Genomic DNA, 56,776 nt, shown 5'->3' on the forward strand with positions numbered 1-56,776 from the left:
CCCGCCGCCGCGGGGCAGAGACCTCCCGGCCCAGGCCACAGACTCCGGCCCGGCCTTCAGACTCCCGGCCCTGGTCCCAGGCCCCCGGCGAGGGCACAGGTGGTCGGCCGGGGCACAGGCCGCCCGCCGCCGCGGGGCAGAGACCTCCCGGCCCAGGCCACAGACTCCGGCCCGGCCTTCAGACTCCCGGCCTTGGTCCCAGGCCCCCGGCGAGGGCACAGGTGGTCGGCCGGGGCACAGGCCGCCCGCCGCCGCGGGGCAGAGACCTCCCGGCCCAGGCCACAGACACCGGCCCGGCCTTCAGACTCCCGGCCTTGGTCCCAGGCCCCCGGCGAGGGCACAGGTGGTCGGCCGGGGCACAGGCCGCCCGCCGCCGCGGGGCAGAGACCTCCCGGCCCAGGCCACAGACTCCGGCCCGGCCTTCAGACTCCCGGCCCTGGTCCGAGGCCCCCGGCGAGGGCACAGGTGGTCGGCCGGGGCACAGGCCGCCCGCCGCCGCGGGGCAGAGACCCTCCCGGCCCAGGCCACAAACTCCCGCTCGGCCTTCAGACTCCCGGGCGGGCTTCAGACTCCCGGCCCTGGTCCCAGGCCTCCGGCGAGGGGCGCAGGTCGTCGGCCGGGCACAGCCGTCGCCGCAGGTCACAGACCCCGGCCCGGGCTTCGGACTACCGGCCCGGTTTTCCGCCCGGGGTGAGGCCACCGCCCCGGCGTCAGGCCCCGGCCAGGCAGCCGGGCCCCCGCCCCAGGCACCCTGGCGTCAGCCCTCCGGCCCTGGTGTCAGCCCTCGGCCCAGGGGTCAGCCCTCCACTCGAACCTCGGCCCCACCAGCCTTCCGGCCCGGCCCCGCCGGCCTTCACGCCCGCCGCCCATCAGGCCCCTGTCCGGGAGGACTCCCGTACCTCCGGGGCCGCCAGGCGCTGGGCCGTCCGTTCCGCCGTGCGGCGGGCCCAGCGGCCGTTCGTCACGGCGCCGAGGACCAGGACGGCGAGGCCGCAGGCGGCCAGGATCCACCAGCCGGGCCGGGAGGCGGAGACGAAGGTGTCCCGGTACGACGAGTCGCCCACGCCCGCCGCGAGGACCGCGCCGACCACCGCCACGCCCAGCGCCTGGCCCAGCTGGCGGCTGGTGGAGGCGACGGCCGCGGCGACCCCCGCCTGGGCGCGCGGCATGCCGGAGACGGCGGTGTTGGTGATGGGCGCGTTGACGAAGCCGAAGCCGATGCCGAACAGGACGTAGCCGATGAAGAGGGTGACGTCGGAGGTCTCTGCCTCGAACGCGGCGAACAGCGCCCCGCTCACGGTCAGCCCGCCGCCCGCGATCAGCAGGGGCAGCCGCGGCCCCCGGCTGCCGACCAGCCGCCCGGACAGCGGGGCGCACAGGAAGGTCGGGACGGCCATCGGCAGCATCCACAGGCCGGCCTCCAGGGCGCTGAGTCCGCGCACGTTCTGGAGGTAGAGCGTGGACAGGAACAGGAAGCCGCCCAGCGCGGCGCAGGCGCTGATCGCTATGACGGTGGCCCCGCTGAACGGCGCCGACCGGAAGAAGCGCAGGTCGATGAGGGGTTCGGCGCGGCGGGACTCGTAGCGGAGCAGGCCGAGCAGGGCGGCGAGCGCCAGTACCGCGAAGGGCAGCACCGCCGTGAGCCCCGCGTTCGGCGCCTCGATGATCGCGTACGTCAGGGAGCCGAAGAGCACGATCACCATCAGCTGGCCCAGCGGGTCGGGGCGGCGGGCCTTCGGTGCGCGGGACTCGGGGACGAAGCGCAGGGTGAGCAGCAGGGCCGCCAGGCCCACCGGCAGGTTGACCCAGAAGATCGAGCGCCAGCCGACCGACTCGACCAGCACACCGCCCACCAGCGGACCGGCGGCCATGGATATGCCGACCACCGCACCCCAGGCGCCGATCGCGCGGGCGCGCTCGCGCGGGTCGGTGAAGGTGTTGGTGATGATCGACATCGCGACCGGGTTGAGCATCGAACCGCCCACCGCCTGGATCATCCGGAAGACGACCAGCGAGGGCAGGTCCGGGGCCAGCGAGCACAGCAGCGAGCCGAGGGTGAAGACCACCAGGCCCGTCATGAAGACCCGCTTGCGGCCGATCCGGTCGGCGGTGGAGCCGGCCAGCATGAGCAGCGCGGCCAGCACGAGCGTGTACGCGTCGATCGCCCACTGCAGGCCCGACGTGCTCGCGTCCAGGTCGCGCTGCATGGAGGGGAGGGCGACGTTGAGGATCGTGTTGTCGATGCTCACGATCAGCAGGCTCATGCAGCAGATGGCGAGCACGAGCAGACGGCGGCGGTGGGTGAGCTCGGGCATGGCGGTCATCGTACGCCCAATTCGATAGTGCGGTTAACTAATGATCCATGCATGATCTTTGTCCACAGCCCATGCATGACCTTTGTCCACAGGGCGGGAGGGGCACCGCCGCCGGTGCGTGACAATGGGGGAATGTCCACGCTCACCACATCCGCCCCCGACACCGACGCCGCGCAGCTGCGGATCGGCCCGCACACCGTCGCGCCGCCCGTGGTGCTGGCCCCGATGGCCGGGATCACCAATGCGCCGTTCCGCACGCTGTGCAGAGAGTTCAGCGGTGGCAAGGGCCTGTTCGTGAGCGAGATGATCACCACCCGCGCCCTGGTCGAGCGCAACGAGAAGACCATGCAGCTGATCCACTTCGACGCAACCGAGACACCGCGCTCGATCCAGCTGTACGGCGTAGACCCGGTGACCGTCGGCAAGGCCGTCCGCATGATCGCGGAGGAGGACCTCGCCGACCACATCGACCTGAACTTCGGCTGCCCGGTGCCGAAGGTGACCCGCAAGGGCGGCGGCTCGGCGCTGCCCTACAAGCGGCACCTGCTGCGGGCCATCGTCCGCGAGGCCGTCACCGGAGCCGGTGGCCTGCCCGTCACCATGAAGATGCGCAAGGGCATCGACGACGACCACCTCACCTTCCTCGACGCCGGCCGCATCGCCGTCGAGGAGGGCGTCACCGCCATCGCCCTGCACGGCCGCACCACCGCCCAGCACTACGGCGGCACCGCCGACTGGGACGCCATCGCCCGCCTCAAGGAGCACGTCCCGGAGATCCCCGTGCTGGGCAACGGCGACATCTGGTCCGCCGAGGACGCGCTGCGGATGGTGCGGGAGACCGGCTGCGACGGCGTCGTGGTCGGACGCGGATGCCTGGGCCGGCCCTGGCTCTTCGCCGACCTGGTCGCCGCCTTCGAGGGGCGCACCGACGCCTATGCGCGGCCCACCCTGCGCGAGGTCGCCGACGTGATGGTCCGGCACGCCACGCTGCTCGGCGAGTGGCTCGGGGACGAGGCACGGGGCGTCGTCGACTTCCGCAAGCACGTCGCCTGGTACCTCAAGGGCTTCGCCGTCGGCTCCGAGATGCGCAAGCAGCTCGCGATCACCTCCTCCCTGGAGGCACTGCGTGCCGGTCTGGACGAACTCGACCTCGACCAGCCCTGGCCCGCCGGCGCCGACGGTCCCCGCGGCCGCACCTCCGGCAACAACCGGGTGGTCCTGCCGGACGGCTGGCTGAAGGACCCGTACGACTGCGCGGGCGTCGGCGAGGAGGCCGAACTGGACACCTCCGGCGGCTGACCGGCGCCGGCCCGACGGCGCTCGCACCACGAAGGGCTGAGCGCCGGCCCGGGGGCGCTCAGCCCTTCGTGGGGTGCTCGGTGGAGCCGTACGCCGTCAGGAAGGCGTCCCGGAAGGAGCTCATCCGCCACACCGGTGCGTCGTGGGCCGGCCTGAGGCCCTCCGTCCAGTTCCAGTCGTCGATCGCGTCGAGCACCTTCGGGTCCTTGGCGACGATCGACACGGGCACGTCCCGGCTTGCCTCGGCGCCGCTGACCCGGGCGATCGGCTGGTGGTCGCCGAGGAAGACGAGGACGGTGTCGTCGGTGCCGTAGCGCTCCAGCCACTGGGTGAGGCTGGTGACCGAGTACTGGACCGACTTGCCGTACTCCTCCTTCGAACGCTGCGAGTCGGTGAGGACGTCGGACTGCTCCAGGCCCGCCGCCTCGATGGCGTCGTACACCGAGCCGTCGCCGACCTCGTCCCAGCCGACCATCTCCGGGATCGGCGCCCACGGCTGGTGGCTCGAGGTCAGGATCACCTCCGCCATCAGCGGCCGGTCCCGCTCCCTGCCGTGCTCCAGACGCTGGAACGCCTCCAGCGCGTACTGGTCCGGCATCGTCGACCAGCTGAACTTCGGCCCCCGGTAGCCCAGGTCGAAGGCGTCGTAGACCTTGTCGAGGCCGTACCACTTCGCCTCCGGCCACCCCTTCTGCACGCCCGGCATCACGCCGACCGTGTCCCACTCGCCGGTCTTGCGGAACGCCTTGGTGAGCGTGAGGTGGTCGCCCGCGGTGACGGTGCGGTAGCGCTGCTGGTTGTCCACCCACAGGCCCGACATGAAGGTGGAGTGACCGAGCCAACTGTTGGCACCGTACGTCGCCGACGTCAGCCAGCCGCTCTTCGCCCGGAAGCCCGCCTTCGCCAGCGCCGCCGTGCTCGTCTCCAGCGTCCGGTCGACGCCCGGCGCCGTCACCGGGTCCTCGAGCGCGGTACGGCCGTAGCTCTCGATGAACGTGAAGATCATGTCCTTGCCGCGCAGGTCCGGCACCAGCTGCGCGGGAGGCGTGGCCCCGAACCGGTCCGACTTCGCCTCCTTCGCGAAGGCCGCCTCGTCCCGCAGCGTGTCCTTCACCCGGCGCGCCTGTATCTCCGCCGCCCGGGACGCGCTGGTACTGGCGACCGGCACGCCGAAGGTCTGCACGCCGAGCGCCGCGCAGGTCATCCACACCGTGGCCGCCATCAGCGCGCCCCGGTTCGCCCGCTCCCGGTGCCCCGCGAGCAGTTCCCCGAGCCGCACCACCGCCAGCGCCATGGCGACCAGCAGCAGCCCGGTGAGCACGACCGCGCCGACGGGGGCCCAGAACGCCGCCGCCCCGCCCATCGTGTCCGCCACGTAGGACTGGGCGTCGTCGAGCAGGCCCCAGTCGAGGACGACGTTGAAGCCCCGGCCCAGGTACTCGTTGAAGCCCATGTCGAGCAGGTTCAGCACGGTCAGCGCGCCCAGACCGGTGCCGAGGAACGCCGCCAGCACCCGGCGCGGCACCCGCGGCAGTTGCAGCAGCAGCACCGTCGCGACGACGGCCTCCGCCGGGATGCGCGCGAACCGGTTGGGTTCCAGCGCGGCGTAGCTGTTCGGCAGGAGCAGCGCCCCGAGCACGAGGACGGCCGCGAGGACGGTGGTGGTCCGGCGGACGACGACCGCCGCACGGGGGCGACGGGTACGCCAGGCCCGCCAGTGGGCCAGGCGGGCCCTGAGGGACGAGAGGGAGAGGAAGGGGGAGCGGGAGGGCGGGGACTGAGTGGTTTCGGGTGTGTCGGGGTCGTCGTCGGCGACGGCGGTCTGCGGCGGCCGGCGGAAAGGCGTGGAGACGGGCACCCGAAGGTCCTTCCGTGCGAAACCCGGTGGGTGGCGGGCCCCGGCGAGGGGGCCGCAGGCCCGCCGCCCTGTCGTACGTCCGCAGGAAGCGGTCCGTTCACCGGCCGCGCCCCCGTTGCTTGCCCGGTTGCGTCACCGATCGGTCTCCGGGCCGGCTCACCGGTCCGCATGGTGGAATCCGGCGGGCTGCGGCAGCGTGATTCTCGCCACGCTTGATGAGTGATCCGCTCAGATGAGCGGATCTTGAGCGATTCCACTTCTCCAAGGTGTGGCACTGAGTGCCAGGCGTTGACCGTTCACCGATCGAAATCAAACGTGTGGAATGGCGCTCATGTGAGCGCTTGATGCCGCCCCTTCCCGTCCGGCACGTTCAAGAAGTGAAAACACAACCGGCCACTCGCTTGCCAAGCCTTGACTTTCGATCCACTGGCGGACGGGTGGTTACAGGCGCATGACGCACAAGTGGACGTACCCAGGAGCCTTTGATCTGGGTACATTCCTCGCCGTCAGGGCAGCCACCGCGTCCTCGAGGAGTCGAGACCCGTGTCGGAAAACAAAGATCCCCAGGTAGCGAACACGGCAAAGTTCGTTTACGACTTCACCGAGGGCAACAAGGACCTCAAGGACCTGCTCGGCGGCAAGGGCGCCAACCTCGCCGAGATGACCAACCTGGGTCTTCCGGTTCCTCCGGGCTTCACCATCACCACCGAGGCCTGCAAGACCTACCTCGACAGCGGCGAGGAACCGGCGGCACTGCGTGACGAGGTGAGTGCGCACCTCGACGCCCTCGAAGCCAGGATGGGCAAGAAGCTGGGCCAGGCCGACGACCCCCTCCTCGTGTCGGTCCGCTCCGGAGCCAAGTTCTCCATGCCCGGCATGATGGACACGGTCCTCAACATCGGCCTCTCCGACCAGTCCGTGCAGGGCCTGGCCCAGCAGGCCGGTGACGAGCGCTTCGCCTGGGACTCCTACCGGCGCCTCATCCAGATGTTCGGCAAGACCGTCCTCGACGTCGACGGCGACCTCTTCGAGGAGGCCCTGGAGAAGGCCAAGCAGGCCAAGAAGGTCGCGGTCGACACCGAGCTGGAGGCCGCCGACCTCAAGAAACTCGTCACCGCCTTCAAGAAGATCGTGAAGAAGGAGGCCGGCCGGGACTTCCCGCAGGACCCGCGTGAGCAGATGGACCTCGCCGTCAAGGCGGTCTTCGAGTCCTGGAACGGCGAGCGCGCCAAGCTCTACCGCCGCCAGGAGCGCATCCCGCACGACCTCGGCACCGCCGTCAACGTCTGCTCCATGGTCTTCGGCAACCTCGGCCCCGACTCCGGCACGGGTGTCGCGTTCACGAGGGACCCCGCGAGCGGCCACCAGGGCGTCTACGGCGACTACCTGCAGAACGCCCAGGGCGAGGACGTCGTCGCGGGCATCCGCAACACCGTCGCGCTGGCGGAGCTGGAGCGGATCGACAAGAAGTCGTACGACCAGCTGCTGCAGATCATGGAGACGCTCGAGAACCACTACCTGGACCTCTGCGACATCGAGTTCACCATCGAGCGCGGCCGGCTGTGGATGCTCCAGACCCGCGTCGGCAAGCGCACCGCGGGGGCCGCCTTCCGCATCGCCACCCAGCTCGTCGACCAGGGCCTGATCGACGAGGCGGAGGCCCTCCAGCGGGTCAACGGCGCCCAGCTCGCCCAGCTGATGTTCCCCCGCTTCGACGACGAGGCCAAGGTCGAGCAGGTCGGCCGGGGCATCGCCGCCTCGCCGGGCGCGGCCGTCGGCAAGGCCGTCTTCGACTCGTACACCGCCGTCAAGTGGTCCCGTTCCGGCGAGAAGGTCATCCTGATCCGCCGCGAGACCAACCCCGACGACCTGGACGGCATGATCGCGGCCGAGGGCATCCTGACCTCGCGCGGCGGCAAGACCTCCCACGCGGCCGTGGTCGCGCGCGGCATGGGCAAGACCTGTGTCTGCGGAGCGGAGGAACTGGAGGTCGACACCAAGCGCCGGCGGATGACCGTGCCCGGCGGACACGTCGTCGAGGAGGGCGACGTCGTCTCCATCGACGGTTCCTCCGGCAAGGTCTACCTCGGCGAGGTGCCGGTCGTGCCCTCCCCGGTCGTCGAGTACTTCGAGGGCCGCATGCACGCGGGCGCCGAGGACGCCGACGAACTGGTCGAGGCCGTGCACCGCATCATGGCCTTCGCCGACCGCAAGCGCCGGCTGCGGGTGCGCGCCAACGCCGACAACGCCGAGGACGCACTGCGCGCCCGCCGCTTCGGCGCCCAGGGCATCGGCCTGTGCCGCACCGAGCACATGTTCCTCGGCGACCGGCGCGAACTGGTGGAGCGGCTGATCCTGGCCGACACCGAGGCCGTGCGCGAGGAGTCCCTGAAGGAACTGCTGCCCCTCCAGAAACAGGACTTCGTCCAGCTCTTCGAGTCGATGGACGGCCTGCCCGTCACCGTCCGCCTGCTCGACCCGCCGCTGCACGAGTTCCTGCCCGACATCACCGAACTGTCGGTGCGCGTCGCCCTCGCCGAGTCCCGCCAGGAGCCGCACGAGAACGAGCTGCGCCTCCTCCAGGCCGTACACCGCCTGCACGAGCAGAACCCGATGCTGGGCCTGCGCGGCGTCCGCCTCGGCCTGGTCATCCCCGGCCTGTTCACCATGCAGGTCCGCGCCATCGCCGAGGCCGCCGCCGAGCGCAGGGCGGCCAAGGGCGACCCGCGCGCCGAGATCATGATCCCGCTGGTCGGCACCGTCCAGGAGCTGGAGATCGTCCGCGAGGAGGCCGACCGGGTCATCGCCGAGGTCGAGGCCGCCACCGGCGCGAAGCTGAAGCTGTCGATCGGCACGATGATCGAGCTGCCGCGCGCCGCGCTGACCGCCGGTCAGATCGCCGAGGCCGCCGAGTTCTTCTCCTTCGGCACCAACGACCTGACCCAGACCGTGTGGGGCTTCAGCCGCGACGACGTCGAGGCCAGCTTCTTCACGGCCTACCTGGAGAAGGGCATCTTCGGCGTCTCCCCGTTCGAGACCATCGACCAGGACGGCGTCGGCTCCCTGGTCGCCGCCGCCGCGAAGGCCGGCCGCGCCACCCGGCCCGACCTGAAGCTCGGCGTCTGCGGCGAGCACGGCGGCGACCCGGAGTCCGTCCACTTCTTCCACGAGGTGGGCCTGGACTACGTCTCCTGCTCCCCGTTCCGCATCCCGGTGGCCCGCCTGGAGGCCGGCCGTGCGGCGTCGCGGTCGAAGGGCAGCGACCACCGGTAGCCCCGGCTGCGGGGCCCTAGGACCCCGGAGCCGTCGTCTGTCACCCGACCACCCTCACCGATCGGCGGCGGCTCCGGACCACGAGAGAGGGCGGCACCCGTGCGGGGGTGCCGCCCTCTCGTGCGGCCTGAGGGCTTTTCGTGTGCCCTGCCGGCTCTCCGTGCGCCCTACTGCCTCACGGGTCAGCCCGCGCCGTTGCCCCGGCGGCGCCGCGCGGCCAGCAGCAGACCGCCGCCCGCGAGCACGACGGCGCCGCCGGCCGCCGCGATGTACGGCGTGGTGTCGCTGCCGCCGGTCTCGGCGAGGTCGGTGCCCTGGTCCCCGGCGGCCTGCTCCCCGCCGTTCTTGCCGGACGCGGAGCCCTGTCCCGCCTCCTTGTCGCCGCCGGTCCCGGCCGCGTCGTCACCGCCGTCCTTGTCCCCGGCGGGCACGAAGCCGGCGGGCGGCTGGTCGCAGCCGACGCCGTCGTGGTCCCGGTCCAGGTGCTTGCCGTAGTGCTCGGAGCCCTCCGGGATGTTGCTGTGGCCGGCCGCGTAGGCCTCGGAGCAGTTCTTGAACGGGCCGTCGTGCGCCTGGGCGGCGGTCGCGGGCAGGGCGGCCAGGGCCAGCGCGGCGACGGCCACGGCGGCGGGCTTGCGGAGGAAGATCATCAGGAGTCCCGTGAATGGTGTGGATGAATGGATAAGAAGTGACGAAATCGCTGAGGTGACGAAGTTATTGAGACGGGGAAGATGTGGGGGCGATATGAAGGACTCGTGATGCGAACGTGACGTGACCGGACGGTAGCTCTCCGCTCAAGGGTGCCGGGCGCGTACGGTGGGACGGGTCCGGACCAGGCACGGGGCCGGGAAGGAGGCCGCGGATGACCGGCTGGAACACGGGCGACATGCCCGCCCTGGACGGGCGCGTGGCCGTCGTCACCGGCGCCAACGGCGGCCTCGGCTACGTGATCTCCCGGGAACTGGCGCGCAGGGGTGCGACCGTCGTGCTCGCCTGCCGCAGCGCGGAGCGGGGGAGCGCGGCCGTGGAACGCCTCCTCGGCGAGGTGCCCGGCGCCGCCGTGGAAGCGGCCCGGCTGGACCTCGGGGACCTGGCGAGCGTGCGCGAGTTCGGCTACGGGCTGCCGTACGGGCGGATCGACCTGCTCGTGAACAACGCGGGCGTGATGGCGATGCCGCACGGGACGACGGCGGACGGCTTCGAGACGCAGTTCGGCGTCAACCACCTGGGCCACTTCGCCCTCACGGGACTGCTGCTGCCCACCCTGCTCGCCACGCCGGGCGCCCGCGTGGTGACCGTCTCCAGCTTCATGCACCTGCTGGCCAACGTCGACACGCGCGACCTCAACAGCGTACGGCGGTACGGCCGTTGGACCGCATACGCCCGCTCGAAGTCCGCCAACCTGCTCTTCACGCACGAACTGGCACGCCGGCTCGCGGCCCGGGACGGTGCCGCCCCGCACGGGACAGGAGACGTGCGCGCGGTCGCCGCCCACCCGGGGTACGCGGACACCGACCTCTCGGTGGTCGGACCCCGCGCCGAGGGACGCCACCTCGTCGAGCGGCTGGCGCGCCTGCGCAGCCGGGTCCTCGCCCAGTCACCGGAGGCCGGCGCGCTGCCCATCCTGTACGCGGCGACCGCGCCCGGTGTGCCCTCCGACTCCTTCACCGGCCCGTCCCTGGCGATGTGGCGCGGAGCGCCCGCCCCGTCGAGGCGGGCGCCGTGGACCCGCGACGACGCGACGGCCGAGCGGCTGTGGGCCGCCTCCGAACGGCTGACGGGGGTCACCTACGAGGCACTGCGGACCTGAGCCGCCGGAGACCGGTGGGCTCCCGGACCGCCCGCGGTGCTCAGCGGTCCACCGCCACCGCCGTGAACGTCGTCTCCGGCGTCTGCGGGCTGGTGAAACGGGCGTTGACCAGGTACAGACGGTCGCCGAAACGGGCTGCGGTGGCCGGTACGTCAAAACGGGGATCGGTGATCGTGCGGCGCAGGGTCGCCGTCCCCGCCCGCGCGTCCAGGTGCCAGACGCTGACCAGGTTGAGCCGGTTCTGCACGACGTACAGCGTGCGGCCGACCCGGACCAGGCCGTCGCCGTTGACGACGTCGGCCGCGCCGACCAGCCGGATCCGGGTGGCGCGGCCCGTGCGCCGGTCCACCCGGTACAGCTCGCCCGGGGTGCTCCGCACGACGATCAGGTCGTGCCCGTCGGGGGTGGAGACGATGCCGTTGGCGTTGTTGACGTCCGGGGTCTGCTCCCAGTCGCCGGTCAGCGGCAGGGCGCGCACGGCGCCGCGACGGCCGCGCGGGACGCCGTAAAGGACGGCGTCCCGGGAGTCGGTGAACCAGGCGCGGTCGCCGAGGAAGAACACGTCGTTGACGAAGTGGTCGGTGGCCCCGGTGAGTTGGTGGGTGTGCAGCAGCCGTCCGGTGCGGGCGTCGACGATCCGCGCGGTTCCGCCGCCGCCCCCGGCGACGTACAGCAGGCCGTCGCGGTCCAGCTTCAGGCCGATCGCGGCGAGTCCCGTGCCGCCCTCGTGCAGGACGCGGCCCTCGCCGGTGCGCAGATCGGTGCGGTAGACGGCGCCGTTGGCGCGCGAGCCCAGGTACGCGTAGGGCCGTGCCCCGATGGTGATGCCCTCGGGCAGCCAGCCGTCGGGCAGCGGGAACTGCGTCGGCCAGGTGCCCCCGCGCGCGGGGGCGGCTTCCGCCGCGCCGGTTCCGGTGGTCGCCGCCAGCGCGGCGACGGCGGCACCGCCGAGCAGCGCGCGCCGGGACGGGCGGGTGGCGGGCCGTAAGTGGTTCCGGGTCATGGTGCGGCCTCCGTGGGAGAGGGGCGGGGCAGGACGGGGAACGGACGAGCGTTGGACTCGATGAAACCCGACGGTCTCCTCCAACTCGACGCACCGGCCCGCTTCGACAGGAAACCGACAGCCGCCCCCGGCCCGCGGCCGGACGCCCTACCCCGCCTTGACCTCGTGTGTCGCCGCCTTGACCTCGTACGTCGCCGTCTTGACCTCGTACGTCGTCACGCGTACCGCCTCGTCGTCCAGGCACGCGCCGGTCGCGAGGTCGAAGCGCTGCTTGAGGAGCGGGGACGCGACGAACGGGCGGCCCCGGTGCGTGCCGGTCAGGCCCCGGGAGAGGACCGCCGCGCCGGTGAACGGGTCCCGGTTGTCGATGGCGTACAGCTTGCCGTCGCGACCGCGGAAGAGGGCCACCTGGCCGCCGTCGGGGAGCAGGGCCGCGACGCCCCGGCCGGGGGACAGGACGTCGAGATCGCAGGCGGTGAACCAGCCGTCGGCCAACCGGAGTTGCACCTTCAGGTCGGTCGTGCGGGGCGCGAGGGTCTCGGGTGCCAGGGTCATCGGCGGGTGCTTCCTTCCAGAAGGTCGTCGCGGAGGTCGTCGCGGAGGTCGTCTTGCAGATCACCGTGGAGGCCGCCGTGGAGGCCGTCTCGGCGGTCGTCTCGTCGGCCGTCTTCCGAGGGGCGCCGCAGGCCGATGTCCAGCAGCGGCAGGTCGGGCTTCAGCTGGTCGCGCTCGGGCACGAAGCCCACCACCGGGTCGGGGGTGTCGGGCGCGTTCACGAAGGACACGAACCGGGCCAGTTTCTCCGGGTCGTTGATGGTCTCGGCCCACTCGTCGCGGTAGTGCGCGACGTGGGCGGACATCAGGGACTCCAGTTCGCCGCAGATGCCGAGCGAGTCGTGCACGACGACGTCCCGTACGTGGTCCAGGCCGCCCGGCAGACGCTCCAGCCAGGTGGAGGTGCGCTCCAGCCGGTCGGCGGTGCGGATGTAGAACATCAGGAACCGGTCGATCAGACGGACCAGTTCGGCGTCCGAGAGGTCCTGCGCGAGCAGGTCGGCGTGGCGCGGGGTGGCGCCGCCGTTGCCGCCGACGTACAGGTTCCAGCCGCTCGCTGTGGCGATCACGCCGAAGTCCTTCGACTGGGCCTCGGCGCACTCGCGGGCGCACCCGGAGACCGCCGACTTCAGCTTGTGCGGGGAGCGCAGCCCCCGGTAGCGCAGCTCCAGGTCGATCGCCATGCGCACCGAGTCCTGGACGCCGTACCGGCACCAGGTCTGCCCCACGCAGGACTTCACCGTGCGCAGCGACTTGCCGTACGCGTGCCCCGACTCGAAGCCGGCGTCCACCAGCCGCGCCCAGATCACCGGCAACTGCTCGACGCGGGCGCCGAACATGTCGATGCGCTGGCCGCCGGTGATCTTCGTGTAGAGCCCGAAGTCCCGGGCGATCTCGCCGATGACGATCAGCTTCTCCGGCGCGATCTCGCCGCCGGGGATGCGCGGGACGACGGAGTACGAGCCGTTGCGCTGGAGGTTGGCGAGGAAGTGGTCGTTGGTGTCCTGGAGCGCGGCCTGCTCGCCGTCCAGGACGTAGCCGCTCGCGCCGATACTCGGGGCGAGGGAGGCGATGATCGAGCCGACCGCCGGCTTGCACACCTCGCAGCCCTCACCGCCCCGCGCGCCCTCCCGGCCGTGCCGGTCGAGCAGGTCCCGGAAGGAGGTGATCCGCAGGGCGAGGACGATCTCGTACAGCTCCTCGCGGGTCTGCGCGAAGCAGCCGCACAGGCCCTTGTCGACCTCGACGCCGCTCGCCTCCAGCTCGGCGGTGACCAGCTGCCCGAGCACCTTGACGCAGGAGCCGCAGCCCGTACCCGCCCGGGTGCACTTCTTCACCTCGGGCACGGTCGTGCAGGAGTGCTCGGTCACCGCGCCGCGGATGGCGCCCTTGGTGACGTTGTGGCAGGAGCAGACCACCGCGTCGTCGGGCAGCGCGGCCGGGCCGAGCTGGGCCGGGGCCCCGGCGCCGGCGGGCAGTACGAGCGACTCCGGGGAGACGGGCGGGACGGAGCCGGTGAAGGCGCGCAGGGTGCCGTACGCCTCCGCGTCGCCGACCAGGATCCCGCCGAGCAGCGTGCCGTCGCGGCCCACTACCAGCTTCTTGTACAGACCCGCGCGGGAGTCGGAGTAGACGACGTCCAGACAGTCCTCGGCGGTGCCGTGCGCGTCGCCGAAGGACGCCACGTCCACGCCGAGCAGCTTCAGCTTGGTCGACAGGTCGGCGCCCGTGAAGGACCCCTCGTCGCCTGCGATGGTCGCGGCGGCCGTCTCGGCCTGCTCGTACCCGGGCGCCACCAGCCCGTACACCCGCCCGTCGGCCGCCAGCGCGCACTCGCCGATCGCGAACACGTGCGGGTCGGTGACCGTCCGGCACCGCTCGTCGACGGTGATGCCGCCGCGTTCGCCGACCGCGAGCCCGCAGTCCCGGGCGAGCTGGTCGCGGGGCCGGACCCCGGCGCTGAACACGACGAGGTCGGTGGCGAGTTCGGAACCGTCGGACAGCTTCATGCCGGTGACGGCGCCGTCGTCGCCGGTGACGATCTCCTGGGTGCCGACGCCCGTGTGCACGGACAGGCCCATCCCCTCGATGGTGCGCAGCAGCGCCGCGCCGCCCCCCTCGTCGACCTGCACCGGCATCAGGCGCGGCGCGAACTCCACGATGTGCGAGGTGAGTCCGAGACCCTGGAGCGCACCGGCCGCCTCCAGACCGAGCAGCCCGCCGCCGACCACGGCACCGGTGCTCGCCCGCGTCCTCGCGTACTCCTCGATGGCGAGCAGGTCCTCGATCGTCCGGTAGACGAAGCAGCCCTCGGCGTCCTTGCCCGGCACGGGCGGCACGAAGGGGTAGGAGCCGGTGGCGAGGACCAGCACGTCGTAGCCGACGACGAGCCCGGAGCGCGCGGTCACCTTCCGCGCTTCCCGGTCGACGCTCACGGCCGGGTCGCCGACGTGCAGCTCGACGCCGTGCGCGTCGAGGAGGGCGAGGTCGGTCACCGACAGGTCCTCGGGGGTCTTCCCCGAGAAGTACGAGGTGAGCCGGACGCGGTCGTAGGCGGGGCGCGGCTCCTCGCACAGGACGACCACGCGGTGCGTGCCGGTCAGGCCGCGTTCGGCGAGCGCTTCGAGGAAGCGCTGGCCGACCATGCCGTGGCCGACGAGGACGATCGTCGGGGTGTCGGTGGTCATCGGGAGCCTCCGTCGTGGGTGAGCAGGTGGAGCAGGGGGCCGCCGTCGGAGGGGAGCGGCTCTGCTCCCTCCCAGGCACGCGCGAGCGCGCCGACGGTGCCGAGTTCGCCGACCAGGACCCCGCCGACCAGCCGGTCGTCCCGGACGACGACCTTGCGGTACGTGCCCCGGGTGGCGTCGGCGAGCTGCACGACGTCGTCGCCGGGGCGGGGGTCGGTCTCGCCGAACGCGGCGAGGTCGAAGGGGCTGTCCGGCCCTCCGAGCGGGCCTTCGGGCCCGGTGAGGGTGAGCCGGGTCAGGGAGCGGGTGCCGGTGTAGCGGGCGGTGCCGTCGCCGGCGAGCAGCTCGGCCAGCGCGCCGGCCTGTTCGAGGGCGGGCGCGGCCAGCCCGTAGACCCGGCCCGCGTGCTCGGCGCAGTCGCCGACGGCACGGATGTGCGGGTCGGAGGTGCGCAGCTCGTCGTCGACGAGGACGCCCTTGCCGACGTCCAGCCCCGCCTCCCGCGCGAGCCCGACCCGGGGCCGTACCCCGCAGGCGAGTACGACCAGGTCGGCGCCGAGGGCGTACCCGTCGGCCAGCTCCACCGACCGCACCGCCCCGCCGGTGCTGCGCACGTCCCGCACCCGGCACTCGGTGTGCACCTCGACGCCGAGGCCGGTCAGATGCCGCCGGACGAGCGCGGAGGCGGCGGGGTCGAGCTGCCGTTCCATCAGCCGCTCGGCCTGCTGGGCGAGGACGACCTGCGCGCCGCGCACCGCCAACGCCCGCGCCGCGGACACCCCGAGCAGCCCGCCCCCGACGACGACGGCCCGCACCCCGGGGCGTACCGCCTTCGACAGCGCGAGGCAGTCGTCCATGGTCCGGAACGCGTGCACGCCCTCGGGCAGCTCACGTTCCGGTCGTTCCTGGTCCGGGGTGAACAGTCCGCGCAGGGGCGGCAGCACGGCGTTGGACCCGGTGGCCAGGACCAGCGTGTCGTACGGGATCAGTGACCCGTCGGCGCACCGCACGGTCCGGCCCGCCCGGTCGACGCCGGTGACCCGGCCGCGCAGCAGCCCGGCGGGCGCCGGCAGGGCGACCACCTCGGGGCCGTACCGCCCGGCCAGCACCTCGGCGAGCAGCACCCGGTTGTACGGGCGGTGCGCCTCGTCGCCGACCAGCAGCGCGGGCGTGCCCAGCTCACCGAGCCGCCGGGCGAGCGTCACGCCCGCCAGTCCGGCACCGATCACCACCACCCGCGGTTTCGAGGTCATGCCACCGAGCGTGCGGCGCGGGTGTTACCCGTCCGCATCCCCACTGTTTCCCACGGGGAACGCTGCGCTCAGCGGGGGCGGGGGAGGGGTGTGAGGGTGTCGGTGGTCACGCCGCCGTCGGTGGCCGCCCTTGCCGAAGGCGCGCGGGCGCCCCTGCCGGAAACGGGGATGGCCGCAGCTGACGGAGGCGCGCTCACCGCTCGTTGAGCCAGCCGCACACCCAGTAGTCCCCGTCCGCGTCCCGTTCGGCCACCCACTGATAGGTGACGTCACCCGCCAGTTCCCCCGAGGCGGGGTCGCGCTGCGTGATCCGCACGTCGACGCTGAACCGGTCGGAGGCAGCCGGTATCTCATACGGCAGGACGTTCCAGCGGGCCACGTAGTAGTCGTTGAGTACGAAACCTTTCAGCGTGGGACGCAGCCGGGGGCAGGTAGCCTGCCGCAGAGCTGTCATGTCCTGGGAGACCAGGGCGTCCAGGTACTGCGTGAAGACCTGGTCGACGGCGTGTGGGTCGAGCGGGGTGTGTTCAGGTGCGTCCGGGGAAACGGCAGCCGATGCCGTGGGCGTGGCGCCCTGCGCCGAGGATTGCGCGGGCGCAGACGGGGCGACGCCACCGGCGCCCGGGGCGGCCGACGCCGTATCCGGTGAGGAGGGTGACGAGGAGGACGAGGAAGGAGCGGCTGCGGAGTCACCGTCGGTAGTGAGCGCGATCACCCCGGCGACGACCGCGCCGAGTACGCCCGCGGCCACGACCGCCAGACCGACGGCCCGACCGCGCCGCTGCCCGGCGAGCGCGGAGCGGCCGGGGCCGACGGTCCCGGCGAGGCCCCCGCCCTGCGAGCCGCGATCGGCACTGCCGTCCGCAGGGTGCTCCTCCGCAAGGGCGTCCGCACGGCCGCCCGCGGGAGTGAAGGCGGCCGGGAGAGTGGCCGTCTGCCCCTGCTGACCCGCCGTGGCGACCACGGTCGGTGTGTACGGGGCGGAGCCGGACACGAGTAGGTCCAGGATCTGTTCCGGGCCCGGCCGGTACGCCGGGTTCTTGGCCAGGCAGTCGGCGATCAGAGGGCGCAGCGCCTCGGGCACCGAGGACAGATCCGCCGGCTCGTGCACCGAGCGGTACATCAGCCCCATCGGTGTGCCAGTGCCGAACGCGCTGCCGCCGGCCGCCGAGACCAGTACCGCGCCGAGCGCGAACACGTCGGCGCTGCCGTCGGTGCTCAGCCCCTGTGCCTGCTCCGGTGCCAGGAAACCGGGCGTGCCGAAGGCCATCCCGGTGGACGTGAGCCGGGAGGACTCCACGGCCCGCGCGATGCCGAAGTCGAGCACCCGGGGGCCGTCCTCGGCCATGATGATGTTGCCCGGCTTGAGGTCCCGGTGGACGAGTCCGCAGGCGTGGACGGCCTGGAGCGCCTCGGCCAGGGCCGCCCCGAGCAGTCTCAGCCCTGCCTCGTCCATCGGCCCCTCGTCCGCGAGCAGTTCGGACAGCGTGGGCCCGGCGATGTACGCCGTGGCCAGCCACGGCCGCTCCCCCTCCGGATCCGCGTCCACGACGGGAGCCGTGTGGAAGCCGCCGACCTTGCGAGCGGCATCGACCTCGGCCCGGAACCGCTGACGGAAGTGGGGATCGGCGGCCAATTCGGGCCGCACCACCTTGACGGCCACGGCACGCCCCCCGCGCGACCGGGCCAGATACACCGTTCCCATGCCGCCGGCGCCTAGTTCCCGCTCCACGGTGTAGTCGCCGATGCGCTGCGGCGGGTCCGCCTCGAATGCCATGCGCTGCATGCCTCCCCGTTGCGATACGCGCGTCATTATGGTCGATTGCCACGCATCGCAATATGGCGTCCGTGGGCACTGTGTCTGAACGTGCGATGTCCCGGACGATCTTGTGCGTGGCGGATTCCGGCAGATGCCAGGAAACCTCAGAAGTCGCTCATCTCGATGGACGGCACATGTATCCCGTCCGTAGGGTCGCGATCATGCCCGACATATCGCTGACCACGGTCGTTCTGCTCTGCCTGGCCGCCCTCGCGGCCGGCTGGATCGACGCGGTGGTCGGCGGGGGCGGCCTGCTGCTCCTGCCGGCGCTGCTGCTCGGGCTGCCCGCCGGGACCCCGGCCGCGCACGCGCTGGGCACCAACAAGGCCGTCGCCATCGTCGGCACCACGGGCGCGGCGGTGACGTACGCCCGCAAGGCGCCGGTGGACGTGCGCACCGCCGTACGCATCGGCCTGGCGGCGCTGGCCGGATCGTCGGGCGGGGCGTTCTTCGCGGCCGGCATGAGCACGGAGGTCCTCAAGCCCGTCATCATGGTGGTGCTGCTGGCGGTGGCCGCCTTCGTGATCTTCCGCCCCGCCTTCGGTACCGCCCCCGCGACCGGTCCGGCCACCCGTCGCCAGATCCTCGCCGCGATCGGTCTCGCGGGCCTCGGCATCGGCTTCTACGACGGCCTCGTCGGCCCCGGCACGGGCACCTTCCTGGTCCTGGCCCTCACCGCCCTGCTCCACCTCGACCTGGTGACCGCGTCGGCCACCGCGAAGATCGTCAACTGCTGCACCAACGCGGGTGCCCTCGCCACGTTCGCCTGGCAGGGCGCGGTGCTGTGGCAGCTGGCGGTCCTGATGGCCGTCTTCAACCTGGCGGGCGGGATGTTCGGCGCCCACACGGCCCTCAAGAAGGGCAGCGGCTTCGTCCGCGTCGTCCTGCTGACCGTCGTCTTCGCCCTGGTGGCGAACCTGGCGTGGGAGCAGTGGGTGGCGTAGGCGGCCCCTTCTGCCCGAGTCCGCCCGCAGCCGATGACCTGCTCGGGCGCCGAGCTCTCATCCCCGGTCATCGACGAGTGCGACGGCGATCGTGGACCCCGTCCCAACCCGCTCGGCGCCTTGAGTGACGGTCCCGGAAAGACCGTCGACAGAACCGTGTTTCATGAAGGCCTCCCACACAACAGACCTCCCACACAACAGTCCTTCCACACAACAGTCCTCCCGCACAACAGCTGGGAGGTGGAGCGGAGTTACGTTGCGAAGATCTGTGCGCACAGGAGCCCTGCTCGGGCTTCTGGTGGCGCTCCTCACCCTGCCCGTGGCGCCGTCCGCTCAGGCGGGCGACATCCTGACGGAGATGTCGGCGGGACGGAAGTACGCGCTGCAGTCGAAGGCTGCCAGCGACGAAGCCGGAAAGCCGGTGTGTGCCTCGGCCCAGACCGAAGATGCCGGTAACCAGGCCGGCAAGCTCCGTGCGCGGACGGACTGCGGTGTCCCCGGCAGCCTTGGTGCGAGGGAGACCTTCACGCTGCACACCGGCGACAAGGGCGCGCGTGCCGCCCTGCGGTCCGAGGCCAACGGCCTGTACGTGTCCGCGGAGTTCCACGACACCGACACTCACTTCGGCATGCTCCGGGCCCGCCAGGACGGCTCCATCGGCAACTGGGAACAGTTCCGGACGGTCGACTTGAACGACGGCTGGTTCGCACTGCAGTACACCTTCACCGAGGGCGGCGTCTCCCGGAACTACTACGTGTCCGCCGAGATCAACAGCAACGGCGGCGACGAAGGACTGCTGCGGGCCCGTGCGACCACGACGCCTGGCTCCTGGGAGCGTTTCAAGCTCCTTCGCATCGACTCCCCCTCCCGGCCCCCGGCCGCGGCGTCCACGCCGAAGCGCAGCATCCAGGCCCTGACCTGGAACACCTGTAGCAACAACGGCGCCTGCGCGATGAACGAGTTCTCGGACGACGCGTTCGCCGACGCCGTGGTGCAGCGGGCCGCCGATGCGCGAGCCGACGTGATCTTCCTTCAGGAGTTCTGCGAGAAGCTGGCGAAGCCCCTGGAACACCGGCTGGAAGCCAGGTTCGACGGCGGCGCCGACACGTGGGACGTCAGGTTCGCCCCGATCCAGCACCAGATGGCCGGCACCAAGGACCAGTGGGCCCAGAAGTCGTGCGGCAGGAACCGCGGGGCCTACGGTGTCGCCATCGCCGTTCCCGCCGGGAACACCTGGTACGAAGCGGTGGAGCTGGAGTCGCCGGCGGGCAAGGAGCGCCGCACCGCCCTGTGCGCCGCCGTTCCGTCCTGGGCGGTCATGGCCTGCACGGCCCATTTCAGCACCGGTGGCGCGGACTACGACGACCCGGAGCGGGACGACCAGCAGGCCCAGGCAAGCTACCTGGCAGAACAAGCCGCCGAGTACGCCGGGTACCGGCCCGTTCTCGGCGGTGACCTGAACGCCTCCCCGACCATGACACCGGAGGGCAGCAGCGTGCCGGTCCTGCAGCCGCTGTACGACCTGTACAAGGAATGTGACCAGCCCGCCAACAGGCTCACCACGGCCAACCACAAGCTGGACTACATCTTCGCCCCGGGCACCGCGACCTGGTCCGGCTGCGCCCTCGGCTCAAGCGCCGCCAACCCCTCCGACCACATACCCCTCTCCGGCACGGTGACACTGCCCGCGCGCTGAGCCCGGCCGACCGGCAGCGGAGCACCTGCGTGACCGCGGCCGCTCCCCGCATCTCCCAGAGAGCCGAGAGGGTGGGAGCGGCCGCTCGTCGCGTTCGGGGCCCGTTGTCTCGGAGGCGGTCGCCCGGTACTTCTCCTCGCCCAGTTCGACCGTCAGCTCCGGGTTCGCCTTCACGTTGAAGTACCACGCCGGGTGCCGGTCCAGACCGCTGTTCGACGCCGCCACCACGACCCGGTCGCCGTCGGCCACGTACACCAGGGGATTGACCCGCGGCTTCCCCGACTTCGCGCCGGTCGTGGTGATCAGTACCAGGTCCTTGTCCAGCCACGCGCGGTCCACCCGCCCCTTGTTGGCGCGGAATTCGCTGATCACCCGTTCGTTGAAGGGTGCGTTGTCCTGGGGATCGAAGCCGGAGTCAGGCATGCCCCCAGCTTGTCACCGGCGAGGGGCCCGTGCCGGGGCGTTCAGCGGCTGCCGGTGAGGTGGGCGAAGACGACCACGTTGCCCTGGTAGCCGGTGCTGCGGGAGTAGGGGCCGCCGCAGGTGATGACCCGCAGCTCGGGGCGGTCGGCGGGGCCGTAGACCTTCTCGTCGGGGAAGGCGTCGGCGGCGTATGCCTCCACCGCGTCCACCGTGAAGACCGCGGTGCCGCCGTCGCGGCGGTCGACCTCGATCTCCGCGCCCTTGCGCAGGGCGCCGAGGTCGTAGAAGACGGCGGGGCCCTGCGCGTTGTCGACGTGGCCCGCGACGATCGCGGTGCCCTTCTCGCCGGGGGTGGTGCCGGCCTCGTACCAGCCGGCGAGGTTCTTCTTCCCGGCGGGCGGTACGTCCAGGCTGCCCGTCTCCGTCAGGCCCAGGCCCGTCAGCGGGGCGTCCACGCCGATCGCGGGGATGCGGACGCGGTCGGGCGGTGACGGCGGCAGGGCGGGGGCGGCGGCGCCCCGGTCGGTGCGGGTGGACTGGCCGGTGGCGGCCTGCGCGGCCGACGGCTGGGGCGGGGCCTCGCCGCGGGCGCCGCCGAGCAGCAGCCACGCCCCGGAGCCGAGAGCGACCGCGGTGACCGCGGCTATCGCGGTGTCCTTGACCCTGCGCATGACGTCCCCTCTCCCTCGTCTCCCTCGTCTCCCTCGCGTCCCTGAAGGCCCCCTGCCCCCTCCGGGACGCGAGGGGCGTCGGACCCGGAGGGGGTGGGGAAGTGCGGTACCGGCGGACGGGCAGCGGAGGGTGCCCGTCAGATCCCGTCGCCTCTCGCCCGGCGATGCAGGAGCCAGGTACCGCCCGCGGCGGCGACGGCGAGAGCCGCCACACCGGCCGCGGTCTGCACGGGGTCGGGGCCGAGAGCGCCGCCGACCCCCGTCTTCACGCTTCCTCTCGGGTACACCTGCTGGGCGGCCGACGTCAGCGTGACCACCAGGTCGCCCGTCACCCGCCGCTCGTCGTCCCCGCAGGTCGCGACGATCTCGTACGTCCCCGGCTGCGCGCTCGGCGGCACCTCGAAGTGGCCGGTCGCCTCGCCGTCGCCCGTGCCCGGCGCCAGCGGGAACGTCCCCGCGCCGACCGCGCTGGCGTCGCCCGCCGCCGAGCCGCCGCTGCCGCACGCCGCCGTCGTCACCATGGCCCGGTCGCCCGGGACGACCGAGGACGGGTGCACCGTCAGGCCGCCGGGAGCGGCGGTCTCGCCGGTGTACACCGGGGCCGCGGCGGCCCCGGTGGTCAGACCGACGGCCGCGGCGGCGAGCGCGGTACCGGTCAGCAGGCGGGCGGTACGTCGCATCGGTGCTGCTCCTTCGATCTGGTCGTGGCCCCTGCCCTACCGAGGAAAGTGGCACCCGGCCCGGCCCGCTCCCCGAGCGCGCGCCCGGAATGGGGTGAACGGGTGTCGCCCGGGTCCTTCGGCTTCGTACGCCCACGGTGTTTGCGCAGGTCGTGGGTGTCCTGCGGGGTGGGTGGCGGAAAAGATCCGGCCGGGTGCGGGGGCGGGTGTGAACGGGTGACCGGTGCCTCCGAACGGGCGCCGGCCCGTACACGCGAGCGGTGCGGCGCAGTGCGCCCGGGCTGCCATAGGGGCTTCCTATGGCAGCCGCTCATATTTCGTCTTTGTCTCCGTCGAGTTCACCGATTTACCGTGAAACAGCTCGCCGAGAAAGGCGTGATAACGAGACAGGCGTGGAAGAGGGAGATGTTTTGCGTGAGTGGTAATGGCAATGGTGGTCGCAATGGCGACGGCAATGGCGGTGGTTCGGTGATTCGGGAATTCGAAGGGAAGCGTGCCCTCGTCACCGGTGGCACCCGCGGGATCGGGGCGGCCGTGGTCCGGGGGCTGCTCGACGCGGGGGCCGAGGTGGTGGCGACCGCCAGGTCGGAGCGGAGCGCGGCACCGGAAGGGGCCGCCTTCGTCCGGGCCGATGTGCGGACGGCGGCCGGGACGGAAGCCCTCGCCGCCGCCGTGCAGGACAGGCTCGGCGGCGTGGACCTCCTGGTCCACAACGCGGGCGGGGCCATGCCCCACCTGGACGGCCTGGTCATCCCCGACGAGGAGTGGCGGGACGCGCTCGACCTGAACCTCCTCGCGGCCGTACGGCTGAACTCGCTGCTCGTGCCGGGCATGCGGGAGCGCGGCTCGGGTGCCGTCGTGCACGTGTCCACGGCCGCGTACCTCCCCCCGGCACCGCCGTTCCTGCACTACCAGGCGGCGAAGACCGCGCTGGAGAGCTACAGCCGGGGGCTCGCCCGGACGCTGGCCCCTTCCGGCGTGCGGGTCAACGCCGTGAGCCCCGGCCGGACCGCCACTCCGGGCGGCAAGGAGACGCGGGAGTACTGGGAGAGGCTCGGCGCGGGGCCGGGGGCGGTCGACACACCGCCGCTGGGACGTGACGGCCGGCCCGACGACATCGCCCACGCGGTGCTGTTCCTGCTGTCCGACCGGGCCGGCTGGGTGACCGGGACCAACATCACCGTGGACGGCGGGGAATATCCGCGGGGCTGACGGGCGCGGGAATTCAGTAATGCCCTGACATGCCGAACGCAATTCTCGAACATGCCGAACGACAATTCCCGAACATGCCGAACGGCAATTCCTGAACGCGTCGAAGAAGAGGAATCACCGGGCGGTCTCAGGACCCCGTCGACGCCGACTGCACCACCGGCGCCGAGCTGACCGTGGATGGCGGCTCCTCCCAGCTCTGAGCGAACTTGTACCAGGTCTCCTGGCGCAGGAACTCGAGCAGGGCCAGCTCCGCCGGGCCCGCGCCGGGCCGGAGCGCGGCCACGACGGGCAGGGACACGACCGGGGTGACCGGGCGGACGAGGTGCTCGTGCCCGGGGGGCACGGCGGAGGCCGGTACGAGTGTCACCCCCAGTCCGTGGGTCACCCAGCGCACGGCCGTCGCCGTCTGGGAGACGCGGGCGACGGTGGCCGGGGCCATCGCGTTGTCCTGCAGCACGTCCAGCAGTACGCCGTCGAGCGCGCTGTCGTGGCCGAACCTCACCCAGGGCTCCCGTTCCAGTTCCCGCAGCTCGACCCGGTCCGCGGCGAGCTGCGGGTGTCCGGCCGGGAGCACCACGACGAACTCCTCGTCGCCGAGGTGGTGACCGGCGTACAGGCCCTCGTCGCACGGGCCGGCCATCAGCCCGACGTCCAGTACGCCGCCGCGGGCCAGGCGCTCCAGTTCGGTGGGGTCGGGCTCCTCGAAGACGGTGACCGCCAGCTTCGGGAAGCTGCGGCGCAGGGCGTTCAGCGCGCCCGGCAGCTGGCGTGTGCCCAGTCCCATCTGCACCGCGACCAGCAGCTCGCCCGCCAGTTCCCCGGCGCCGGCCCGCGCGGTCGCCCGCGCCCGCCGGGCCGCCTTCACCGCGATCTCCGCCTCCACCAGGAAGGCCCGGCCGGCCACCGTGGGCACCAGACCGGTCGGCGTGCGGGAGAACAACTCCACGCCCAGCTCCCGCTCCAGACCGCGGATCTGCTGGGACACCGACGGCTGGGCGACGTGCAGCACGTCCGCAGCCGCCGTCACCGAGCCGTGCTCGGCGACGGCCAGGGCGTACTCGAACTGGCGAAGGCTCATCGGTTCCCGTCCCTTGCTGCGACGGGACCACGTCGTGGTCCCGTCGCCAGCGTAGGCGAGCCCCGGGACGCTCACCGGGGCGCTCACCGGGGCACCCGCCGTCAGCCCACGTTCACCGCGCTCCACGCCGCGCCGACCGCCTCGTACACGTCGCTGTCCGCGCCGTACAGGTCACCGGCCGCGCGCAGCGTGGCGGTGCGGGCGCCCGCGTAGTCGGTCGACGAGGTCATGTACACCGTCAGCGCCCGGTACCAGATGTCGCCGAGCTTGTCCCGGCCGATCCCGGAGACCGTGGAGCCGTCGCAGGTGGGGGAGTCGTAGGCCACCCCGCCCACGGTCCGCGCACCGCTGCCCTCGGCCAGCAGGTAGGCGAAGTGGTTGGCGACGCCGGAGGAGTAGTGGACGTCCAGGTCGCCCAGCGAGGTGTCCCAGCAGTCGGCCGAGGCGCCGTCCCTGCTCGGCCTGTCCATGTAGCGCAGCGCGTCGCGGCCGAAGCCGTCCCGGACGACCTTCTCGCCGATCAGGTAGTCCCCGGGGTCGGCGGAGTTGTCCGCGTGCCACTCCACCAGCGTGCCGAAGACGTCGGAGGTCGCCTCGTTCAGGCCGCCGGACTCACCGGAGTACGCCAGCGCCGCCGTCTTCGACGTCACCCCGTGCGACATCTCGTGCGCGGCGACGTCCAGCGAGACCAGCGGTCCGAAGGTCGTCCCGTCACCGTCGCCGTACGTCATGCAGAAGCAACTGTCGTCCCAGAAGGCGTTGTTGTACTCGTTGCCGTAGTGCACGCGGTTGTACGAGCCCTTGCCGTCGCCCGCGATGCCGCTGCGCCCGTGGACGTCCTCGTAGTAGTCCCAGGTGGCGTCGGTGCCGTACTGCGCGTCCACCGCGGCCGAGGCGCGGTCGTCCGCGCCGCCCGTGCCCCAGTGGTTGTCGGCGTCGGTGAACTGCGTCGCGGGCGCCCGCACCAGGCAGAGGGTGAGGATGCACAGGTCGGTCCGGTTCTCCGCGTCGCCCGTGTACGTGCCGCCGCGCGTCGCGTCCTCGAGCCGGTACGTCGAGCCCGCCTGCGTCGTCTCCAGCGGCACCGTGCCGCCGTACAGCGACTCGCCGTCGCCCGACACCGACTCGACGGTGTCCCAGGCGTCGATCCGGGTGCCCGTGCCCGCGTCGGTGAGCACGGTGCGGGCGACCGGGTTGCCGTGGGGGTCGAGTGCCGCCGCGTCGGTCCGCCAGGCCAGCTTCGGCGTGCCGTGCAGGGCGTCGACGACCAGCTCCGAGTTGGCCGTGAGCCTCTTCAGGAGCCGGCCCGGGTTGGCGGCGCGCAGGGCGTCCGCGGCCAGGTCGGCGGCCCTGGGCGCGGACAGCTTCGGGGTGACGGTGGGGAGGGCGAGCGGGGTCCCGGTCGCCCGGTCGGCGTCGCGGAAGTCGCCGTCGGGGGCGAGGTGGACGACGAAGTCGCCGCCCAGCACCGGGAGTCCGCGGTAGGTGCGGTCGTAGCGGACGTGCTGGGTGCCGTCCTCGTCGAGGACGACGTCGCGGGCCTCGGTGTCCTGCCCGTCCGTCAGGTCCAGGGCGTCGGCGTGCTCCAGCAGGGCGGCCGCCGCGTGGTCCAGGGCGGCGGCGCGGGAGGGGGCCGGCCGGTCGGCCGCGGTGGCGCCGGGGGTGAGGACGGCGAGGGCGGCGACCAGGAGGGCCGCGGTGGTGGCGGCCGTGCCGGCCAGGGCGAGACGGGAACCTCTGACGTGCCGTATTCGGCTCATCGATCTCCTCGGGACGGGCGCGTTCGCGCGTACGGCGCTTGGGGCCGTGTGGGGGCGTGTGTGGGGGCTCTGATGCTGACTCGGATTCAAAGGCCCCGGACATGACAAGTCCATAGCGCCGGCGTGGAGATCATGAGGGGAGAGGATGACCCTCCCGGCCGCCGCCCCTGGCCGCCGCCCCCGGCTACCGCGGCACCGTCTCCACGCGCACCGCGCACACCTTGAACTCCGGCATCCGTGAAGTCGGGTCGAGCGCCGGGTTGGTGAGGGTGTTGGCACGGCCCTCGCCCGGCCAGTGGAAGGGCATGAACACGGTGTCGGGCCGGATGCCGGCGGTGATGCGCGCCGGCGCCACCGCCCGCCCCCGCCGGGACACGACGGCCAGCGGGTCGCCCTCGGCCGCCCCGAGCCGCGCCGCCAGCCGCGGGTGCAGCTGGACGAAGGGGCCGGGCGCGGCGGCGTTCAGCTCGGCCACGCGCCGGGTCTGCGCCCCGGACTGGTACTGCGCCACGACCCGTCCCGTGGTCAGCAGCACCGGGTACTCCGCGTCCGGCTCCTCGGCGCTCGGGCGGTGCGCGACGGGCACGAAGCGGGCCCGGCCGTCGTCGGTGGCGAAGCGGTCGAGGAACAGGCGCGGGGTGCCCGGGTGCGGCACGGCGTCCTCGTCACCCGGCGCCGGGCACGGCCAGAACACGCCGTCCTCCTCCGCCAGCCGCCGGTAGTCGATGCCCGAGTAGTCCGCCGGGCCGCCCGCGCTCGCCCGCCGCAGCTCCTCGAACACCTCCTCGGGATCGGTCGGGAAGCCCCGCTCCACACCGAGCCGGACCGCCAGCCCGTGCAGCACCTCCAGGTCGCCGCGCACCCCGTCCGGCGGCGTGATCGCGCGCCGCCGCAGCAGCACCCGCCCCTCCAGGCTGGTCGTGGTCCCCGTCTCCTCCGCCCACTGCGTCACCGGCAGGACGACGTCCGCCAGCGCCGCCGTCTCCGAGAGCACCACGTCGCACACGGCGAGGAAGTCCAGCGACCGCAGCCGCCCCTCGACGTGCGCGGCGCGCGGCGCGGACACGACCGGGTTGGAGCCCATCACCAGCAGGGACCTGATGTCCGTGCCCAGCGCGTCGAGGAGTTCGTACGCGCTGCGCCCGGGGCCCGGCAGCGAGTCCGGGTCCACGCCCCACACCCCGGCGACGTGCCGCCGCGCCGCCGGGTCGGTCAGCCTGCGGTAGCCCGGCAACTGGTCGGCCTTCTGCCCGTGTTCGCGCCCGCCCTGGCCGTTGCCCTGCCCGGTCAGGCAGCCGTACCCCGACCGGGGGCGCCCGGCCCGCCCGGTCGCCAGGCACAGGTTGATCCACGCGCCCACCGTGTCCGTGCCCTTGGCCTGCTGCTCGGGCCCGCGCGCGGTCAGCACCATCGCCGCCTCCGGCGTGCAGAACAGCCGTACGGCCTCCCGCAGTTCGGGCACCGACACGCCGGTGATCCGCTCCACGTACTCCGGCCAGTGGGCCATCGCGGCCGCCCGCGCCTCCTCCCAGCCGGACGTGCGCTCCTCGACGTAGGCCTCGTCGACCCGGCCCTCGGCCACCACCAGGTGCAGCAGGCCCAGCGCGAGCGCCAGGTCGGTGCCGGGCCGGGGCGCGAGGTGCAGGTCGGCCTGCTCGGCGGTCCGCGTCCGGCGCGGGTCGACGACGATCAACGTGCCGCCGTTCTCACGCAGTTCGGTGAAGTAGCGCAGGGACGGCGGCATCGTCTCGGCCGGGTTCGACCCGACGAGGATCACGCAGCCGGTCCTCGGGACGTCCTCCAGCGGGAACGGCAGCCCCCGGTCGAGCCCGAAGGCCCGCGTCCCGGCCGCCGCCGCCGACGACATGCAGAACCGCCCGTTGTAGTCGATCTGCGAGGTGCCGAGCACCACCCGGGCGAACTTGCCCAGCGCGTACGCCTTCTCGTTGGTCAGCCCGCCTCCGCCGAACACCCCGAGTGCGTCCGCGCCGTACTCCGTCCGGGTCAGGAGCAGGTTCCGGGCGATCCGGTCCAGCGCCTCGTCCCACCCGGCCGGTACCAGCGTGCCGTCGTCCGACCGCACCAGCGGCGAGGTCAGCCGCGCCCCCGACGCGAGCACCTCCGGCGCCGTCCGTCCCTTGCCGCACAGCGCGCCCCGGTTCACCGGGAAGTCCGCCCGCTCGGACACCGCGACGGTCCCGCCGCCGACGGGCGTCAGGTTCATCCCGCACTGCAGGGCGCAGTACGGGCAGTGGGTGGGGGTCGCGGTGGAGGCGCCGGGGGCGGCCCGCGGGCCGGGGTCGGTGGAGGCGCCGAGTGCGGGCCGCGGGCCGCCGGGGTCCTGCCTGATGCCGGTGTTCTGCATGCCGCCAGCCTGCGGCTTCCGTGTTACGCGGCCGGGCGGCGCCCTGTTACACCGCCGGGACGGCGCCCTCCCCGCCGTGGTCCCGTCGCCGTGAGGGCCGCCTCACCGCGCACCGGCGAGGGCCCGTTCCACCCCCGGTTCCCTCGGCCCGAGGAAGCGCGGGTCCGGCTCGAAGAACGCGTCCAGTGCCGCCTTGCCCGCCGCGAGGATCTCCCGCGTGCCCCCGTAGTACCAGGTCACGTCGTGCTTGTCGGCGACCCCGACGCCGTACGACGCCACCCCCGCCTCCTGGCACAGCGCGACTGCCCGCCGGATGTGGAAGCCCTGGCTGATCAGCACGGCCCGGTCGACGCCGAAGATCTTCTTCGCGCGGACGCAGGAGTCCCAGGTGTCGAAGCCCGCGTAGTCGCTGACGATCCGCCCGCCGGGCACACCATGGCGGACGAGGTAGGTGCGCATGGCGTCCGGCTCGTCGTACTCCTCGCGGCTGTTGTCCCCGCTCACGAGCACGACCTCGATCCGCCCCGCCCGGTACAGCTCGGCCGCCGCGTCCAGCCGGTGCGCGAGGTACGGCGACGGCTCCCCGTCCCACAGCCCGGCGCCGAAGACGACCGCGACCTCGGTGCGCGGCACGTCGGCGACGGTACGCAGCCGGTCGTCGGTGACCAGGCGCAGCCACGCCGCGGGCAGCAGGGCCAGCACGCACACCGCCACGACCGCCTGGAGCAGCCTCCGCCGCCCCGCGCGGGTGCGTGGCAGGCGCGGTCTGCGGAGTCTCGGACGGCGCATCGGCCTGCGAAGTCCCGGACGGCGCATCGGACGGTTCCCTCCCCGGTCGGTTCCTGCCACCAGGGACGCCGGAGCGGGCCGTCCGGTTCACCGGGTGCCGGGGAGCCGTGTGAACCGGCCGTAAACCTCCGTGACGCCCGCGCAACGGGGAGGCAACGTCCGGCGGCCACCCTCGACGCATGACGGTACGCATGACGGCGACGGCACGGACGGGCAGTACGACGAGGACGGGCAGTACGACGAGGACGGCGGCGGGTACGGGAGCGGGCACGCCGCATCCGGTCCACCCGGCCGGCACGGTGCGGCCCCCTACCGCCCCCGCCCTGGTCGTCGTCGCCCACGGCAGCCGCGACCCGCGCGCACTGAGCACCGTACGGGCCCTCCTCGGGCGGGTCCGCGCCCTGCGCCCCGCCCTGCCGGTGCGCCTCGGCCACATCGAGCTGAACGCCCCACTCCTCCCCGACACCCTGACCGCGCTCGGGGACGGCGCGGCGGTCCTCGCCCCGCTCCTGCTCAGCCGCGGCCACCACGTCGCACGCGACATCCCGGAGATGGCCGGGGCCTCCCCGGCCCGCACCCGCGTCGCCGCCCCGCTTGGCCCGCACCCCCTGCTGGTGGACGCCCTCCACGCCCGCCTCCTGGAGGCCGGCTGGCCCGTCGGCGCGGGTCCGGAACACGCCGTCGTCCTCGCCTCCGCCGGCTCCCGCGCCCTCGCCTCCCGCACGGACACGGCCCGTACGGCAGCGCTCCTCGCCGCCCGCCTCGGCGTCCCGGTCCTCCCCGCGTACGCCTCGGCCGCCGCCCCGACGGTCCCCGAGGCGGTCCGCGCCCTGACGGCCCGGGGCCACCGCCGCGTCGCCGTCGCCTCCTGCTTCACCGCCCCGGGCCGCTTCGCCACGGAGTGCGCGGCCGCCGCCCCCTGGATCGTCTCCGCGCCGCTCGGCACCCACCCGGCCATGGCCCGCCTGCTCCTGCACCGCTACGACGAGGCGCTGAAGACGGGCGGCGCCCCCGCGCGCCGTACGGTGGCGGTCGGGTAGCGGGGCCGCGACCGTCACACCTTCCCCGTACTGTTCCTGTCATGGAAGGCACCGCACCCCTACCCCCGTACGACCCCGCGTCAGCGGCCCGCTACGCCCCCGAGCCCGACAAACGCCCCGGCCGCACCGCCTTCCAGCGCGACCGCGCCCGCATCCTGCACTCCGCCGCGCTGCGCCGCCTCGCCGGGAAGACGCAGGTCGTCGCGCCGGGGGAGGGCAGCCCGGTGTGGGACGCCAGCCCCCGCACCCGCCTCACGCACTCCCTGGAGTGCGCCCAGGTCGGCCGCGAGCTGGGTGCCGCCCTCGGGTGCGACCCGGACCTCGTCGAGGCGGCCTGCCTCGCCCACGACCTGGGTCACCCGCCCTTCGGGCACAACGGCGAGCAGGCGCTCAACGCCTTCGCCGAGGACTGCGGCGGCTTCGAGGGCAACGCCCAGTCGCTGCGGCTGCTGACCCGCATCGAACCCAAGCGGTTCACCGAGGACGGCCCGGTCGGCCTCAACCTCACCCGCGCCACCCTCGACGCCGCCACCAAGTACCCCTGGCCCAGGGGCGCCCACCCCGCGGCTCCCGACTCGCGCAAGTTCGGCGTGTACGACGACGACCGGCCGGTCTTCGCGTGGCTCCGCGAGGGCGCCCCCGGTGCCCGCACCTGCTTCGAGGCCCAGGTGATGGACTGGGCCGACGACGTGGCGTACTCCGTGCACGACCTGGAGGACGGCCTGCACGCCGGCCACATCGACCCGAACTGCCTGCTCGCCGACCCCGAGCGCGAGGCCGTCTTCGAGATCGCCGTCGGCCGGTACGTCCCGGACGGCACCGACCACGCCGAGCTGGCCGCCGCGCTCGACCGGCTCCTCGCCCAGGACTGGTGGCCGCACGGCTACGACGGATCGGCCGTCGCCCAGGCCCGGCTGAAGGACGCCACCAGCCAGCTCATCGGCCGCTTCTGCCTCGCCGCCGAGACCGCCACCCGGGCCGGGTACGGCGGCGGGCGGCTCACCCGGTACGCCGCCGAGCTGGTCGTCCCCCGCGCCACCCGCGCGGAGTGCGCCGTCCTCAAGGCGGTCGCCGTGCGCTACGTCATGCAGCGCACCGAGCAGGAGCGGCTCCGCGCCGACCAGCGGATCGTCGTCGCCGAACTGGCCGAGGCGCTCACCGCCCGCGCGCCGGACGGGCTCGACCCCCAGTTCCGCGCGCTGTTCGACGCGGCGGCCGACGACCGGGCCCGCAAACGGGTGGTCGTCGACCAGATAGCCTCCCTCACCGACGCCTCGGCCCGCTCGCTTCACGCGCGCCTGACGGGGCATCCATGACACTGGCGGCGGAACCGGCGGGCGACCCGCCCGTACTCCGCCCGTACTCCGGTGGGACGGGCGAGCCCCGGCCGTATCCCGGAACCGCCCCCGGGGGACGGCCGGCCACCGGGGACGGCCACCGGTACCGCTACCGGGAACTGCCCCCCCCGGTACGGCCACCGGGAACGACCCCCGGAAGGCCGCACCCCGTGGCCTGATCGAGCCCGATCGGGTCACTCCCCCTTCCCGCACCACGCCGCGTGCGGGACGCTCGCATGTGGCGGCACCCTGACGAGGAGGCAAACAAGTGGTCGACGCGGATCAGACATTCGTCATCGTCGGAGGCGGCCTGGCGGGCGCGAAGGCGGCCGAGACACTCCGCACGGAGGGATTCACCGGCCGGGTGATCCTGGTCTGCGACGAACGCGACCACCCCTACGAGCGCCCGCCCCTGTCGAAGGGCTACCTCCTCGGCAAGGAGGACCGCGACAGCGTCTTCGTGCACGAGCCCGCCTGGTACGCGCGGCACGACATCGAGCTGCACCTCGGCCAGACCGTCGTCGCGATCGACCGCGCCGCGAAGACGGTCCACTACGGCGACGACGGCACCCATGTCAGGTACGACAAGCTGCTCATCGCGACCGGCGCCGAGCCCCGCCGGCTCGACGTCCCCGGCACCGGCCTGGCCGGCGTCCACCACCTGCGCCGCCTCGCCCACGCCGAGCGCCTCAAGGGCGTCCTCGCCACCCTCGGCCGGGACAACGGCCACCTCGTGATCGCCGGCGCGGGCTGGATCGGCCTGGAGGTCGCGGCGGCGGCCCGCGAGTACGGGGCGGAGGTCACCGTCGTCGAGCCGGGGCCGACCCCGCTGCACGGCGTCCTCGGCCCCGAGCTGGGCGCCGTCTTCGCCGAACTGCACGAGGCACACGGGGTCCGCTTCCGCTTCGGCGTCCGGCTGACCGAGATCGTCGGCCAGGACGGCGTGGTGCTGGCCGCCCGCACCGACGACGGCGAGGAGCACCCGGCGCACGACGTCCTCGCGGCGATCGGCGCCGCCCCGCGCACCGCACTCGCCCAGGCGGCAGGCCTCGAGATCGCCGACCGCGCGGCCGGCGGCGGCATCGTCGTCGACGACCACCTGCGCACCTCCGACCCCGACGTCTACGCGGCCGGTGACGTCGCCTCCTTCCACCACGCCCTGTTCGACGCCAGCCTGCGCGTGGAGCACTGGGCCAACGCCCTGAACGGCGGTCCGGCCGCCGCCCGCGCGATGCTCGGCAAGGGCCTCGCCCACGACCGCGTGCCCTACTTCTTCACCGACCAGTACGACCTGGGCATGGAGTACTCCGGCTGGGCGCCGGCCGGGTCGTACGACCAGGTGGTGATCCGCGGGGACGCGGCCAAGCGCGAGTTCGTCGCCTTCTGGGTGAAGGAGGGCCGGGTACTGGCCGGGATGAACGTCAACGTGTGGGACGTCACGGAGCCGGTCCAGCAGCTGATCCGCTCGAAGTGCCAGGTGGACACGGACGCGCTGGCCGACCCGCACGTCCCGCTGGAAAGCCTGGTCGCATAGCTGCCGGCCGGTCGCCGTAGACTTCACGCGTGGCAGGACGGATCAACGACGAGGACGTGAAGGCGGTACGGGACGCGGTCCCGATCGACGCCGTCGTCTCGGAGTACCTCCAGCTGCGCAACGCCGGCGGCGGCAACCTGAAGGGCCTGTGCCCCTTCCACGACGAGAAGTCGCCGTCCTTCCAGGTCAGTCCGAGCAAGGGGTTCTTCCACTGCTTCGGCTGCCAGGAGGGCGGCGACACCATCACGTTCGTGATGAAGATCGACCACCTCACCTTCTCCGAGGCGGTCGAGCGCCTGGCCGGCCAGGCCGGCATCACCCTGCGCTACGAGGAGGGCGGGTACAACCCGACCCACCAGCGCGGCGAGCGCATCCGCCTCGTCGAGGCCCACAAGATCGCCGCCCAGTGGTACGCGGAGCAGCTGGCGACCGGCCCCGAGGCGGAGACCGGCCGCGCCTTCCTCGCCGAGCGCGGCTTCGACCAGGCCGCCGCCCTGCACTTCGGCGTCGGGTACAGCCCCCAGGGCTGGGACCACCTCACCCGCTTCCTGCGCGGCAAGGGCTTCAGCGACAAGGAACTGCTGCTCTCCGGCCTCTCCCAGGAAGGCCGCCGCGGGCCCATCGACCGCTTCCGCGGCCGGCTGATGTGGCCCATCCGCGACATCGGCGGCGACGTCGTCGGCTTCGGTGCCCGCAAGCTCTACGAGGCGGACAACGGCCCGAAGTACCTGAACACCCCCGAGACGGCGATCTACAAGAAGTCCCAGGTGCTGTACGGCATCGACCTCGCGAAGAAGGACATCGCGAAGGCGTCCCGCGCCGTGGTCGTCGAGGGCTACACGGACGTCATGGCCTGCCACCTCGCCGGGGTCACCACCGCCATCGCCACCTGCGGCACCTCTTTCGGCGGCGACCACATCAAGATCCTGCGCCGGCTCCTCATGGACAACGGCTCGGCCCGCGTGATCTTCACCTTCGACGGCGACGCGGCCGGCCAGAAGGCGGCCCTGCGCGCCTTCGAGGACGACCAGAAGTTCGCCGCCGAGACCTACATCGCCATCGCCCCCGACGGCATGGACCCCTGCGACCTGCGCCTGGCCAAGGGCGACGACGCGGTCGCCGACCTGGTCGAGCCGCGCACCCCGCTCTTCGAGTTCGCGCTGCGCCAGATCGTCTCCCGCTACGACCTGGACACCCCCGCCGGCCGTGCCGCCGCCCTGGACGAGGCCGCCCCGGTCGTCGCCCGCATCAAGAACAGCGGCGCCCAGCACGAGGTCGCCGTGCAGCTCGCCGGGATGCTCGGCATCCTCGACACCCAGTTCGTGGTCAAGCGGATCGCCCAGCTGGCCCGCTGGGCCCGCGACCGCGGCGGCAAGGGCCCCGCCCCGGACCAGCGGCAGCGCGGCGCCGCCCCGCAGCAGCAGGCCGGCCCCGCACGGCCCGTCCCCCGGGGCCCCGCCCTCAACCTCCGCAACCCGGTCTTCGCCACCGAACGCGAACTCCTCAAGCTCGCCCTCCAGCGCCCCGAGCTGGTCTCCCCGGCCTTCGACGCGTACGGCGTCGACGAGTTCACCGCCCCGCCCTACGCCGCCGTGCGCGAGGCGATCCTGGAGGCGGGCGGCGCCGAGTTCGGCGTCCAGGACCCGCAGGACTACCTGGTCCGGGTCCGCGAGGCCGCCCCCGACGACGCGGTCCGCGCCACGGTCACCGAGCTGGCGGTCGAGGCGATCCTGCTGCACCGCGGCGTGAAGGACGTCGACGACGTCTACGCCGGCGCCCAGCTGGTCACCGTCCGCCGCCGCGCCGTCCAGCGCCGCATCCGCGACCTGCAGAGCGCGCTGGCCCGTCAGTACGGCGACGCCGCCCAGGCGGCCGCGACCCAGAACGAGCTGATGATCCTCCAGCGGTACGACCGGGCACTGCAGGAACAGGGACCGGACGCTCTCTGAGCACGCCCGCCGTCGAACGGGGGTAACCACCCGGTCACGGCCCGGACGCAAAAAGTCACCGCACGCCTCTCGTGGCGGCGTTGTGTCGTACTCCACACTGGGGGCGGTGCCCGAGTCCTAGGAGCGCGGCCGACTCCGCCCCGGCGGGTGTCGATCCCCGTGGCCGCGTTCACCGCGTACGGGGCGGACAGCGGCGAGCGAGCCGGCTCCTCCCCCGAAGTACCGCCGCCGGCCCCCCGCCGGCCGCGTCCCTCCTGGAGGTCGCCCCCGTGCAGACCCAGACGCTCACCCAGTCCGACACCAGTACCGGCGGCGCGGAGCCGGACGCGGAGCGCGGCCTGCTCGCCGCGATGCCCGCGCAGCCCGGTGCCGCGCCGGCCGCGCACCGCCCCGGCCGTGCGGCCCACACCCGCGCGGCCTCCGAGCCCGCCGAACCGCCGCCGCCCACCCGCACGGAGTCCGGCGGGCCCTCCTCCGACCTGTTCCGCCAGTACCTGCGCGAGATCGGCCGGATCCCCCTGCTCACCGCGGCCGAGGAGGTCGACCTCGCGCGGCGCGTGGAGGCCGGGCTGTTCGCCGAGGAGAAGCTGCGGTGCACCCCCGGCCCCGACGAGCGGCTGGCACTGGACCTGGACCGGCTCGTCGTCATGGGGCGCGTCGCCAAGCGGCGCCTGATCGAGGCGAACCTGCGGCTCGTGGTGTCGGTGGCCAAGCGGTACGTCGGACGCGGACTGACCATGCTCGACCTGGTCCAGGAGGGAAACCTGGGACTGATCCGGGCCGTGGAGAAGTTCGACTACGCCCGGGGCTACAAGTTCTCCACCTACGCCACCTGGTGGATCCGCCAGGCCATGTCCCGTGCCCTGGCCGACCAGGCCCGCACCATCCGGGTCCCCGTCCACGTCGTGGAGCTGATCAACCGGGTCGTCCGCGTCCAGCGCCGCATGCTCCAGGAACGCGGCTACGAGCCGACCCCGCAGGAGGTCGCCGCCCACCTGGACCTGCCCGCCGAGCGCGTCGGCGAGGTGCTGCGCCTGGCCCAGGAGCCGGTGTCGCTGCACGCCCCGGTCGGCGAGGAGGACGAGGTGGCCCTCGGCGACCTGATAGAGGACGGCGACGCCGCCAGCCCCGTCGAGTCGGCCGCGTTCCTGCTGCTGCGCCAGCACCTGGAGGCGGTCCTGTCCACCCTCGGCGAACGCGAGCGCAAGGTCGTCCAGCTCCGCTACGGCCTGGTCGACGGCCGCCCCCGCACCCTGGAGGAGATAGGCCGTCTCTTCGGCGTCACCCGGGAACGCATCCGCCAGATCGAGTCCAAGACCCTCAACAAACTCCGCGACCACGCCTACGCGGACCAGCTGAGGGGCTACCTGGACTGACAGCCCCTCCAGACTCCTGCGGGCGCCCGCGCTTCCTCAGTCCACCTCCGCCACCGCCTGCGCGAACTGAGCCTTGTACAACCGCGCGTACGCCCCGTCCGCGGCCAGCAGCTCCGTGTGCGCGCCCTGCTCCACGATCGCCCCGTCCTCCATCACGAGGATCGTGTCCGCGTCCCGGATCGTCGACAGCCGGTGCGCGATCACGAACGACGTCCGCCCGTGCGCCAGCTTCGCCATCGCCTTCTGGATCAGCACCTCCGTCCGCGTGTCCACGGACGACGTCGCCTCGTCCAGCACCAGGATCACCGGGTCGGAAAGGAACGCCCGCGCGATGGTGACGAGCTGCTTCTCGCCCGCGCTCACCCCCGTGCCCTCGTCGTCGATCACCGTGTCGTAGCCGTCGGGCAGCGTCCGTACGAACCGGTCGGCGTGCGCGGCCCGCGCGGCCTCCTCGATCTCCCCGCGGGTGACGTCGCGGGACGCCCCGTACGCGATGTTCTCCGCGATGGTGCCGCCGAACAGCCAGGTGTCCTGGAGCACCATGCCGATGCCGGACCGCAGCTCGTCCCGGGACATCTTCGCTATGTCGACGCCGTCCAGGGTGATCCGGCCGCCGGACACCTCGTAGAACCGCATCAGCAGGTTGACCAGCGTCGTCTTGCCCGCCCCCGTCGGGCCGACGATGGCGACCGTGTGCCCCGGCTCCACCTTCAGCGACAGGTCCTCGATCAGCGGCTTCTCCGGGTCGTAGCGGAAGGAGACGTGCTCCAGCTCCACCCGCCCCAGCAGGTCCTCCGGCCGGGCGCCCGGGATCGGGTCCGCCGACTGCTCCTCGGCGTCGAGCAGTTCGAAGATCCGCTCCGCCGACGCCACGCCCGACTGCACCAGGTTCGCCATCGACGCGACCTGCGTCAGCGGCATCGAGAACTGCCGGGAGTACTGGATGAAGGCCTGCACGTCGCCGATGGACAGGGAGCCCGACGCCACCCGCAGACCGCCCACCACCGCGACCAGCACGTAGTTCAGGTTGGACACGAACATCATCAGCGGCTGCATGATCCCGCTGTTGAACTGCGCCTTGAACCCGGCCTCGTACAGCGCGTCGTTCTGCTCGGCGAACTGCTTCGCCGACTCCTCCTGCCGCCCGAACACCTTCACCAGCGAATGCCCGGTGTACATCTCCTCGATGTGCGCGTTCAGCTGCCCGGTCGAGCGCCACTGCTGCACGAACTGCGGCTGCGACCGCTTGCCCACCCGCGTGGCCACCACGAACGACAGCGGCACGGTCACCAGCGCGACCAGCGCCAGGATCCAGGAGACGTAGAACATCATCGCCAGCACGCCGATGATGGTGAGCAGCGAGTTGATCAGCTGGCCCATCGACTGCTGGAGCGTCTGCCCCATGTTGTCGATGTCGTTGGTCGCCCGGGACAGCACCTCGCCGCGCTGGCGCTTGTCGAAGTACGACAGCGGCAGCCGCGACAGCTTCGTCTGCACGTCCTCGCGCATCCGGAACATCGTCCGGTTGACCGCCCGGTTCACCAGCCGCGTCCCCACCGCCATCAGCAGCCCCGCCACCGCGAACGTCGCCAGCGCGAGCAGCAGCACCTCGCCGACCGCGCCGAAGTCGATGCCCTGCCCCGGCGTGAAGTCCGTGCTGCGGAGCATGTCGGCGACGTTGCCCTCGCCGCGCTCGCGCATCGTCTCCAGGACCTGCTCCTTGGTGGCACCGGACGGCATGTCCCGCCCGACGATGCCCGCGAAGACCAGGTCGGTGGCGCGGCCGAGGATCTTCGGGCCGACCACGTTGAGACCGACGCTGACGACGACGCACGCGAGGAGCGTGAACAGCGTCGCCCGTTCGGGCCGGAACCGGGCCAGGAGCCGTTTGCTCGACCCCTTGAAGTCCATCGACCGCTGGTCGGGTCCGCCCCCGGCCATCATGCGACCCGCAGGCCCGGCCATCAGGCAGCCTCCGCTTCCGTCAGCTGGGAGAGCACGATCTCCCGGTAGGTCTCGTTCCCCGTCATCAGCTCGTGGTGCCGGCCCACGCCGACCACCCGCCCCTCGTCCAGTACGACGATGCGGTCCGCTTCCCGGATCGTCGCCACCCGCTGCGCGACGATCACCACGGTCGCCTCGGCCGTCTCCCGGCCCAGCTCGGCCCGCAGCGCCGCGTCGGTGGCGTAGTCGAGGGCGGAGAAGGAGTCGTCGAAGAGGTAGATCTCCGGGCGCTGGACCAGCGTCCGGGCGATGGCGATCCGCTGCCGCTGACCGCCCGACACGTTCGTGCCGCCCTGCGCGATGGGCGCGCCCAGGCCGCCCTCCAGCTCGGCGACGAAGTCCTTGGCCTGCGCGACCTCCAGCGCGTGCCACAGCTCCTCGTCGGTGGCGTCCGGATTGCCGTAGCGCAGGTTCGTCGCGACGGTCCCCGCGAAGAGGTACGGCTTCTGCGGCACCAGGCTCACCACCCTGGCCAGCGTCCTCGGATCGACGGTCCGTACGTCCACCCCGTCGACCAGCACCTCGCCGTCGGTCGCGTCGAAGAGGCGCGGGACCAGCCCGAGCAGGGTCGACTTGCCGCTGCCGGTCGAGCCGATGACGGCGGTCGTCTCGCCCGGCCTGGCGACGAGGTCGATGTTCCGCAGCACCGGCTCCTCGGCGCCGGGATAGCGGAAGCCCGCCCCCCGGATCTCCAGATGGCCGTGCCGGCGCAGCTGTGTGACCGGCGCCAGGGGCGGCACCACGCTGCTCTCGGTCTGAAGGACCTCCTGGATGCGCTCGGCGCACACCTCGGCGCGCGGCACCATCATGAACATGAAGGTGGCCATCATCACGGACATGACGATCTGCATGAGGTAGGCGAGGAACGCCGTCAGGTCGCCGATCTGCATCCCGCCGCTGTCGATGCGGTGCGCGCCGAACCAGACCACCGCGATCGACGACAGGTTCACCACCGTCATGACCACCGGGAACATCAGCGCGAGCAGGTTGCCGGTGCCGAGGGCCACGTCGGTCAGCTCGGTGTTGGCCTTCCGGAACCGCTGCTGCTCGTACTCGTCGCGGACGAAGGCCCGGATGACGCGGTTGCCGGTGATCTGCTCGCGCAGCACCCGGTTGACCGTGTCGAGGCGCACCTGCATCTTCCGGAACAGCGGGCGCAGCCTCCGCACGATCAGCGTCACGCAGATCGCCAGCACCGGCACGACCCCGAGCAGCACCCCGGACAGCGGCACGTCCAGGCCCAGCGCCATCACGATGCCGCCCACGCACATGATCGGCGCCGACACCATCAGTGTGAACGTCATCAGGGCCAGCATCTGGACCTGCTGCACGTCGTTCGTCGTCCGGGTGATCAGCGAGGGCGCGCCGAAGTTGCCGACCTCGCGCGCCGAGAAGGACTGCACCCGGTCGAAGACCGCGCCCCGCACGTCCCGGCCGAGGGCGGCCGCAGTGCGCGCCCCGTAGTAGACGGCGCCGATGTTGCAGACCACCTGGGCCAGCGAGATGCCGATCATCAGGGCGCCGTAGCTCAGGATGTAGCCCGAGTCACCCTTGACGACACCGTCGTCGATGATGTCCGCGTTCAGGGTCGGCAGGTAGAGGGAGGCGCAGGTCTGCAGGAACTGCAACGCCACCAGCAGGGCGATGGGTCTCTTGTAGGGCCTGAGATAGGTCCGCAGTAGTCGTATGAGCACGCTGGATCTCTCGGAGTCGGCGACAGGGGCGGGGTGGTTGCCCGTGGCCCCTATCGTCGAACACTCCCCCCGCGTTACCTCAACCGATTAACCCAAGAGCGCGGCAAATTCCGGCCTACGGGCGGTAAGCCCGGGTCACGGCCGTGCGGCTCGCAGCCCCCGGGACCCCTCACAACGCCCCGGGGTGGGTCTGCTCCCGCACCGACACGTACTGCTGGCGCACGGCCTGCCCCACCGCCAGCTCCTCGCCCGGCTCGAGGACCTGCGCCACCGCGCCCTGCCAGACCGGGGGAGTACGCGGGTCCAGCGTGCCCTGGGAGGCGCCCAGCGCCCAGGCCGCCTGCCGGGCCGAGCCGATCGCCGCGTAGTCCGCGGGCTGCGGTACGACGACCTGCGCCCCGAACAGCGCGGGCGCCGCAGCCTGCACCGCCGGCAGCTCGGCCGCCGCGCCGAGCAGGAACACCCGCCGCACGTCCACGCCCCGGGCGCGCAGCACGTCCAGGGCGTCGGCGAGCCCGCACAGCATGCCCTCGAACGCGGCCCGCGCCAGATGCTCCGGCCGCATCGACTCGCGCCGCAGACCGGCGAGCGTCCCGGCGGTGTGCGGCAGGTTCGGCGTCCGCTCGCCCTCCAGATAGGGGAGCAGTACCAGCCCGTGCGCGCCGGGCGTCGACTTCATCGCCAGCTCGGACAGGCTCTCCAGGTCCGGCATGCCGAGCAGTTCGGCGGCGCCGCGCAGGGCCCGTACGGCGTTCAGGGTGGTGACGACCGGCAGGTGCATGCCGGTCGCGTCCGCGAGGGCGGTGATCATCCCGGCCTGGTCGACGAGCGGCTCGGTGTGCACGGCCATCACGGACCCGGAGGCGCCCAGCGACACCACGGCGTCGCCCAGCCCGATGCCGAGCCCGAAGGCGGCGGCCTGGGTCTCGCCGGTCCCGGCGGAGATCAGCAGCCCCTCCGGCGTCGTACCGGCCGCCTCGGCCGGGCCGATCACCTCCGGGAGCATCACCTGGTGGCCGAGGGCCAGTTCGATCAGGTCGGGCCGGTAGCCACCGGTGGCCGCCGACCAGTAACCGGTGCCGGAGGCCCCGCCCCGGTCGGTGGTCCGCCGGGCGGGCCGCCCGAGCAGCTGCCACACCAGCCAGTCGTGCGCCTGGAGCAGTGCGGCGGTCCGCGCGGCGGCCTCCGGTTCGCTGCGGGCCAGCCAGCGCAGCTTGGTCACCGGCTGCGCGGTCTGCGGCACCGAGCCCACCGCCCGCGCCCACGCCTCGCGTCCGCCGAGCGCGTCGATCAGGTCGGCCGCCGCGACCTGGGAACGCTTGTCGCCGCCGACCATGGCGGGGCGCACGGTGTTGCCCTGCGCGTCCAGCGGCACGACCGAGTTGGCCTGCGCCGACACGCCGATGGCCTGCACGCCTTCGAGCAGTCCGCCGCCGGCCGCCTCCCCGAGGGAGAGGAGCCAGGCCTGCGGATCGACGTCCGAGGGCCGGCCCCCGCCCTCGGGACCCTCCAGCGGGTGCGGCGCGTAGCCCTGGCGCAGCACGGCACCCGTGTCCGAATCGCAGACGACGATACGAGTGAAATCGGGTGAACTGTCCAACCCGGCGACTATCCCCATAGCCGAAATTCTGCCGCACCGGGAGGGGTGTCCGTACCCGGTGGGGGCACAGCGCCCGGCGGGACACCACCGGGCACGGGGACAGTCCGGTGACGGTCAGGTGCTGCTGGTGCCCCAGTCGTCGGGGCCGGTGCCGTTCGTGCTGCGCTCCCGCAGCGAGCGGACCCGGTGGGCCACCGAGTCGGGCATCCGGTCGCCGACCTTGTCACTGACCACGTGGTAGGCCTTGTCGGCGAAGTGCCTGCCCTGCTGGGCCGCCGACTCGGCGGTGTTGCGCACCGCCGGGTTCTGTGCGACCTGCTGCGCGGACCTCCGCAGTTGTTCGTAACGCTCCCGCCCGGCCTTCGTGCCGAGCACGTAACCCACCGCTAGTCCGAGGACGAACGTGAGCCGGTAACGCATGGCGGCCACCCTTCTCTTCGCTGGCTCCGAGGTACCGGGGAGTACCGATTGGCGGAGCACCCCCCTGCTTGCGCTAATGTATGTGTCGCAGCGAGCGCACGCCCCCTGGCACGTACCCGGGCGGGGGCGTTCGATGCGACACGAGACTTTCCTCGGTAGCTCAATTGGCAGAGCAGCCGGCTGTTAACCGGCAGGTTACTGGTTCGAGTCCAGTCCGGGGAGCTCGGTCCTCCGTAGCTCAATTGGCAGAGCAGCCGGCTGTTAACCGGCAGGTTACTGGTTCGAGTCCAGTCGGGGGAGCGCGGTGAACGAGGACCCTCCGGGGTCCTTTTTCATGTGCCCTCAGGTCCGTCCGCCGTCCTGGGAACCACGCGGCACGCTGCGGAGTCTTCAAGGTCATGAAGGCAGCCGTGGAAGCCGACCATCCGAGGCAGGAGATCGTATGAGCGGCTATGCTGCGGCAGACGGCGCGTACACGTGTACGCGACACGCCGCTATGGGGCGGTAGCTCAGCCGGTTAGAGCAGCGGACTCATAATCCGTCGGCCGTGGGTTCGAGTCCCACCCGCCCCACCGTCTTCCCGCAGGCGCAGAGACGTTCTGACTTGCGGAAACGTGCTTCTGTGAGCGGGGCAGCGAGGAGAGTTGGGCAAGGAACGGCAACCACGCTCCGGCACCCGGACGCCGCGTTCCAGCGGGATATCTCCGAGCGGGTCGCCGACGCCGTCCCTTCCTCACGGCGGCCGCAGCGATCCCATGGTCGGTGCACCGCGCCGCTGGAGCCGTTGCCCTCTTGGTATGTGCGACAGCGGATCCAGCACGCAGGCGCTCATCCTTCCCCGGCGGACTGCCCGCGGCGGGTGGCCTGCAGGGTGCCGAGCAGAGTGAGCGCCTGGGCGTCGGCGCTTCCAGGTGCGGCGTGGTAGATCACCAGCAGCTGGCCCGGTGCTCCGCGGACATCGAAGGACTGGTATGTGAGCGAGAGGGGCCCGACGTCGGGATGGACGAGTTCCTTGGCGTCCTGAGTCTTTCCGTAGACGGTGTGTGATGCCCAGAGTGCGGCGAAGTCCTCGCTCGCCCTGGTCAGGGAGTCGATCAGTTCGTACAGACGCGGGTAGTGGGGGCCGAGGCCCGTGGCGTGACGCAGCCCGGCCACAACTGCCTCCGCCGATCTGTCCCAGGGCTTGAAGAATCCCCGTGCCGCCGGGTCGAGGAACGTCATACGGGCGAGGTTGTCCACTGCCCGGAAGGGGGAGAACAGTGCTTCGGCCAGGGCATTGGCTGCCAGAAAGTCCTTGGCGGGGTTCAGGACGAACGCCGGGGCGCTGGTGTAGCCGTCGAGGAGTTGCCTCAGCGGTGTGCCGACCGCTTCCCTCGGCAGGTCCCGGTCGTCGTCCCGTACCACGCCCGCCAGCCGGTACAGGTGTTCGCGCGCCGCGTCGTCCATGCGCAGGGCGCCGCTGATCGCGTCGAGGATCTGCGAGGAAGGGCTGCGCTCGCGGCCCTGTTCCAGCCGGGCGTAGTAGTCGCTGTTCATTCCGGCCAGCACGGCGACCTCCTCCCTTCGCAGCCCCGCCACCCGGCGCGCGCCGTAGGAGGCGAGGCCGACGTCACCGGGTCGCAGACGGGCACGGTGGGCGCGCAGAAATTCTCCGAGCTCGTTGCTGGTCACCCGTCCAGGCTATGCCGCCCTCCGGTGGTGTGCCTGGGTGCGCGGTACCCCGGCACAGCCTGTCCTGGCTCCCGTCTCCGCAGTGGCACAGCCTTGCCTCGAAGACTCCTGCGAACGAGAAGACTCCTGCGAACGAAAGGGGAGCGTGATGAGCCAGCAGTCGAAAGCATCGGCCGGTGAGCGGGCGGACGTGGTCGGTATGTGGGTGACCGCGGACGGACACATCCGCCAGGAACTGCGCGCCGACGGCCGCTACGACGAGGCCCGCGGCGACCGCTCCAGCGCCTACACCGGCCGCTACAGGGTGACCGGAAACCACCTCGACTACGTCGACGACACCGGGTTCACCGCTACCGGCGACATCCGCGACGGTGTGCTCTTCCACGAGCACCTCGTCCTGTACAAGGAGGAGCAGGAGAACCGGGCGTGAAACACACAGCCAAGACCTTTCTGATCACCGGCGTCAGCGGCGGCCTGGGCCGCGCCTTCGCCACAGCCGCCCTGGAGGCCGGCCACACCGTCGTCGGCACCGTCCGCAGCAGCACCGACGCGGCGGCCTTCACCGCTCTTCACCCGGAACGTGCTCACGCCCGCATCCTCGACGTGACAGACGATGCAGCCGTGTTCACTGTGACGGGTGAGGTGGAGGAGGCCATCGGCCCCGTCGACGTGCTGATCGCGAACGCCGGCTACGGCCTGGAAGGGACCTTCGAGGAAACCTCCCTGGCCGACCTGCGCGCCCAGTTCGGCGTCAACGTATTCGGCGCCGCAGCCGTCATCCAGGCCGTCCTGCCCTTCATGCGCCAACGGCGCCGCGGGCACATCCTGGCCGTCACCTCCATGGGCGGCCTGGTCGGTTTCCCCGGCGTCTCCGCCTACTGCGGCAGCAAATTCGCACTCGAAGGCATCCTCGAAGCCATCGGCAAGGAAGTAGCCGCCTTCGGTATCCACGTCACCGCCATCGAGCCGGGCTCCTTCCGTACCGACTGGGCAGGACGCTCGATGATCCGCGCACCGCGCACCATCCCCGATTACGACGACCTCTTCGGACCCATCCGTGTCGCCCGCCAGAAGGCCGACGGACGACAGCTCGGCAGTCCCGTCCGCGCCGCCGGGGCGCTCCTGCGCGTCCTCGACACACCCGACCCACCCGCTCACTTGGTCCTCGGCTCCGACGCCCTGCGTCTGGTCCGCGCTGGACGTGAGGCTTTCGACCACGATCTCGGCACCTGGGAAGAGCTCACTCTCTCCACGGACTTCCCGCAGACCGACGAGAAGGGCTGACAGACCCCCCGGCCTCGGGTCACGTCTGGTCGGCGGCCCGCCCGCGCAGGCGGAGGCGGGTGCCGGGTGCCGTTCCTGGTCGGTGATCCCGACGGCGGTGTCACCCGGCAGCCGCATCCCGGACTTGACGAAGAGGCCCCCGCCCTCTCGCAGGAGAGCGGGGGCCGCCGCCGGTGCAGGAAGAGAGCGAACACAGCGGCGATCCGTCATCACGTCCGGCCTGCAGCTCGCTGATCGCGTCCTCCCGCTCCGTGCCGGCCCGGAGTTCGCTGGTCTTCCGCTCCGTTTCGGCGCGGGGCTGCTTCACGCCCGCGGCGGTGCGGTTGGTGCGCTCGACGATCACAGCGAGAGTGTCCTTGGCTTACGCGGTTGCACCTTCCGTAGCGGCATGTGGTGCGGTGGACTCACGTTCCGGTCCGCTGAGGAAAGGTCTCTGCTCATGCATTCGTCCTTCGTGCCGCCCCGCCAGGTCAAGATCGGTGACGCGGCGGCCTTCGTGGGCAGCACGCCGCGGGCGATTCGCCATTACCACGAGATCGGTCTGCTTCCCGAGCCCGAGCGCGGCGGCGACGACCGTCGCCGTTACGGGTACGAGGACATGATCCGCCTGCTGTGGATCCGCAGGATGGCCGACGCCGGGATCGCCCTGGACGACATCCGTGACGCCCTGGCCACCGGCACCGCTTCCGCCGCTGCGGACGGCGGAGACGGTGTCGCGGGCACCCTGGAGCGGTTGGAGGAATCCCTCGCCGGGCAGGAGGCGGAACTGCGGCGGCAGCGGACCGCCGTGCAGCGGATGCGTGCCGAAGGCAGCCGGATGGGCCTGCTCTCCGATTTCGTCACCGAACGCCTCAAGGGCCTGCCCGAGGGGTCCCTGCGCCAGGCGGACCTGGACAGTCTGCTGGTCATGGAGCGGATCTACGGCCCCCTCGGTGCGGCCGTCCACGCCACCCGCTTCATCGCCCTGGCCACGCATCCCGCACTGCGGGAGGAATCCGACCGCATCGACGACGCCGAGGAGGCACTCGACGACAGCGTCGCCGTCGACGATCCACGGGTGGCTCAGGTGGCCGCAGAGCGGCACGCCTTCGAGAGCGCCCTGCAGGCCGTCATCGAGGAGTCCGGTCTGGAGGAGGCCGACGATGCCCTCTTCGACACCTGGGAAGCCCTGCACCCCGCTGCCGGCGAGGACGAGGTCCGCACCATGAGTGCGTTCGAAGCCACCAGCAAGATGCCCTACGACTTCTCCCCGGCCCGCCTGCGCTGTATGGAACTGGTCGTGGAACTCTCCGCCCACGACTCACCCGCTACCTGAAACCCGGCCCCGACAAGCTGCGGGGAGAGGAAGCCCGCATCGTCGACGGGGCATGGCAGACGGCCAGGGCGGTGGGCTTGCGGTATATTTCGGGGCTCGATATATGCTCGGTGCATGACGCGACGGAACCCGTCCCTGACGGAATCGCAGTACTTCATACTTGCCGCGCTCATGGACGGACCGCTGCACGGTTACGGCATCATCAAGGCCGCCGAGCGGGCCACCGACGGGCGGCTCCGGATCGCCGTCGGCACTCTGTACGGCGCGCTGGAGCGGATGGAGCGGGCCGGGCTGGTGGCCGCCGGTGACGAGGAGATCGTGGACGGGCGGGCGCGGCGCTACTACCGGCTCACCGAGGACGGCACCGAGGCGCTCGGCCGGGAGGCGCTGCGGATGCAGCAGGCCGCGGCCGTCGTCATCGGACGCCCGCGGAACGCGGGGGAAGCCCCGGCATGAACCGTCTGCTGCTTCAGGTCTACCCCGAGCCCTACCGCTCCCGGCAGGGAGAGGAGTTGCTGGCCTGCCTCGCCGAGGCGTACCCCGGCCGCTCCTGGCCCCCACCGCGCGAGGTCGTCGCCCTGGCGCGTGCCGGGGTGCAGGCCCGCGCCCGTGCCGTCGCCGACGACACGGCCCGGCCGTGGTGGCTGGACGGCATCCATCTGACCGCTCTCGTCCTCGCCGCGCTGGCGCTGGTGCCGTACCTGCAGGACGTGTGGCACTGGGCGCTGCACATCGACCCCGGCCGGCATGCCATCGCCTTCCCCTTCTCCGGCTGGTACCCGTGGGCGCAGGGCCCCGGCGGGCGGACCCGGCTTCTGCCCTACGGACTGCTTCCGCTGCTCTGCCTGATCGCCCTGCTGCGCGGCAAGCCGTGGATCGCCCTGCCGGCGGCAGTGGCGATGATCTACGCCGGTGCCACGTTCAACAGCAACACGCTCTTCGGCGACGAGGGCGTGGCGGGCCTGGGCTACTACGGGCTGGGCGCCCCGATAACGGCCCGTGACCTGGTGCTCTCCGGGGTGCTGTGCGCCGCGTGCGCCGTGCTGGCGGCCTGCCGTCCCGACCGGCTGCGGCGCCACTCGTACCGCTGGCTGGTCCCCGTCGTGCTCGCCATGTTCGTGGCCGGGGGACTGCACGTCATCTCCGTCAGTCCGGCCTTCCAGCGCGGCCTGTTCGTCATCGAGGTCGCCGCGCTGCTCGCCGCGTGGGTGGCGACGGCCGCCACCGGTGACTACCGGTGGCTGATCCCCGTCGGGGTGGTCGCGTTCATCCGTACACAGGCGATCGTCGTCCAGCCGAACGGGTTCATGCAGTCCCTCCCGGACCTCATCGTCCTCCTCCTGCTGATCGCACCCCTCCCGGCCCTGGCGATCGCCGCCCAGCGCCGGCAGAGCCGCGGCGCGTGACCGACCGCACTGCTCCCCTCCCCTCAAGAAAGAGACGCGCCAAGACCCCCGTACCAAGACCCCTGCACGAAGCCCCCCCACGAAGGTCGGAAAAGGCGATGACTCGGCAAGATCCCGCGATGCTGTCCACGCAGAACCCGGACCACGGCCAGGCCCCGAGAACCGCGGCCGAACCCGGCCCTGCACGGACGACACGGCCGCGGGTCTCGGCGCCGCTGTGCCTGCTGGGGTTCCTGGCGGTCTACGCGGTCGCCGTCTGCACCCCGTTCGGGCAGCGGGCCGAGAACGCCCTGTTCGGCGGGTACGGCGCCAAACCGGCCTGGATCTACGGCTGGTCGGGGGCGGCGTACGGCTCGTCGGCCATGCCGCCGCTGGAACAGACCGCCATGCCCACCCTGTTCGTGGGCGTCGTGGCCATCGCGGCCGTCGCTCTGGTACGCAGGTGCTGGTGGCAGGGGTGCGCGGCGATCGGGGTCGTCGTGGCGACGGTCGGGACGAAGGAGGTCGCCAAGATGATCCTGCCCCGCCCCGATCTGGTGGGCGCGCGCGTCTCGCTCGTCGAGGCGAGCTTCCCCAGCGGGCACGTGGCCATCCCCGCCGGACTGGCCCTCGGTGCCGCCCTCGTCGCCTCCCCCCGCGTCCGTCCCTACGTCGTCACGGCCGGCATGCTGTGGCTCGCCGTCACCGCGGGCGCCGTCCAGGCCACCTACCACCACCGGCCCAGCGACGTCCTGGGCTCCGCGCTGCTGGCCTGCGCCTACTACGGTCTCGCGGCCCGGTTGCTGCCCTCGGCCCACGCACCGGGGGCCATGCAGCGTCCCCGTGCGTTGCGCGTGGTCGCCCTGGTCCTGGCGGCGGCCGGCGCGTTCGTCGCCGGCGCGCGGGACGACTCCGTCACCCAGTCACTGGTCTTCGGGGCAGCGGCCTTCCTGTGCGCGGCCCTCTGCTGGGCCACCACGGCGACAGGGCCCGCACGCCGTACACGCCCCGCACCGGTGGGCTGACCACCCGACACGCCTCCGGGCGGTCCGTGGGTGACGTGCCCGTTCGGGCGCGGGAGGGGGTTGGGGTGGGTCCGGTGACCTCGAATGCGTGGGCGGAGCATTTTCCGGGTGTTCTCGATCGGGTGCCCCGGAGGCCATTGTCCCAAGGGGGCAGGAGTGCCCTTGAGGGCATTACCGCGAGATGGGCGGGTGTCTAAGGTCCCTGTGCCATGGAAACCTGTCGAACGGAAGGCGCCGGGAAGCACGCCTTCGTCGCCGACCTCGGCTACTCGCTGGGCGCTGTCGCCTGCACGCTGAAAGAGTCCGAGGCGGCCGGCAGGCTCAATTCCACTGCGGCGGATCTAGGCGAAGCCGGATTTCACACCCACCATGTCTGTCCGCCGGGAGTTACTTCGTACGATCTGGCCAGGGAAGCCGTCGGGCAGGTCGTCGGGCACGCCGTCGGGAATTTCGCGGGGCAGGGCGCCGGAGATGCTCCGGTGGACGCCATCGTCTACAGCACCTGTCTGCCGCACAACGGAAGTGTGAGCGACCTGGCGGCCTGGGAGGCGAGCAAGGACGTCAAGCATCTGATGGACTTTCCCGCCAGTCGGCTCCAGGCCGATCTGGACATCGGCGAACCCGTCGTATTCGGACTCAACCAGCAGGGCTGCACGGGAATGCTCGGGGCGGTGCGGCTGGCGGGTGCGCTGCTCGCCGGTGAACCGGACTGGGAGCGGGTGCTGTGCGTGTCGGCCGACCGCTTCCCGCCCGGTGCGCGCTACGAACAGTCCTACAGCGTCATCTCCGACGGCGCCGCCGCCTGCGTCGTCTCCTCCCGGCCCGGGCCCGGGGCGCTGCGCCTGGTCGCCGCCCACCAGATCACCAACGGCGGCCTGCACGCGGCCTCCGACGACGCGACCGTGGGCACGTTCTTCTCCTACGTACCGCGCCTGGTCCGGCAGACCGCGGAACGCGCGGGGCTGTCCGTCGGCGATTTCGACTGGGTGGTGCCGCAGAACACCAACCAGAACGCGTGGCTGCTCCTGTCGCGCCTGCTCGGCATCGACCACGGGCGGGTCTGGCAGAGCACCCTGGCGGACGTCGGGCACGCGATCTCGGCCGACAACATCATCAATCTCAAGGCGCTGCTGGCCACCGGCCGGGTCGAGCCCGGTCAGCGCATCCTGCTCGTCATGGCCGGGCACGGCCTGAACTGGCAGGCCGTGGTACTCGAGGCTACGGAGTACATCCGATGACGCGGCAAGGAAACGTGCGGCAAGGAAACGCCCAGAAGGGAAACGCCCAGCAGGGAAAGGCGTGGCAGGGAAACGCAGGGGCGCAGGCGGAGTCGTCCTCGCCGGGCGTCCGGTTGCGTGAGGCGGTCGAGGCGATGTCCGGCACGGTCGACCGTTTGTCCGAGCTGTCGCGGAAGAAGTACCAGAACCCCTACGAAGCGCTGGTCTGGCCGGAATCGGTCGAACCCGAGCAGGATCTGTTCTTCTCTCCCGAAATGACGTCGCTGCACGGCACCGTGCACGCCTTCCCCGAGGACCGGCCCGAATTCCGGCGCTTCGCCTTCCAGGAGGCCGCCAACTTCTTCAGTCTCAACATCCACGGCGAGAAAGCACTCATATCGGGACTCGCCGAACGCATGTACCGGAACGACCTGCTGGCGATCTCCGACTACCTGCACCATTTCATCGACGAGGAGAACAAGCACAGCGTCTACTTCGGGGGATTCTGCAAGCGTTACGCGAAGCTGTACCGGAGCAGGCATGTGCCGTTCGGCGCCGAGGCGGACCGGACGGTCTCCGACTTCCTGTTCTTCGCCAAGGCCCTGCTCTTCGAGGAACACGCCGACCAGTACAACGTCGTGCAGGCCAAGGACGACCGGCTGCACGGTCTGGCCCGGTTCATCAACCAGGCCCACCACGCGGACGAGGCGCGGCACCTCGTCTTCAACCGGGCGATCGTGACGGCCCTCTGGGAGACGTACGCGCCGGGCTGGACCGCGGCGACGCGGGAGGACGTGCGCGCCAGGATCGGTCAGTTCTTCGTCACCACCTGGCGCGAGTACTACAACCCCGACGTCTACGCGGACTGCGGTTTCGACGACCCGTGGCAGGTCGCCGAGGACGCCTGGTGCACACCCGGTCAGCGGGCGCACCGCCGTCGGGTCTCGAAGAAGTGCCTCGATTTCCTGCTGTCGTCCGGTGTCCTGGAGGAGGAGCCCGCCGATGTCTTCTGAGCTGGACGAACTGCGGTCCTGGGTGGCGTCCAAAGCCCGTGACCTGCCCGCGGAGGGGCTCACCGACGACCTCCCGCTCCTGGAGGGACGTCACCTGACCTCCCTCCACATCCCCCAGCTGGTCCTGCTCCTCGAGCGGCTGCGGAAGGCGCCCGTCGACGTGGAGGAACTGAACGCCGGAGACTTCCGCGACATCGCCACCATCGGCGCGAAGTTCCTCGGCACCGGGCCGGACCTCGGCCACCGGAGGGCCTGATGGGCAGCGCGACGGCGGCCGCCGGCACGGAACGGCGGAGCGGTCCGGGGGAGCGGAGCGGTCCGCAGCAGCGGCTCGGGCCCGTCGGCCTCCGCTGGAACCCCCGCGGATACACGGCCCTGTCGGGTGAACTCCTCGCCCTGGCCGAGCGGTGCGACGCGGCGTTCGTCCTGCTGGGCGGCGGGGCGGACACCGGGGAGCGGCCCCGCGCCGAGGAGTACCCGGCGCTGCTGGCGGCCGAGGACCTCGCGCCCGTCGGCTACCTGGCCTCCTTCCCGCACCTGGCGACCTTCGCGGTCTCCCTGGCCCCGGACGAGGACAACCTGCGCCGGTTCGCGGCCTCCGTGCGGCAGGCCCCCGCCGGCGAGGTGCCGCCCGCCGCACAGGCCCCGGTCGGCGAGGTCCTCACCCCCGCGGCCTGCTACCACGTCTACGCGGGGCACCGCGGCGAGGAACTGGCGGCCCCCCTGACGGTCACGACCCGGAACACCTGCTTCCGCCGCGAGGCGCACTACGCGCCACTGCGCCGCCAGTGGAGCTTCCGCATGCGGGAACTGGTCCGTCTCGGCACCCGGGAGGAGGTACGGCACTTCCTCGCCGTCACCCGGGCCGCCCTCGACCGCTTCCTGGCAGAACTGGACCTGCCGGCCGGCTGGGAGGCGGCGACGGACCCCTTCTTCGATCCCGCCGCCCACCCCCAGTACCTGGCCCAGAAACTGCGGCCGACCAAGTTCGAGGCCTGCTACGAGGGGCTCGCCGTCGCCTCGGCCAACCTGCACGAGGACCACTTCGGACGCGCCTACGGCATCACCCGGGACGGCGCACCGACCACCAGCGGCTGCGTCGCCTTCGGCGTCGAACGGTGGCTGTACGCCCTCACCGACCGCTGGGGCGCGGACCCCGCCGGATGGCCGGACGTGCTCGCCGCCGCCGAGAGGAGCCGGCCCCGATGACCGGACGGGTGATGGTGACCGGCGCGGACGGCTACCTGGGACGCCGTACCGCGGCACGCTTCCTGGCAGGCACCGACAGCCGCCTGGTACTGACGGTGCGCGCCTCGGACCGGGAGGAACTCGCCGTCAAGAGGGCGGGCCTCCTCGCGGCCCTCGGCGCCGCCGCCGACGGCCGGACCGAGGTCGTCCCGGCGGACCTCACACGTGACGCGCCGCTCGCGGAGGTTGCCACGACGCTCACCGGCATCGTGCACAGCGCCGCGCGCACCGCCTTCGACGTGAGCCGGACGGAAGCCCTCCGCGTCAACGTCGACGGAACGCTGCGCGTGGCACGCTTCGCCGCCGGATGCGACGGGCTGGAGTCCTTCGTCCTGCTGTCCACCCTGGTGAGTGCGGGATGCCGCACCGGAGAGATCACCGAGACGCTCCTGGACGACGGCGTGGAGTGCGCCAACCACTACGAGTGGTCCAAGGGGGAGGCCGAACGCCGGCTCTCCCACGAGTTCCCCGGGCTTCCCGTCACGATCGCCAGGCTCGCCACGATCGTCGCCGACGACGAGTCCGGCCGGGTGACCCAGTACAACGCGTTCCACAACACGCTGAAACTGTTCTTCTACGGGCTGCTGACGCTGATGCCCGGCCGGCCGGACACCCGGCTCTACCTGGCCACCGCCGACTTCACCAGCCGCGGCATCGTCCACCTCGCGCGGTCGGGCACCGCCGCGGGCGTCTACCACCTGGCTCCGGACGGGTCCGAGGCGGTCCGGCTGGGGGAGGCGCTGGACACCGTGTTCACCGTGTTCGAGTCCGACCCCTCGTTCCGGCGCAGGAGGCTGCTGCGGCCGGAGTTCTGCGACCGGGACAGCTTCGGGCACCTCGTGTCCGCCGCGCGGAGCCTCGGCGCCAGTCCCGCGGCGGGGGCGCTGCGCTCGGTGGCCCCGTTCGCGGAACAGATGTTCCACCCGAAGCTCTTCGACCACACGCGGCTGCTGGCGGACTGGCACGACGCGCCCGGCTCCAGCGGCATGCGACTGGTCACGGCCACCTGCGAATCCCTCGTACGCACGAGATGGGGGCGGCACGCGCCCCCGCCCACGCCCACCGGACCCGAGGCATGAAGACAGGATTGCGATGTCCCTGAGCGACAACGACCGCTGGCTGCTGAGCTATTACCGCAGTTCCGAGATCAACGCCGCCCTGTTCTTCGGACGCGTCGCCCGGATGGTGCGCCCGGGACAGCTGCAGGCGGAGGTGACCCACCACTTCTCGGACGAGGCCAACCACGCGCGGTACTGGAACGAGTGCATCAACGACCTCGACGCGCACCCGATCAAGATGCGGGAGTCCTACCAGGACCAGTACCTGGACGCGGTGGGCATGCCGAGCAACCTGATGGAGGTCATGGCGATCACGCAGGTGCTGGAGAAGCGGGTGATCGGCCAGTACCGCCGCCAGCTCCGCGTCCCCGGCCTGCACCCCCAGGTGAAGCAGACCCTGGAGCAGATCATGCTCGACGAGCGCTGGCACATCCAGTACGTCCGCGAGGCCCTCGAGGACATGACGGGACGCTACGGAGCCGACACCGTCGACGCCGCCGTCAGGCGGTTCACCGAGGCGGACGAAGAGGTCTACGCCAAGACGCTCGCCGAGTACGGGGAGCGGGTCACGTTCCTGGAGAACACGGCGGAGCGTTGAGCCGGACCGCCGGGACGTCCGCGCCCGTGATCCGGATCCGCCTGGCCGCCGGCCGGAGTCCGCTGCCGGTCGCGGACCTCACCCCGGGCGAGGCCCGGCAGGAGGCCGCGCTGCCCGGCGAACGGCGGCGCCGCCACTGGCGTACGGCCCGCCGGGCCCTGCGCACGGTGCTGGCCGGGACGGGCCTGCACCCCGACACCTCCCGCCATGCCTTCCCGCACCGGCTGCTCTCCCTCTCCTACGCCGGTCCGCTCGCGGTCGCGGCCGCCGTCGTGGGCGGGGACGCGGCGGCCGTGGCGGGGACGGGCGTGGACATCGAACTGGGCGACCCCCCGCCGCCGCAGACGGCCCGGTTCTTCCTCGGCGAGCACGAGCACCGCCACCTGCTGGCCGCCGGCGCGGCCGAGCGCCCGAAGGCGCTGCTCCGGTACTGGACGGTCAAGGAGGCGCTCTTCAAGGCCGATCCGGCCAACGCGGGCACCGACCTGCGCCGGTACCTCGTCGACCGCCCCGGGCAGTGGCGCGGGGCCGCCCGCCTCGCCGGAGACGCCCGCCCCCGCTTCCGTTACGCCTCTTTCGACGTGCCACCCGGATTCCTGAGCGTGGCCTGCATGCTGTCCCCGAACGGAGTTGCCGAGAATGCCCGAGAGTGAGATCTCCGAACTGGTCGCCCAGATCGCGTCGTTGATATCGCGCCGCGCCGAGGACCTGAGTCCGGACACCGTCATCGCCGACCTGGCCCTCGACAGTATGACCTCGGTGGAACTGGTGGTCGACCTCCAGGAGGAGCACGACATCGTGCTGACCCGGGAGGACTTCGAGGACGTCAGGACGCTCGGCGACCTCGCCGCACTGGTCCGCTCCCGCCGTGCCGAACCCGCGCACGACTGAGCGGCACGCCCGCGCGGCACGCCCGCGCGGCCCGCCCGCGCGGCACGACTGTGCGGCACTGAGCGGCGTACCGCGCCCGTACCGGAAAGGCCGAGTCCGTGGATGATTCCACCCTGCTGTTCATCCTTCTCGACTACCTCCTGTTCATCCTTCTTCCGCGGGTGTTCTTCCGGAAGGACGGCGAGTTCAACCTGCGGTGGTGGTCCACCGCGCTGCCCATGGCGGCCGCCCCGCTGTTCCTGGTCTGCGCCCGCCTGTTCGACATCGCCCCGTCCGTGCCCGGCCCGTGGCTGAGGTTCACCGGTCCCGCCGCCGTGCTCTGCGCCTTCGGGGCGGCGGCGCTGGTGACGCTCACCATCGGCTCGCACCGGGTGCCGGTGGCCCTGTGGCACCAGCGGGACGACGCCCCGGACCACATCGTGACCTGGGGCGCCTACCGCCACATACGGCACCCGTTCTACAGCGCGTTCCTCCTCGCGTTCCTGGGTGCCTTCCTGCTCTTCCCGCACTGGGTCACCCTCGCCCTGGGCGCGTACATGGCCGCGATGCTGAACACGGTCGCCGCCCGCGAGGAACGCATGCTGTCCGCGTCCGAGTTCGGCGCGGTCTACCGGGAGTACCACGCGCGTACGCACCGCTTCGTGCCCCTCGGACCCCTCGGACCAACGCGCTCACCGGCCCGCCCCGCACCGCCTGTTCCGCCCACACCGCACGCACCGCCCACACCGCCCGTACCGAACGACCGGAGCAGCTCACGATGACGGACAAACCGGCGGTGCTGGTCACGGGCTGCTCGACCGGGGTGGGAAGGGCCGCCGCCCGGCGCTTCCTGCGCGCCGGTCACCCCGTGTACGCCACCGCCCGCGACGAGGCCACCCTGGCGGAGTTCGCCGAGGCCGGCGCGGTGACCCTGCGGCTGGACGTCGCCGACGAGGCCGACGCCGCCAGGGCCGTCAAGCGCGTCGAGACCGACCACGAAGCGGTCGGAATCCTGGTGAACAACGCGGCGTACGGCGTGCAGGGCGCGGTCGAGACCGTGGACCTCGACGACGCCCGCAGGCAGTTCGACACCAACTTCTTCGGACTGGCCCGGCTCTGCCAGCTGGTCCTGCCGGGCATGCGGAGGCGGCGTACGGGCCGGATCGTGAACGTGTCGGCGATGGGCGGTCACTTCTCCCTGCCGGGCGCCGGGTTCCTGCACGCCTCCAAGTACGCGGTCGAGGCGCTGTCGGACGCGCTGCGGCTGGAGGTGGCCGGCTTCGGGATCAAGGTGGTGCTCGTGGAACCGGGACCGATCCGCACGCCGTTCCCGACGAAGATCAACGCAACGCTCCCACCCGCTTCGGGAGGGCCCTACGACGCGTTCCACCGGGCGGTCGAGACGCGCGTCGCCGCGGCGTACGAGCCCCGGGCCCTGAGCATGGCCCTCAGCCCGGAGAAGGTCGCGCGCGTCATCGAGCGGGCGGCGGTCCGGCCCCGGCCCGCCGCCCGGTACCCGGTGGGCGTGATGGCCCGCGGGCTGATCGCGATGAGCCACTTCCTCCCGGACTTCGCGGTCGACGCCGTGACGCGGTCGCAGTTCCCCGGGCCCCGGTAGTCCGCCGCACCGCCTGTCCCCGCCCCTCCG

At 72.3% G+C, this 56,776-nt stretch carries 47 protein-coding genes and 3 tRNA genes; 30 read left to right on the top strand and 20 right to left on the bottom strand.

Features of this window, described 5'->3' with window-relative positions; translation table 11 throughout:
• Positions 1-869 precede the first annotated feature (869 nt).
• Positions 870-2,315 carry an MFS transporter gene (locus HZS56_RS17940; protein WP_216721715.1) on the bottom strand — a complete coding sequence of 482 codons (1,446 nt, stop codon included), beginning with the start codon at positions 2,313-2,315 and terminating at the stop codon, positions 870-872.
• Positions 2,316-2,447: 132 nt separating this feature from the next.
• Between HZS56_RS17940 and dusB the strand changes: the two genes are divergently transcribed.
• A complete protein-coding gene (gene dusB, locus HZS56_RS17945; RefSeq protein ID WP_216721716.1) occupies positions 2,448-3,614 on the top strand; it encodes a tRNA dihydrouridine synthase DusB in 1,167 nt (388 codons plus the stop codon).
• Between the two features lie 58 nt (positions 3,615-3,672).
• On the opposite strand, the gene HZS56_RS17950 is transcribed toward dusB, so the two are convergent.
• Positions 3,673-5,472, bottom strand: coding sequence for an LTA synthase family protein (locus HZS56_RS17950; RefSeq protein WP_216721717.1), 1,800 nt, complete (start codon positions 5,470-5,472; stop codon positions 3,673-3,675).
• 543 nt (positions 5,473-6,015) lie between these two features.
• On the opposite strand from HZS56_RS17950, the gene ppdK reads away from it, so the two are divergent.
• The gene (ppdK, locus tag HZS56_RS17955; RefSeq protein WP_216721718.1) at positions 6,016-8,745 is read left to right on the top strand and encodes a pyruvate, phosphate dikinase; all 2,730 of its coding nucleotides are present in this window, start codon (positions 6,016-6,018) and stop codon (positions 8,743-8,745) included.
• Positions 8,746-8,927: 182 nt separating this feature from the next.
• On the opposite strand, the gene HZS56_RS17960 is transcribed toward ppdK, so the two are convergent.
• Positions 8,928-9,395, bottom strand: a complete 468-nt coding sequence (locus HZS56_RS17960) for an excalibur calcium-binding domain-containing protein (RefSeq protein ID WP_216721719.1) — start codon at positions 9,393-9,395, stop codon at positions 8,928-8,930.
• Between the two features lie 212 nt (positions 9,396-9,607).
• Between HZS56_RS17960 and HZS56_RS17965 the strand changes: the two genes are divergently transcribed.
• On the top strand, positions 9,608-10,555 hold the full coding sequence (locus HZS56_RS17965; protein ID WP_216721720.1) for an oxidoreductase: 948 nt from the start codon (positions 9,608-9,610) through the stop codon (positions 10,553-10,555).
• Positions 10,556-10,595: 40 nt separating this feature from the next.
• Here the strand turns inward: HZS56_RS17965 and HZS56_RS17970 are convergent, their stop codons facing one another.
• The 5 genes from HZS56_RS17970 to HZS56_RS38290 all read right to left on the bottom strand — a co-directional run bounded on the left by HZS56_RS17970 (position 10,596) and on the right by HZS56_RS38290 (position 17,839).
• On the bottom strand, positions 10,596-11,558 hold the full coding sequence (locus HZS56_RS17970; protein WP_216721721.1) for an SMP-30/gluconolactonase/LRE family protein: 963 nt from the start codon (positions 11,556-11,558) through the stop codon (positions 10,596-10,598).
• Positions 11,559-11,705: 147 nt separating this feature from the next.
• A complete protein-coding gene (gene nirD / locus HZS56_RS17975) occupies positions 11,706-12,113 on the bottom strand; it encodes a nitrite reductase small subunit NirD (RefSeq protein ID WP_216721722.1) in 408 nt (135 codons plus the stop codon).
• Positions 12,110-14,800 carry a nitrite reductase large subunit NirB gene (gene nirB / locus HZS56_RS17980; protein ID WP_301543043.1) on the bottom strand — a complete coding sequence of 897 codons (2,691 nt, stop codon included), beginning with the start codon at positions 14,798-14,800 and terminating at the stop codon, positions 12,110-12,112. Before nirB ends, nirD begins: the two co-directional genes overlap by 4 nt.
• The gene (locus HZS56_RS17985; RefSeq protein WP_216721723.1) at positions 14,797-16,053 is read right to left on the bottom strand and encodes an NAD(P)/FAD-dependent oxidoreductase; all 1,257 of its coding nucleotides are present in this window, start codon (positions 16,051-16,053) and stop codon (positions 14,797-14,799) included. The genes nirB and HZS56_RS17985 overlap by 4 nt, the downstream gene beginning before the upstream one ends.
• A 193-nt stretch (positions 16,054-16,246) precedes the next feature.
• Positions 16,247-17,839, bottom strand: a complete 1,593-nt coding sequence (locus HZS56_RS38290) for a serine/threonine-protein kinase (protein ID WP_253914444.1) — start codon at positions 17,837-17,839, stop codon at positions 16,247-16,249.
• Between the two features lie 194 nt (positions 17,840-18,033).
• Between HZS56_RS38290 and HZS56_RS17995 the strand changes: the two genes are divergently transcribed.
• Complete coding sequence (locus HZS56_RS17995; RefSeq protein WP_216721724.1) at positions 18,034-18,816, top strand: sulfite exporter TauE/SafE family protein; 783 nt, start codon at positions 18,034-18,036, stop codon at positions 18,814-18,816.
• 268 nt (positions 18,817-19,084) lie between these two features.
• Positions 19,085-20,512 (top strand): endonuclease/exonuclease/phosphatase family protein, encoded by a 1,428-nt coding sequence (locus HZS56_RS38910; RefSeq protein WP_216721725.1) that lies wholly within the window; start codon positions 19,085-19,087, stop codon positions 20,510-20,512.
• Here HZS56_RS38910 and HZS56_RS18005 read toward each other — a convergent pair.
• From HZS56_RS18005 to HZS56_RS18015, 3 genes are all read right to left on the bottom strand, one after another.
• The gene (locus tag HZS56_RS18005; RefSeq protein WP_216721726.1) at positions 20,447-20,935 is read right to left on the bottom strand and encodes a nitroreductase/quinone reductase family protein; all 489 of its coding nucleotides are present in this window, start codon (positions 20,933-20,935) and stop codon (positions 20,447-20,449) included. The two genes, HZS56_RS38910 and HZS56_RS18005, sit on opposite strands and share 66 nt — an antisense overlap.
• Before the next feature lie 41 nt (positions 20,936-20,976).
• Complete coding sequence (locus HZS56_RS18010) at positions 20,977-21,606, bottom strand: class F sortase (RefSeq protein WP_216721727.1); 630 nt, start codon at positions 21,604-21,606, stop codon at positions 20,977-20,979.
• A 137-nt stretch (positions 21,607-21,743) separates the two neighbouring features.
• Positions 21,744-22,286, bottom strand: coding sequence for a GVDTG sorting domain-containing protein (locus HZS56_RS18015; protein WP_216721728.1), 543 nt, complete (start codon positions 22,284-22,286; stop codon positions 21,744-21,746).
• A gap of 405 nt (positions 22,287-22,691) precedes the next feature.
• On the opposite strand from HZS56_RS18015, the gene HZS56_RS18020 reads away from it, so the two are divergent.
• Positions 22,692-23,498: an oxidoreductase gene (locus tag HZS56_RS18020; RefSeq protein WP_216721762.1), complete on the top strand. Its 807-nt coding sequence runs from the start codon at positions 22,692-22,694 to the stop codon at positions 23,496-23,498.
• A gap of 127 nt (positions 23,499-23,625) precedes the next feature.
• On the opposite strand, the gene HZS56_RS18025 is transcribed toward HZS56_RS18020, so the two are convergent.
• The 4 genes from HZS56_RS18025 to HZS56_RS18040 form a co-directional block, all read right to left on the bottom strand.
• The gene (locus HZS56_RS18025) at positions 23,626-24,576 is read right to left on the bottom strand and encodes a LysR family transcriptional regulator (RefSeq protein ID WP_216721729.1); all 951 of its coding nucleotides are present in this window, start codon (positions 24,574-24,576) and stop codon (positions 23,626-23,628) included.
• A gap of 101 nt (positions 24,577-24,677) precedes the next feature.
• Positions 24,678-26,336, bottom strand: a complete 1,659-nt coding sequence (locus HZS56_RS18030) for a M4 family metallopeptidase (RefSeq protein WP_216721730.1) — start codon at positions 26,334-26,336, stop codon at positions 24,678-24,680.
• Between the two features lie 184 nt (positions 26,337-26,520).
• Complete coding sequence (locus HZS56_RS18035; protein ID WP_374201180.1) at positions 26,521-28,701, bottom strand: molybdopterin oxidoreductase family protein; 2,181 nt, start codon at positions 28,699-28,701, stop codon at positions 26,521-26,523.
• A gap of 102 nt (positions 28,702-28,803) precedes the next feature.
• The gene (locus tag HZS56_RS18040; protein ID WP_216721731.1) at positions 28,804-29,490 is read right to left on the bottom strand and encodes a SanA/YdcF family protein; all 687 of its coding nucleotides are present in this window, start codon (positions 29,488-29,490) and stop codon (positions 28,804-28,806) included.
• Between the two features lie 179 nt (positions 29,491-29,669).
• Here HZS56_RS18040 and HZS56_RS18045 point away from each other — a divergent pair, with 179 nt between their 5' ends.
• The 5 genes from HZS56_RS18045 to HZS56_RS18065 all read left to right on the top strand — a co-directional run bounded on the left by HZS56_RS18045 (position 29,670) and on the right by HZS56_RS18065 (position 36,726).
• Entirely contained in the window at positions 29,670-30,530 is an 861-nt protein-coding gene (locus HZS56_RS18045) for a sirohydrochlorin chelatase (RefSeq protein ID WP_253914445.1), read from the top strand.
• 41 nt (positions 30,531-30,571) lie between these two features.
• On the top strand, positions 30,572-31,846 hold the full coding sequence (locus HZS56_RS18050; RefSeq protein WP_216721732.1) for a deoxyguanosinetriphosphate triphosphohydrolase: 1,275 nt from the start codon (positions 30,572-30,574) through the stop codon (positions 31,844-31,846).
• Between the two features lie 289 nt (positions 31,847-32,135).
• Complete coding sequence (locus tag HZS56_RS18055) at positions 32,136-33,401, top strand: NAD(P)/FAD-dependent oxidoreductase (protein ID WP_216721733.1); 1,266 nt, start codon at positions 32,136-32,138, stop codon at positions 33,399-33,401.
• Between the two features lie 29 nt (positions 33,402-33,430).
• On the top strand, positions 33,431-35,350 hold the full coding sequence (dnaG, locus tag HZS56_RS18060) for a DNA primase (protein ID WP_216721734.1): 1,920 nt from the start codon (positions 33,431-33,433) through the stop codon (positions 35,348-35,350).
• Positions 35,351-35,619: 269 nt separating this feature from the next.
• On the top strand, positions 35,620-36,726 hold the full coding sequence (locus HZS56_RS18065; protein WP_216721735.1) for an RNA polymerase sigma factor: 1,107 nt from the start codon (positions 35,620-35,622) through the stop codon (positions 36,724-36,726).
• 36 nt (positions 36,727-36,762) lie between these two features.
• Here HZS56_RS18065 and HZS56_RS18070 read toward each other — a convergent pair whose 3' ends face one another.
• The 4 genes from HZS56_RS18070 to HZS56_RS18085 form a co-directional block, all read right to left on the bottom strand.
• Positions 36,763-38,691, bottom strand: coding sequence for an ABC transporter ATP-binding protein (locus HZS56_RS18070; RefSeq protein ID WP_216721736.1), 1,929 nt, complete (start codon positions 38,689-38,691; stop codon positions 36,763-36,765).
• Positions 38,691-40,424, bottom strand: a complete 1,734-nt coding sequence (locus tag HZS56_RS18075; RefSeq protein WP_216721737.1) for an ABC transporter ATP-binding protein — start codon at positions 40,422-40,424, stop codon at positions 38,691-38,693. Before HZS56_RS18075 ends, HZS56_RS18070 begins: the two co-directional genes overlap by 1 nt.
• Positions 40,425-40,593: 169 nt before the next feature.
• Positions 40,594-42,042: a xylulokinase gene (locus tag HZS56_RS18080; protein WP_216721738.1), complete on the bottom strand. Its 1,449-nt coding sequence runs from the start codon at positions 42,040-42,042 to the stop codon at positions 40,594-40,596.
• Between the two features lie 96 nt (positions 42,043-42,138).
• A complete protein-coding gene (locus HZS56_RS18085; protein ID WP_216721739.1) occupies positions 42,139-42,444 on the bottom strand; it encodes a YtxH domain-containing protein in 306 nt (101 codons plus the stop codon).
• A gap of 149 nt (positions 42,445-42,593) precedes the next feature.
• Here HZS56_RS18085 and HZS56_RS18090 point away from each other — a divergent pair.
• The 3 genes from HZS56_RS18090 to HZS56_RS18100 all read left to right on the top strand — a co-directional run bounded on the left by HZS56_RS18090 (position 42,594) and on the right by HZS56_RS18100 (position 43,016).
• Positions 42,594-42,666 (top strand) — tRNA-Asn (locus tag HZS56_RS18090).
• Positions 42,667-42,671: 5 nt separating this feature from the next.
• Positions 42,672-42,744: transfer RNA gene (locus HZS56_RS18095), tRNA-Asn, on the top strand.
• 198 nt (positions 42,745-42,942) lie between these two features.
• A tRNA-Ile gene (locus HZS56_RS18100) sits at positions 42,943-43,016 on the top strand.
• 256 nt (positions 43,017-43,272) lie between these two features.
• Here HZS56_RS18100 and HZS56_RS18105 read toward each other — a convergent pair.
• Complete coding sequence (locus HZS56_RS18105; RefSeq protein ID WP_216721740.1) at positions 43,273-44,115, bottom strand: helix-turn-helix transcriptional regulator; 843 nt, start codon at positions 44,113-44,115, stop codon at positions 43,273-43,275.
• A 148-nt stretch (positions 44,116-44,263) separates the two neighbouring features.
• Here HZS56_RS18105 and HZS56_RS18110 point away from each other — a divergent pair, with 148 nt between their 5' ends.
• From HZS56_RS18110 to HZS56_RS18185, 16 genes are all read left to right on the top strand, one after another.
• Complete coding sequence (locus tag HZS56_RS18110; protein ID WP_216721741.1) at positions 44,264-44,545, top strand: Atu4866 domain-containing protein; 282 nt, start codon at positions 44,264-44,266, stop codon at positions 44,543-44,545.
• Entirely contained in the window at positions 44,542-45,399 is an 858-nt protein-coding gene (locus tag HZS56_RS18115) for an oxidoreductase (protein ID WP_216721742.1), read from the top strand. The genes HZS56_RS18110 and HZS56_RS18115 overlap by 4 nt, the downstream gene beginning before the upstream one ends.
• Before the next feature lie 439 nt (positions 45,400-45,838).
• Complete coding sequence (locus HZS56_RS18120; protein WP_216721743.1) at positions 45,839-46,714, top strand: MerR family transcriptional regulator; 876 nt, start codon at positions 45,839-45,841, stop codon at positions 46,712-46,714.
• A gap of 114 nt (positions 46,715-46,828) precedes the next feature.
• Entirely contained in the window at positions 46,829-47,170 is a 342-nt protein-coding gene (locus HZS56_RS18125) for a PadR family transcriptional regulator (RefSeq protein WP_216721744.1), read from the top strand.
• On the top strand, positions 47,167-48,120 hold the full coding sequence (locus tag HZS56_RS18130; RefSeq protein WP_216721745.1) for a hypothetical protein: 954 nt from the start codon (positions 47,167-47,169) through the stop codon (positions 48,118-48,120). The genes HZS56_RS18125 and HZS56_RS18130 overlap by 4 nt, the downstream gene beginning before the upstream one ends.
• Positions 48,121-48,239: 119 nt before the next feature.
• Complete coding sequence (locus tag HZS56_RS18135; protein WP_253914446.1) at positions 48,240-49,124, top strand: phosphatase PAP2 family protein; 885 nt, start codon at positions 48,240-48,242, stop codon at positions 49,122-49,124.
• Between the two features lie 209 nt (positions 49,125-49,333).
• Positions 49,334-50,362, top strand: coding sequence for a 3-oxoacyl-[acyl-carrier-protein] synthase III C-terminal domain-containing protein (locus HZS56_RS18140; protein ID WP_216721747.1), 1,029 nt, complete (start codon positions 49,334-49,336; stop codon positions 50,360-50,362).
• Positions 50,359-51,354, top strand: a complete 996-nt coding sequence (locus HZS56_RS18145; protein WP_216721748.1) for a diiron oxygenase — start codon at positions 50,359-50,361, stop codon at positions 51,352-51,354. Before HZS56_RS18140 ends, HZS56_RS18145 begins: the two co-directional genes overlap by 4 nt.
• The gene (locus tag HZS56_RS18150; protein WP_216721749.1) at positions 51,344-51,610 is read left to right on the top strand and encodes a hypothetical protein; all 267 of its coding nucleotides are present in this window, start codon (positions 51,344-51,346) and stop codon (positions 51,608-51,610) included. The genes HZS56_RS18145 and HZS56_RS18150 overlap by 11 nt, the downstream gene beginning before the upstream one ends.
• Complete coding sequence (locus HZS56_RS18155; protein ID WP_216721750.1) at positions 51,610-52,563, top strand: class-II aminoacyl-tRNA synthetase family protein; 954 nt, start codon at positions 51,610-51,612, stop codon at positions 52,561-52,563. Before HZS56_RS18150 ends, HZS56_RS18155 begins: the two co-directional genes overlap by 1 nt.
• The gene (locus HZS56_RS18160; RefSeq protein WP_216721751.1) at positions 52,560-53,681 is read left to right on the top strand and encodes an SDR family oxidoreductase; all 1,122 of its coding nucleotides are present in this window, start codon (positions 52,560-52,562) and stop codon (positions 53,679-53,681) included. Before HZS56_RS18155 ends, HZS56_RS18160 begins: the two co-directional genes overlap by 4 nt.
• 13 nt (positions 53,682-53,694) lie before the next feature.
• The gene (locus HZS56_RS18165; RefSeq protein ID WP_216721752.1) at positions 53,695-54,258 is read left to right on the top strand and encodes a ferritin-like domain-containing protein; all 564 of its coding nucleotides are present in this window, start codon (positions 53,695-53,697) and stop codon (positions 54,256-54,258) included.
• Between the two features lie 26 nt (positions 54,259-54,284).
• The gene (locus HZS56_RS18170) at positions 54,285-54,911 is read left to right on the top strand and encodes a 4'-phosphopantetheinyl transferase superfamily protein (RefSeq protein WP_216721753.1); all 627 of its coding nucleotides are present in this window, start codon (positions 54,285-54,287) and stop codon (positions 54,909-54,911) included.
• Positions 54,898-55,149 carry an acyl carrier protein gene (locus HZS56_RS18175; protein WP_216721754.1) on the top strand — a complete coding sequence of 84 codons (252 nt, stop codon included), beginning with the start codon at positions 54,898-54,900 and terminating at the stop codon, positions 55,147-55,149. Before HZS56_RS18170 ends, HZS56_RS18175 begins: the two co-directional genes overlap by 14 nt.
• A 98-nt stretch (positions 55,150-55,247) precedes the next feature.
• A complete protein-coding gene (locus HZS56_RS18180) occupies positions 55,248-55,910 on the top strand; it encodes a methyltransferase family protein (RefSeq protein ID WP_216721755.1) in 663 nt (220 codons plus the stop codon).
• A complete protein-coding gene (locus HZS56_RS18185; protein ID WP_216721756.1) occupies positions 55,907-56,746 on the top strand; it encodes an SDR family NAD(P)-dependent oxidoreductase in 840 nt (279 codons plus the stop codon). Before HZS56_RS18180 ends, HZS56_RS18185 begins: the two co-directional genes overlap by 4 nt.
• Positions 56,747-56,776 lie beyond the last annotated feature (30 nt).

It is taken from the genome of Streptomyces mayonensis, from assembly GCF_018982965.1.
GTDB lineage: Bacteria > Actinomycetota > Actinomycetes > Streptomycetales > Streptomycetaceae > Streptomyces > Streptomyces mayonensis.

Bases quoted from the DNA above. Each gene is read 5' to 3' on its own strand.
- HZS56_RS17940 (WP_216721715.1), bottom strand. From the start codon at position 2,315: ATGCCCGAGCTCACCCACCGCCGCCGTCTGCTCGTGCTCGCCATCTGC.
- dusB (WP_216721716.1), top strand. From the start codon at position 2,448: ATGTCCACGCTCACCACATCCGCCCCCGACACCGACGCCGCGCAGCTG.
- HZS56_RS17960 (WP_216721719.1), bottom strand. From the start codon at position 9,395: ATGATCTTCCTCCGCAAGCCCGCCGCCGTGGCCGTCGCCGCGCTGGCC.
- HZS56_RS17965 (WP_216721720.1), top strand. From the start codon at position 9,608: ATGACCGGCTGGAACACGGGCGACATGCCCGCCCTGGACGGGCGCGTG.
- HZS56_RS17970 (WP_216721721.1), bottom strand. From the start codon at position 11,558: ATGACCCGGAACCACTTACGGCCCGCCACCCGCCCGTCCCGGCGCGCG.
- nirD (WP_216721722.1), bottom strand. From the start codon at position 12,113: ATGACCCTGGCACCCGAGACCCTCGCGCCCCGCACGACCGACCTGAAG.
- nirB (WP_301543043.1), bottom strand. From the start codon at position 14,800: ATGACCACCGACACCCCGACGATCGTCCTCGTCGGCCACGGCATGGTC.
- HZS56_RS17985 (WP_216721723.1), bottom strand. From the start codon at position 16,053: ATGACCTCGAAACCGCGGGTGGTGGTGATCGGTGCCGGACTGGCGGGC.
- HZS56_RS38290 (WP_253914444.1), bottom strand. From the start codon at position 17,839: ATGCAGCGCATGGCATTCGAGGCGGACCCGCCGCAGCGCATCGGCGAC.
- HZS56_RS17995 (WP_216721724.1), top strand. From the start codon at position 18,034: ATGCCCGACATATCGCTGACCACGGTCGTTCTGCTCTGCCTGGCCGCC.
- HZS56_RS18005 (WP_216721726.1), bottom strand. From the start codon at position 20,935: ATGCCTGACTCCGGCTTCGATCCCCAGGACAACGCACCCTTCAACGAA.
- HZS56_RS18010 (WP_216721727.1), bottom strand. From the start codon at position 21,606: ATGCGCAGGGTCAAGGACACCGCGATAGCCGCGGTCACCGCGGTCGCT.
- HZS56_RS18015 (WP_216721728.1), bottom strand. From the start codon at position 22,286: ATGCGACGTACCGCCCGCCTGCTGACCGGTACCGCGCTCGCCGCCGCG.
- HZS56_RS18020 (WP_216721762.1), top strand. From the start codon at position 22,692: ATGTTTTGCGTGAGTGGTAATGGCAATGGTGGTCGCAATGGCGACGGC.
- HZS56_RS18025 (WP_216721729.1), bottom strand. From the start codon at position 24,576: ATGAGCCTTCGCCAGTTCGAGTACGCCCTGGCCGTCGCCGAGCACGGC.
- HZS56_RS18030 (WP_216721730.1), bottom strand. From the start codon at position 26,336: ATGAGCCGAATACGGCACGTCAGAGGTTCCCGTCTCGCCCTGGCCGGC.
- HZS56_RS18035 (WP_374201180.1), bottom strand. From the start codon at position 28,701: ATGCAGAACACCGGCATCAGGCAGGACCCCGGCGGCCCGCGGCCCGCA.
- HZS56_RS18040 (WP_216721731.1), bottom strand. From the start codon at position 29,490: ATGCGCCGTCCGAGACTCCGCAGACCGCGCCTGCCACGCACCCGCGCG.
- HZS56_RS18045 (WP_253914445.1), top strand. From the start codon at position 29,670: ATGACGGTACGCATGACGGCGACGGCACGGACGGGCAGTACGACGAGG.
- HZS56_RS18050 (WP_216721732.1), top strand. From the start codon at position 30,572: ATGGAAGGCACCGCACCCCTACCCCCGTACGACCCCGCGTCAGCGGCC.
- HZS56_RS18070 (WP_216721736.1), bottom strand. From the start codon at position 38,691: ATGGCCGGGCCTGCGGGTCGCATGATGGCCGGGGGCGGACCCGACCAG.
- HZS56_RS18080 (WP_216721738.1), bottom strand. From the start codon at position 42,042: ATGGGGATAGTCGCCGGGTTGGACAGTTCACCCGATTTCACTCGTATC.
- HZS56_RS18085 (WP_216721739.1), bottom strand. From the start codon at position 42,444: ATGCGTTACCGGCTCACGTTCGTCCTCGGACTAGCGGTGGGTTACGTG.
- HZS56_RS18110 (WP_216721741.1), top strand. From the start codon at position 44,264: ATGAGCCAGCAGTCGAAAGCATCGGCCGGTGAGCGGGCGGACGTGGTC.
- HZS56_RS18120 (WP_216721743.1), top strand. From the start codon at position 45,839: ATGCATTCGTCCTTCGTGCCGCCCCGCCAGGTCAAGATCGGTGACGCG.
- HZS56_RS18125 (WP_216721744.1), top strand. From the start codon at position 46,829: ATGACGCGACGGAACCCGTCCCTGACGGAATCGCAGTACTTCATACTT.
- HZS56_RS18130 (WP_216721745.1), top strand. From the start codon at position 47,167: ATGAACCGTCTGCTGCTTCAGGTCTACCCCGAGCCCTACCGCTCCCGG.
- HZS56_RS18135 (WP_253914446.1), top strand. From the start codon at position 48,240: ATGCTGTCCACGCAGAACCCGGACCACGGCCAGGCCCCGAGAACCGCG.
- HZS56_RS18140 (WP_216721747.1), top strand. From the start codon at position 49,334: ATGGAAACCTGTCGAACGGAAGGCGCCGGGAAGCACGCCTTCGTCGCC.
- HZS56_RS18145 (WP_216721748.1), top strand. From the start codon at position 50,359: ATGACGCGGCAAGGAAACGTGCGGCAAGGAAACGCCCAGAAGGGAAAC.
- HZS56_RS18150 (WP_216721749.1), top strand. From the start codon at position 51,344: ATGTCTTCTGAGCTGGACGAACTGCGGTCCTGGGTGGCGTCCAAAGCC.
- HZS56_RS18155 (WP_216721750.1), top strand. From the start codon at position 51,610: ATGGGCAGCGCGACGGCGGCCGCCGGCACGGAACGGCGGAGCGGTCCG.
- HZS56_RS18160 (WP_216721751.1), top strand. From the start codon at position 52,560: ATGACCGGACGGGTGATGGTGACCGGCGCGGACGGCTACCTGGGACGC.
- HZS56_RS18165 (WP_216721752.1), top strand. From the start codon at position 53,695: ATGTCCCTGAGCGACAACGACCGCTGGCTGCTGAGCTATTACCGCAGT.
- HZS56_RS18175 (WP_216721754.1), top strand. From the start codon at position 54,898: ATGCCCGAGAGTGAGATCTCCGAACTGGTCGCCCAGATCGCGTCGTTG.
- HZS56_RS18185 (WP_216721756.1), top strand. From the start codon at position 55,907: ATGACGGACAAACCGGCGGTGCTGGTCACGGGCTGCTCGACCGGGGTG.